The 57,671-nt window shown below is 38.9% G+C and carries 47 protein-coding genes, 2 tRNA genes, 1 pseudogene and 1 riboswitch (2 of these 51 running past the window's edge); of the genes and pseudogenes, 36 read left to right on the top strand and 14 right to left on the bottom strand.

Features of this window, described 5'->3' with window-relative positions:
• Together D3H64_RS01275 and D3H64_RS01270 are read left to right on the top strand one after the other, a co-directional pair.
• Positions 1–2,671: the 3' portion of an insulinase family protein gene (locus D3H64_RS01275; RefSeq protein ID WP_121564043.1), read on the top strand. Its footprint begins 209 nt before the window's first position; the window shows 2,671 of its 2,880 coding nt (coding positions 210–2,880); its start codon lies off the left edge, out of view; its stop codon occupies positions 2,669–2,671.
• Complete coding sequence (locus D3H64_RS01270; protein ID WP_121564041.1) at positions 2,658–3,239, top strand: hypothetical protein; 582 nt, start codon at positions 2,658–2,660, stop codon at positions 3,237–3,239. Before D3H64_RS01275 ends, D3H64_RS01270 begins: the two co-directional genes overlap by 14 nt.
• A 187-nt stretch (positions 3,240–3,426) precedes the next feature.
• Here D3H64_RS01270 and D3H64_RS01265 read toward each other — a convergent pair whose 3' ends face one another.
• The 3 genes from D3H64_RS01265 to D3H64_RS01255 all read right to left on the bottom strand — a co-directional run bounded on the left by D3H64_RS01265 (position 3,427) and on the right by D3H64_RS01255 (position 8,854).
• A complete protein-coding gene (locus tag D3H64_RS01265) occupies positions 3,427–4,038 on the bottom strand; it encodes a DUF4230 domain-containing protein (protein ID WP_158589189.1) in 612 nt (203 codons plus the stop codon).
• A 408-nt stretch (positions 4,039–4,446) separates the two neighbouring features.
• Positions 4,447–7,143, bottom strand: coding sequence for a cation-translocating P-type ATPase (locus D3H64_RS01260; protein ID WP_121564037.1), 2,697 nt, complete (start codon positions 7,141–7,143; stop codon positions 4,447–4,449).
• Positions 7,144–7,396: 253 nt separating this feature from the next.
• The gene (locus D3H64_RS01255; protein WP_121564035.1) at positions 7,397–8,854 is read right to left on the bottom strand and encodes an NCS2 family permease; all 1,458 of its coding nucleotides are present in this window, start codon (positions 8,852–8,854) and stop codon (positions 7,397–7,399) included.
• Positions 8,855–9,205: 351 nt separating this feature from the next.
• Here D3H64_RS01255 and D3H64_RS01250 point away from each other — a divergent pair, with 351 nt between their 5' ends.
• Positions 9,206–11,380, top strand: a complete 2,175-nt coding sequence (locus D3H64_RS01250; RefSeq protein ID WP_121564069.1) for a Tex family protein — start codon at positions 9,206–9,208, stop codon at positions 11,378–11,380.
• Between the two features lie 134 nt (positions 11,381–11,514).
• Here the strand turns inward: D3H64_RS01250 and D3H64_RS01245 are convergent, their stop codons facing one another.
• Positions 11,515–11,709: a hypothetical protein gene (locus D3H64_RS01245; RefSeq protein ID WP_121564033.1), complete on the bottom strand. Its 195-nt coding sequence runs from the start codon at positions 11,707–11,709 to the stop codon at positions 11,515–11,517.
• Between the two features lie 608 nt (positions 11,710–12,317).
• Positions 12,318–12,992: a hypothetical protein gene (locus D3H64_RS01235; RefSeq protein WP_121564029.1), complete on the bottom strand. Its 675-nt coding sequence runs from the start codon at positions 12,990–12,992 to the stop codon at positions 12,318–12,320.
• A gap of 279 nt (positions 12,993–13,271) precedes the next feature.
• On the opposite strand from D3H64_RS01235, the gene D3H64_RS01230 reads away from it, so the two are divergent.
• The 12 genes from D3H64_RS01230 (at position 13,272) to D3H64_RS01175 (ending at position 26,792) form a co-directional block, all read left to right on the top strand.
• Positions 13,272–13,355 (top strand) — tRNA-Leu (locus D3H64_RS01230).
• Positions 13,356–13,578: 223 nt separating this feature from the next.
• Positions 13,579–13,662: transfer RNA gene (locus D3H64_RS01225), tRNA-Leu, on the top strand.
• A gap of 248 nt (positions 13,663–13,910) precedes the next feature.
• On the top strand, positions 13,911–15,260 hold the full coding sequence (trkA, locus tag D3H64_RS01220; protein ID WP_121564027.1) for a Trk system potassium transporter TrkA: 1,350 nt from the start codon (positions 13,911–13,913) through the stop codon (positions 15,258–15,260).
• Between the two features lie 11 nt (positions 15,261–15,271).
• Positions 15,272–16,750, top strand: coding sequence for a TrkH family potassium uptake protein (locus D3H64_RS01215; RefSeq protein ID WP_121564025.1), 1,479 nt, complete (start codon positions 15,272–15,274; stop codon positions 16,748–16,750).
• Positions 16,751–17,606: 856 nt separating this feature from the next.
• On the top strand, positions 17,607–19,139 hold the full coding sequence (locus tag D3H64_RS01210; RefSeq protein WP_121564023.1) for an ABC transporter substrate-binding protein: 1,533 nt from the start codon (positions 17,607–17,609) through the stop codon (positions 19,137–19,139).
• Positions 19,140–19,413: 274 nt separating this feature from the next.
• Complete coding sequence (locus tag D3H64_RS01205) at positions 19,414–20,343, top strand: ABC transporter permease (RefSeq protein WP_121564021.1); 930 nt, start codon at positions 19,414–19,416, stop codon at positions 20,341–20,343.
• A 12-nt stretch (positions 20,344–20,355) separates the two neighbouring features.
• A complete protein-coding gene (gene nikC / locus D3H64_RS01200) occupies positions 20,356–21,270 on the top strand; it encodes a nickel transporter permease (protein ID WP_121564019.1) in 915 nt (304 codons plus the stop codon).
• Between the two features lie 10 nt (positions 21,271–21,280).
• Positions 21,281–22,204, top strand: coding sequence for an ABC transporter ATP-binding protein (locus D3H64_RS01195; protein WP_121564017.1), 924 nt, complete (start codon positions 21,281–21,283; stop codon positions 22,202–22,204).
• Positions 22,197–23,168, top strand: coding sequence for an ABC transporter ATP-binding protein (locus tag D3H64_RS01190; protein WP_121564015.1), 972 nt, complete (start codon positions 22,197–22,199; stop codon positions 23,166–23,168). Before D3H64_RS01195 ends, D3H64_RS01190 begins: the two co-directional genes overlap by 8 nt.
• 654 nt (positions 23,169–23,822) lie before the next feature.
• A complete protein-coding gene (locus D3H64_RS01185) occupies positions 23,823–24,794 on the top strand; it encodes an ABC transporter substrate-binding protein (RefSeq protein WP_121564013.1) in 972 nt (323 codons plus the stop codon).
• Between the two features lie 297 nt (positions 24,795–25,091).
• Positions 25,092–25,970: an ABC transporter permease gene (locus tag D3H64_RS01180; RefSeq protein WP_121564011.1), complete on the top strand. Its 879-nt coding sequence runs from the start codon at positions 25,092–25,094 to the stop codon at positions 25,968–25,970.
• A 3-nt stretch (positions 25,971–25,973) separates the two neighbouring features.
• Positions 25,974–26,792 carry an ABC transporter ATP-binding protein gene (locus D3H64_RS01175; RefSeq protein WP_121564009.1) on the top strand — a complete coding sequence of 273 codons (819 nt, stop codon included), beginning with the start codon at positions 25,974–25,976 and terminating at the stop codon, positions 26,790–26,792.
• Positions 26,793–27,160: 368 nt separating this feature from the next.
• Here the strand turns inward: D3H64_RS01175 and thiT are convergent, their stop codons facing one another.
• Positions 27,161–27,715: an energy-coupled thiamine transporter ThiT gene (gene thiT, locus D3H64_RS01170; RefSeq protein WP_121564007.1), complete on the bottom strand. Its 555-nt coding sequence runs from the start codon at positions 27,713–27,715 to the stop codon at positions 27,161–27,163.
• Between the two features lie 44 nt (positions 27,716–27,759).
• Positions 27,760–27,857: riboswitch (TPP riboswitch) on the bottom strand.
• A 155-nt stretch (positions 27,858–28,012) separates the two neighbouring features.
• Here thiT and D3H64_RS01165 point away from each other — a divergent pair.
• Together D3H64_RS01165 and D3H64_RS01160 are read left to right on the top strand one after the other, a co-directional pair.
• Entirely contained in the window at positions 28,013–28,477 is a 465-nt protein-coding gene (locus D3H64_RS01165; protein ID WP_121564005.1) for an S-ribosylhomocysteine lyase, read from the top strand.
• A gap of 9 nt (positions 28,478–28,486) precedes the next feature.
• Positions 28,487–28,897: a cytidine deaminase gene (locus D3H64_RS01160; RefSeq protein WP_121564003.1), complete on the top strand. Its 411-nt coding sequence runs from the start codon at positions 28,487–28,489 to the stop codon at positions 28,895–28,897.
• A 191-nt stretch (positions 28,898–29,088) separates the two neighbouring features.
• Here D3H64_RS01160 and D3H64_RS01155 read toward each other — a convergent pair whose 3' ends face one another.
• From D3H64_RS01155 to D3H64_RS01125, 6 genes are all read right to left on the bottom strand, one after another.
• The gene (locus tag D3H64_RS01155) at positions 29,089–29,913 is read right to left on the bottom strand and encodes a hypothetical protein (protein ID WP_121564001.1); all 825 of its coding nucleotides are present in this window, start codon (positions 29,911–29,913) and stop codon (positions 29,089–29,091) included.
• Positions 29,914–30,182: 269 nt separating this feature from the next.
• Positions 30,183–31,457: a dihydroorotase gene (locus D3H64_RS01150; RefSeq protein WP_121564067.1), complete on the bottom strand. Its 1,275-nt coding sequence runs from the start codon at positions 31,455–31,457 to the stop codon at positions 30,183–30,185.
• A gap of 4 nt (positions 31,458–31,461) precedes the next feature.
• Complete coding sequence (locus tag D3H64_RS01145) at positions 31,462–32,433, bottom strand: aspartate carbamoyltransferase catalytic subunit (protein WP_121563999.1); 972 nt, start codon at positions 32,431–32,433, stop codon at positions 31,462–31,464.
• A 774-nt stretch (positions 32,434–33,207) separates the two neighbouring features.
• Complete coding sequence (gene aroQ, locus D3H64_RS01135; RefSeq protein ID WP_121563995.1) at positions 33,208–33,645, bottom strand: type II 3-dehydroquinate dehydratase; 438 nt, start codon at positions 33,643–33,645, stop codon at positions 33,208–33,210.
• 305 nt (positions 33,646–33,950) lie between these two features.
• The gene (locus tag D3H64_RS01130) at positions 33,951–34,493 is read right to left on the bottom strand and encodes a shikimate kinase (protein ID WP_158589187.1); all 543 of its coding nucleotides are present in this window, start codon (positions 34,491–34,493) and stop codon (positions 33,951–33,953) included.
• 14 nt (positions 34,494–34,507) lie between these two features.
• The gene (locus D3H64_RS01125; protein ID WP_121563991.1) at positions 34,508–35,326 is read right to left on the bottom strand and encodes a shikimate dehydrogenase; all 819 of its coding nucleotides are present in this window, start codon (positions 35,324–35,326) and stop codon (positions 34,508–34,510) included.
• A gap of 248 nt (positions 35,327–35,574) precedes the next feature.
• Between D3H64_RS01125 and aroF the strand changes: the two genes are divergently transcribed.
• From aroF to D3H64_RS01080, 9 genes are all read left to right on the top strand, one after another.
• Positions 35,575–36,588: a 3-deoxy-7-phosphoheptulonate synthase gene (aroF, locus tag D3H64_RS01120; protein ID WP_121563989.1), complete on the top strand. Its 1,014-nt coding sequence runs from the start codon at positions 35,575–35,577 to the stop codon at positions 36,586–36,588.
• A gap of 64 nt (positions 36,589–36,652) precedes the next feature.
• Positions 36,653–37,750 (top strand): 3-dehydroquinate synthase, encoded by a 1,098-nt coding sequence (gene aroB, locus D3H64_RS01115; RefSeq protein ID WP_121563988.1) that lies wholly within the window; start codon positions 36,653–36,655, stop codon positions 37,748–37,750.
• A 57-nt stretch (positions 37,751–37,807) separates the two neighbouring features.
• Positions 37,808–39,130: a 3-phosphoshikimate 1-carboxyvinyltransferase gene (aroA, locus tag D3H64_RS01110; protein WP_121563986.1), complete on the top strand. Its 1,323-nt coding sequence runs from the start codon at positions 37,808–37,810 to the stop codon at positions 39,128–39,130.
• A gap of 127 nt (positions 39,131–39,257) precedes the next feature.
• Entirely contained in the window at positions 39,258–40,361 is a 1,104-nt protein-coding gene (aroC, locus tag D3H64_RS01105) for a chorismate synthase (RefSeq protein WP_121563984.1), read from the top strand.
• A gap of 401 nt (positions 40,362–40,762) precedes the next feature.
• A complete protein-coding gene (locus D3H64_RS01100; RefSeq protein ID WP_121563982.1) occupies positions 40,763–42,898 on the top strand; it encodes a BglG family transcription antiterminator in 2,136 nt (711 codons plus the stop codon).
• Between the two features lies 1 nt (position 42,899).
• Positions 42,900–43,175 (top strand): PTS sugar transporter subunit IIB, encoded by a 276-nt coding sequence (locus tag D3H64_RS01095; protein WP_121563980.1) that lies wholly within the window; start codon positions 42,900–42,902, stop codon positions 43,173–43,175.
• An 8-nt stretch (positions 43,176–43,183) separates the two neighbouring features.
• A complete protein-coding gene (locus D3H64_RS01090; protein WP_121563978.1) occupies positions 43,184–44,551 on the top strand; it encodes a PTS ascorbate transporter subunit IIC in 1,368 nt (455 codons plus the stop codon).
• Positions 44,552–44,793: 242 nt separating this feature from the next.
• The gene (locus tag D3H64_RS01085; RefSeq protein WP_370448430.1) at positions 44,794–45,510 is read left to right on the top strand and encodes a transaldolase; all 717 of its coding nucleotides are present in this window, start codon (positions 44,794–44,796) and stop codon (positions 45,508–45,510) included.
• A gap of 275 nt (positions 45,511–45,785) precedes the next feature.
• Positions 45,786–47,111, top strand: a complete 1,326-nt coding sequence (locus D3H64_RS01080; protein ID WP_121563976.1) for an aminopeptidase C — start codon at positions 45,786–45,788, stop codon at positions 47,109–47,111.
• A 119-nt stretch (positions 47,112–47,230) separates the two neighbouring features.
• Here the strand turns inward: D3H64_RS01080 and D3H64_RS01075 are convergent, their stop codons facing one another.
• Entirely contained in the window at positions 47,231–49,138 is a 1,908-nt protein-coding gene (locus D3H64_RS01075) for a transcription antiterminator (RefSeq protein WP_121563974.1), read from the bottom strand.
• 205 nt (positions 49,139–49,343) lie between these two features.
• Here D3H64_RS01075 and D3H64_RS01070 point away from each other — a divergent pair, with 205 nt between their 5' ends.
• The 5 genes from D3H64_RS01070 to D3H64_RS01050 all read left to right on the top strand — a co-directional run bounded on the left by D3H64_RS01070 (position 49,344) and on the right by D3H64_RS01050 (position 53,220).
• Entirely contained in the window at positions 49,344–50,762 is a 1,419-nt protein-coding gene (locus tag D3H64_RS01070; RefSeq protein WP_158589186.1) for a PTS transporter subunit IIC, read from the top strand.
• A 12-nt stretch (positions 50,763–50,774) separates the two neighbouring features.
• Entirely contained in the window at positions 50,775–51,074 is a 300-nt protein-coding gene (locus tag D3H64_RS01065) for a hypothetical protein (RefSeq protein WP_121563970.1), read from the top strand.
• A 6-nt stretch (positions 51,075–51,080) separates the two neighbouring features.
• Complete coding sequence (locus D3H64_RS01060) at positions 51,081–51,551, top strand: PTS sugar transporter subunit IIA (protein ID WP_121563968.1); 471 nt, start codon at positions 51,081–51,083, stop codon at positions 51,549–51,551.
• Entirely contained in the window at positions 51,548–52,237 is a 690-nt protein-coding gene (locus D3H64_RS01055; RefSeq protein WP_121563966.1) for a hypothetical protein, read from the top strand. The genes D3H64_RS01060 and D3H64_RS01055 overlap by 4 nt, the downstream gene beginning before the upstream one ends.
• Before the next feature lie 425 nt (positions 52,238–52,662).
• Positions 52,663–53,220 (top strand): type III toxin-antitoxin system ToxN/AbiQ family toxin, encoded by a 558-nt coding sequence (locus D3H64_RS01050; RefSeq protein WP_121563964.1) that lies wholly within the window; start codon positions 52,663–52,665, stop codon positions 53,218–53,220.
• A gap of 119 nt (positions 53,221–53,339) precedes the next feature.
• Here D3H64_RS01050 and D3H64_RS01045 read toward each other — a convergent pair.
• Positions 53,340–53,485: pseudogene (locus D3H64_RS01045) on the bottom strand (type II toxin-antitoxin system Phd/YefM family antitoxin); the annotation flags it as partial.
• A gap of 528 nt (positions 53,486–54,013) precedes the next feature.
• Between D3H64_RS01045 and D3H64_RS01040 the strand changes: the two are divergent.
• The 5 genes from D3H64_RS01040 to trmB all read left to right on the top strand — a co-directional run.
• Positions 54,014–54,613 carry an ATP-binding protein gene (locus tag D3H64_RS01040; protein WP_233554858.1) on the top strand — a complete coding sequence of 200 codons (600 nt, stop codon included), beginning with the start codon at positions 54,014–54,016 and terminating at the stop codon, positions 54,611–54,613.
• A 311-nt stretch (positions 54,614–54,924) separates the two neighbouring features.
• The gene (locus D3H64_RS01035; protein ID WP_121563962.1) at positions 54,925–55,635 is read left to right on the top strand and encodes an ABC transporter ATP-binding protein; all 711 of its coding nucleotides are present in this window, start codon (positions 54,925–54,927) and stop codon (positions 55,633–55,635) included.
• A 9-nt stretch (positions 55,636–55,644) separates the two neighbouring features.
• The gene (locus D3H64_RS01030) at positions 55,645–56,700 is read left to right on the top strand and encodes an ABC transporter permease (RefSeq protein ID WP_121563960.1); all 1,056 of its coding nucleotides are present in this window, start codon (positions 55,645–55,647) and stop codon (positions 56,698–56,700) included.
• Positions 56,701–56,719: 19 nt separating this feature from the next.
• Positions 56,720–57,529, top strand: a complete 810-nt coding sequence (locus D3H64_RS01025; protein WP_121563958.1) for a phosphotransferase family protein — start codon at positions 56,720–56,722, stop codon at positions 57,527–57,529.
• A 75-nt stretch (positions 57,530–57,604) separates the two neighbouring features.
• Positions 57,605–57,671: the 5' portion of a tRNA (guanosine(46)-N7)-methyltransferase TrmB gene (gene trmB / locus D3H64_RS01020; protein ID WP_121563956.1), read on the top strand. The gene runs 581 nt beyond the window's last position; 67 of the gene's 648 nt are visible here — the first part of the coding sequence; it begins with the start codon at positions 57,605–57,607; the stop codon falls past the right edge of the window.

The raw sequence follows: 57,671 nt of genomic DNA, 5'->3' as shown, positions 1-57,671 counted from the left end.
ATACCCATCAAAAGAGCCTTTTGTTGAATTAATCAAGGGTTCAATGAATACATTTCTCAATGCGATGACCTTTGCCGATAAGACGATCTATCCTGTGGCATCAACTAATGAAAAAGATTTCTTTAACTTGATGGATGTCTATTTGGATGCTGTATTCCATCCTAACTTTTATCATGATCCACAAATCTTGAAGCAAGAAGGCTGGCACTATCACTTGCCAAGTGCGGAAGATGATTTGACTTATAAAGGGGTCGTTTACAGTGAGATGAAGGGTGCCTTAGGGGCTCCCGAACAACAAATTTATAATTTGGTCTCCAACCGCCTTTATGCTGGTTCTGCCTATGCTTATATTTCTGGTGGTGATCCAAAATCTATTGTGGGTTTAAGCCAAGAAGAATTTGTTGCTTATCATAAAAAGCACTATCACCCATCTAACTCCCTCACTATCGTCTATGGGGATCTGGAAGAAGAAGCTATTTTTAAAGAATTATCTGAATATTTTGACGAATTTGAAGCAAGGGATGCCGAGACATTGACTTGTCATTGCGCAGTCGATCAAGTGACAACGGTGAAAGACAGCTATTCTATTTCTGAAGGTGAAGATCTCGCAGAAAAAACATACCTAGGTCAATCTTTCCACATTGGTGAAAATCTAGGTATGGAAGAATTAATGGCTTTTAATGTGTTGGAGGAAATCCTTTTGGGCTCTAACCAAGCTCCACTTAAGAAAGCTTTACTTCAAGCAGGGATTGGTGGAGATGTTTATGGTGGGGTGACTCCATATGGCTTACCATCTGCTTTTTCAGTAGTGGCTAAATATGCAGAAGCTGAACAATTAGTAGATTTCACGCAAGTTGTAGAAAATAGCTTAAAGAACTTGGCAGAAGAAGGGATTGATAAAGAAGCTGTAGAGGCAGCTTTGAATAAGATTACTTTCCAACTAAAAGAATTAGCTATTTCTGAAAGTGAACCTCGTGGGGTCATTTATGCCATGAATGCCTTGGATTCTTGGTTGTATAGTGACGAGGCAATGGAACACTTGGAATTCTCTAAGTATCTGGATAAGGTGAGAGAGAAAGCAGCTAAGGGTTACTTTGAAGAATTGATTCAAACTCGCCTCTTGAAAAACCCTCATCAATTAGTATTCTGCCTGAGCCCAGAAGCTGGCAAGAATGACGAAAAAGAAAGGGCATTAGCTGAAAGATTGGCTCACTATAAAGCTAGTCTTACAGAAGAAGAAGTAAAGGCCTTAGTGGATGAAACACAAGCTTTATTAAAACGTCAAGAAACGCCAGATGATCCAGAAGATTTAGCGAAGATCCCTACTTTAGACCGAGAAGACTTAGACCCTGAACTTGAAGAACTCCCATTAGAAGTAGATAGCCTATATGGAGATCAATCTTACTATTTTGCTGAGCAATTTACTTCAGGTATTGACTATGTTTCCTTACGGCTGGACGTGACAGATTTGCCATATGAAAGCTTACAAGATTTGACTTTCTTGTCTAGTTTATTAGGTGAATTGGCGACTAGTCATTATGAAGCAGATCAGCTACAACAGGCTATGGACTTGAAGACAGGTGGGATTAGCGCTTTTGTTAAGCCTTATTCAACTGCTGATGGAAAAATTAAAGTAGACTTTAGAGTTGCTGGGAAAGCTTTAGCTAACTTTGGTGACGATCTCATTAAGTTGATGAAAGAAATTCTATTGTATACGCAATTAACGGATAAAAATCTGATTAAGAATTTGGCTCAAGCAAGTTTATCAGAATTTGAAGGTCGTTTGAATTATTCAGCTAATGCATTGGCCTTGCAACGGGCGATTAGCCGGAAAGATCGTTTGGAACAAGTGAACGAATGGATTTCTGGTATCTCTTATTACCAATACTTGCAAAACTTAGTGGACCATTTAACAGAAGATAAGTTAAACGAATTACAGGAACTATTAACACGTTTGGCGAATAAAGAACGTTTTGGGGCTTCTTATATTGGGGACAAGGAAAGAGCCAAGCTTTGGAAAGAACGCCTATTAAAGGCTTTTGAAGGATTGAAGGCAGAGAAACTTGTTCACGGCTTGAACTTACCAGCTATTAAGGAACAAAAGGAAGCTTTTGTTTGCTCTCAGGATGTGAATTATGTGGCTATTGGGCATCAAGCTAGTGATTTGTTGCCATATTCAGGTTCTGCTTGTGTATTGATGAATATCGCTTCATTTGCTTATCTGTGGAATCGTGTTCGAGTTCAAGGAGGAGCTTACGGGGCTAATTATTCTCACAGCTATCAAGGAGAATGGGGGATGTCTTCCTACAGAGATCCTAATATTAGCCGGACTTTAGAGGCCTATGAAGCTTTGGCAGATTATCTTGAACATTTAGAATTGGATGATAAAGAAGTGTTGAAGGCGATTATCGGGACTATGTCTGGCCTTGACCGTCCATTATCTGGTTCAACCAAGGGAGCTTTGGCGATCCAACGCTATATTAGTGGTGTGAGTCAAAAGGATCTTTTACGCCTGCGAAAAGAAGTATTGAACACAAGAATTGAAGATTTAAGAGCCTTAGCACCAGCAATTCGTCAACTATCAACAGATGCTGCTTTAGCTGTTGTTGGGAATAAAGCGAAAATTGAAGAAGTTAAGGATCAATTTGAGGCGATTTATGAACTTAACTAGGCCTAGTCTTCCTTCAGATGAGGAAGTCCATTGGCATGGCTTATCAAAAGACTTGATGATAGCTTTTTCTGAGTATGTTAACGATCAAGAGCCTGGAATTTGCGGGAGCTATTCCCTAGCTGCTTTTCTGGATGTCTTGGATAGATTAAAAGGGGAAGAAGGCATGAGCTTTGAAGAAAGGCTCCAAGCTTTAGTCCCCCTAGTGGAGAGAAAATTCCCTTATTCAGGGACTTTTGCTTGGGATATTCTGAAGGGACTAAAGGAATTTTTGCCGAAAAACTGTCATAGTGGTTTACACTGGTCATTCAACCCTCATCTTGCAGCGAAAAGATGCCTAGATGGCCCAGTGGTCTTGCCCATCATTTTAGGGACAAGTTGGCTACAAGGAAGTCCTTATGGTAACCATTGGGTTTTGGCCTATGCCTATAAGAAAGAAGAGGAAGGGATAGTCTTTTCTTGCTACGATAATCATGGGAATAGCGAAGCTTTAATTCCTTCTGCAGAAGTTTTAACAGCGATCTGGTTAGATCCCGGAAGCTTTGTCAATAGAGCGTCTGTCTTGAAATAGTGTTCTAAAAGTTTAATAAAGAGGCATTAGGCTATCTTAAAAAGGCAAGCTTAACGATTGGCTAATGTTTATCATAGAGCCAAGATTTATAAAGAACACTCTAGACAGATAAAAATAGCCTCGAGCATTAAATAACCCCCTAAAGTTGGTGTATAAGAGTCAACTTTAGGGGGATTTTTTTAGGGGATTAATGAATATGAATTTGATAGTTGCTTTCTATATTTTGATTGAAGTGAAGCAACTTTTTAACGGCTTGGACAGCATCTTTTTTGGCTTGGACAAGTAGACCTTTTTCAATAGCATCGGCTTCAACCTTGGCTTTTTGATCTTTAGCAAAGCCTTGATAATCAGTTATTTTGATGGGATTAAAGATGGATTGACTTTCATCAAACACTTTAAGAGAATGTTGATCGATATCATGTGAAAGGATTTTGGCTTCTGGTAGTTTCAAGTCTATGGTCTTTTTATTCTGGTTAACGGTGACTTCTACTTGTCGCAAATCGACACCTGCGTGAATGACACCATCATAAGCTACGACAAAATGCTTTTTGGTGAAAGGAATCTTCCAACCATAAAAGTTTTTTTGATGGTCGAATTCACCCATATGGCTATAATAATATTTACTAGAGGTGAGTTCAGCGGATTCTTGTAGACGTTTTGAGATGAGTTTGGATGTTATTTGAGGAGCCTTATTCTGCTGGCCTTTATTTACACCATAATAAAAGGCGCCAAAACCCACTAAGCTAATTCCTACTAGGCATAAAATAAATCTCGAAAGATATTTTTTTACTGTTTTCAATAGGGAGATCCTCCTTGATAAAACGAAAAATAGCGTTATAAATGCATCAGTGCCTGATGAATGGCATAAGTTGAAGGAAAGGAGAAAGATATAGAATGAATGCTTTCCACTTCTTCAGATAGGATTGTAACATAATTGTAACAATTCTGCTAATGATAGCCTAGATTTTTCAAAAAATAAGACCAAAGTCTGAGTAGAATAGGCCTTGGTCAGCTTAGATAAAGAATTGCCAGCACTATATAAAACTAGGTATTACTCTGTCAGCTATTGGCATTAGAAGATAGAATTTAGAAATGTCTCAAAAGGCAAAGAAGCCCCCTTTTGAAAGAAGGGTGCTTCTCCTTACCTTTAGATAGATGAAAGATGTTATTGATGCTTAAAATAAGCAACTAGTTTATGCGATAAGGCTTACTCTTTCATACCCATTTCTTTTGCTTCAATTCCAGTTTTTCGCATAATGAATTTGGAAAGTTCCACAATAGGGACAATAGAGAAGGCGGTGAAGAGAATTTCTAGCCATTCTGTTGCGCCTAATGGGGTGGAGTCAAAGAAATCGCGTAAGCCTGGTGTTACGATAACGATTAAATGCATAAATGCAGATAAAAGAATCGCTAAGTTAAATGGCTTATTAGCGAATGGCTTGCCTGTGATAAGAGATTTAAAGACAGACTTCACGTTGAAAGCGTGGAAGAGCTGAATTAAACCTAATGTTGCAAAAGCCATTGTTTCTGCTACTGGGATAGCTTCGTGTTTAACGTGAACGACATACCAGTACATGAAGAGGGTTAAGCTACCTTCAATAATACCTTGGTAAATAATGGATAGGCCAACACCATTGGAGAGGAAGTTAGATGAACGGCCACGAGGTTTTTGATCCATGATGCCTTCTTCAGTCGGTTCCATCCCCAAGGCAATGGCAGGGAAAACGTCAGTTACGAGGTTGATCCATAGAATATGAACAGGTTCTAAAATAGACCAGCTTAACATTGTAGCGACGAACATAGTCATTACTTCCCCTAGGTTAGCAGAGAGAAGGTATTGGACAGCTTTTTGGATATTGGCGAATACCTTACGGCCTTCTTCAACTGCAAAAACGATGGTTTGGAAGTTGTCGTCGGCCAATACCATATCTGAGGCACCTTTAGAAACCTCTGTCCCGGTAATTCCCATACCTACCCCAATATCTGCTGCTTTAAGGGAAGGCGCATCATTCACGCCATCACCGGTCATAGCAACGACTTTACCGTGAGATTGCCAAGCTTTTACGATTCTCACTTTGTGTTCTGGTGAAACACGGGCATAAACAGAATATTGAGCCACTTGATCCTTTAGCTCTTCGTCAGACATTTGGTTTAATTCTGCGCCTGTTAAAACACCATGTTCATTAGCAGCATCTAAAATGCCTAAACGTTTGGCAATGGCAGCAGCAGTATCTTTATGATCTCCAGTAATCATGATGGTTCGTATACCAGCGTCTTTTGCGGTACGGATAGAGGCCTTAGCTTCTTCACGTTCTGGGTCAATCATTCCTGCCAAGCCAGCGAAAACGAGATCATGTTCAATAGTTTCAGCTGTTAATTCACTAGGTAAGTCGCTGATAAATTTATACCCTGTAGCGAGCACACGTAAGGCTTGTGTAGCCATGGCGTGGTTATGTTGGTTAATTTCTTGTACATCGTTTGAATTTAAAGGTCTAACTTCACCCTTATCCAAAATCTTACTGCAGTGGGTAAGGAATAAGTCTGGCGCTCCTTTAGCTGTAACCAGATAACGCCCATTACCTAAGTCGTGAATGGTGGACATCATTTTACGTGTGGAATCGAATGGCACTTCACCGACACGAGGACTAGTTTCTAGAGCTCCTTTTAAATCGAAACCTTTATCAAGGGCAAATTGAACCAAGGCTGTTTCAGTTGGATCACCTAGAAGTTGCCCATCTTTACTTTGCTTCGTATCATTGGCTAGTGACATAGCTGCGATCATTGGATGTTCAAGGCTTATATTTTCTTTGACATCATGAATCTTGTTATCATACATCACTTTTTCAACAGTCATCTGATTCATCGTCAGAGTTCCTGTCTTATCTGAACAGATAATTTGTGTCCCGCCAAGTGTTTCTACTGCAGGTAACTTCCGGACTAAAGCATTACGCTTGGCCATGTTTTGCGTTCCAATGGCTAAGATAATCGTGGAAATTGCTGGCAAACCTTCAGGAATAGCTGCTACAGCAATAGAAATTGAAATCAAAACCATATGCAAGATATGCCCTTGACGGATAACACCTGTCACAAAAATGATAGCTGCAATGATGAGAATAGCGATGGTTAAGGATTTCCCTAGTTTTTCTTGATTTTCTTGTAGAGGAGTTTTCTTCTCATCGGAGTCGTTTAGCATATTGGCAATTTGACCAACTTCTGTGGACATACCCGTTCGAGTGACGATACCAAGTCCTCGTCCATAAGTGACATTAGTAGAGGAGTAGGCCATGTTGAGGCGATCTCCTAGACTTGCATCAGCGTCATCTATAACATCACAGTATTTTTCAACTGGGACGGATTCTCCTGTTAAAGCGGCTTCTTCGATTTTTAGGGAGTTACTTTCGATTAAGCGCATATCAGCAGGAACGATATCCCCAGCTTCTAAGAGGACAATATCTCCAGGGACGATTTCTTCACTTTTGATGGAAAGTGTATGGCCGTCACGTTTGACTTTTGCTAGAGGTGAAGCCATATCACGGAGGGCATTAATTGCTTCTTCAGCCTGAGTTTCTTGGAAAACACCTAAAACGGCATTTAAGATAACAACGATTAAGATGATAAAGGCATCAGAAACTTCACCGACCATAGCCGATACAATGGCGGCTGCTAGCAAGACACCAATCATAAAATCTTTGAACTGATCAATAAATTTTTCGACTAATGTTCTTTGTTTACCTTCTTGTAATTTATTTAAGCCATATTTGGCTCGCCTTGACGTGATCTCACTCTCATTTAAACCGTCTATATGACCGTTCAATCTCTCTAAAGATTCTTCGCTGGTTAGGGTATAGTAGCGAGTAGAATCTTGAGAAATAATGGTGCTATCTGTTTGTTTGGATTGTTCCATATAAACCTCCTAATTTTTTTTGCATCTAAAAAGAAAAAGACCCACGCATAAAAGAGTCTGATCCCTTATGCATAAGTCTCACTATTTCAGGCAGTACCAGTAGGCAAGCTACTTGACGTTGTTGATACGGCCACATACTAGATGCTAGTTACTCCCTTATGGCTTGCATTACTATTATAGACTATTTGATTGGAAAAAGCGACTAAAAAAAGCCGTCCCATTTATAGGAGGACGGCCTTTAGAGAGTGTATGTTTATAGGATGGCTAAGATAACAAAGTTAATTAAGAAGAGGAAAGTGGTGAGCCAAACAATTGGGTGGACTTCTTTAGCTTTGCCTTCGATAACTTTTACTAGGCAATAGAAGAAGAAACCAGCAGCAATACCGTAAGAGATAGAGTAGCATAGGCCCATAAAGATAGAAGCAAAGAAACAAGGAATAGCTTCGGAAAGATCTGTCCAGTCTATTTCTTTAAATGAGCTCATCATCATTACCCCTACGATAATTAAGGATGGAGCAGTGGCAATTCCTGGAACAATACTTACGACAGGTGCAAGGATGGCGGAGAGTAAGAAAAGAAGGGCAGTTACAACAGCTGTTAAACCAGTTCGCCCACCAGCTCCGATACCTGCTGCGGATTCAACGAAAGTAGTCGTATTGCTTGTCCCAAAGATAGCACCGACAGAAGTCCCAACAGAGTCTGCGAACAAGGCTTTATCCATCTTAGAAGAGAAACCTGTCCCTTCTTCCATGTCACGTTCATCTTGTGCAGAGAAGATCCCTGTTTTACGACCAGTTCCAATGAAGGTTCCAAGAGTATCAAAAGTATCTGATAAAGAAAAGGCAAAGATAGTCAGTAAAACGAGTGGCAAGCGGTGGGCATCGCTAAAGAGAGCGCCCATCCCTTTAGAACCAAAAGCAGCTAAGAAAGTTGTCCCAAGTTGGTGGATAGAAGAAGACAAAGAATTATCGGCCCAGTTCACGGCTGAAAGGTCAACGATGCCTGTAAAGATAGATAGCAGGGTTGTCAAGAAGATCCCTAATAAGATAGCACCTTTGACTTGACGCAAAACTAAAATGGTCGTGATGATCAGACCTGCAAGGGCAACTAATGAAGAAATTTCTGTAAAGTTAACCAATGAAGGAACGATACCTCCGTTGATGTTAACTGTTTGGATCCCTTTGACGGTTGCGGATGGATCAAATGGGGCATTGTTGACGGCTTTGATGGCTTTGCTGTCAGCTAAGAATGTTAAAAGGTTAGCGTTTTTCATCCCAATATAGGCGATGAAGACCCCGATACCCCCACCTAAAGCGTGTTGGATGGAAGTAGGGATAGCCTTGATGATCATCTTACGAATTTTGGTTACAGTGATGATGACATTAATAATCCCACAAATAAATACCATAGCAAGAGCTTCTTGCCAAACAAATCCTAGAGAGAAGCAAACTGTAAAAGTAAAGAAGGCATTTAAACCCATACCTGGTGCTAAAGCGTAAGGTACATTAGCGAAAAGTCCCATAAATAGGGTTCCTGCGAAACTGGCTAAGATTGTTGCGAGGAAGACGGCTTGAGATGGCATACCTGTTAAACTTAAAATAGCTGGGTTAACGAAAATGATATAGGACATAGCGAAGAAGGTGGTAATACCAGCCAAGGTCTCCGTAGCGACAGTCGTTTTGTGTTTCTCTAATTCAAAAAATTCCTTCACGTAGTTGACACTCCTTTTAAAAGTTAAGAAGGCTCATGGATAATTTCATGAGCTTTCTTTAATTGGTGAAAGTTACTCTTAGATTATACGGGAAACAGCAAAAAAAGCAACAAAAAAGTGAACGAATTATCGAAATATTTTAATTAATGTTCGTGATTTATTGTTTCTGATAGTAAAAGGTAGGGAATTGTTCGGACTGTTATCTATATAATGGCTAGAAATGGGAAAACAAGCTAAATAGGAATGAGATGAAGGACTGGAAACTGAAGGAGAGTTTAGACAGTGGAGGGCAAGAAAAATCACTTGCCAAAGCAGGTAACTATAGATATGATTAAGTAGCGTGTGGAAAGGATGAAGATCATGACAAATCAAGTTTTATCTCAAATGGTGGTGGCACTTGCCCCTTTGAAAGAATCGAGTATTGAAAAAACATTAGATCTCTTGAATGATGGGAATACAGTTCCTTTTATTGCTAGATACCGTAAAGAGGTCACTGGCAATTTAGATGAAGTGCAAATAAAGGCTATTGAAGATAGTTTTCGCTTTTTTAGCAAACTCAATGAACGCCGTGAATCGATTGAGAAATCCATTAGTGAACAAGGTAAAATGACAGAAGACCTGTCCAAAAAAATTCAACAGGCCAAAACACTTCAAGAATTAGAAGATTTATATCGACCATATAAACAGAAGAAGCAAACAAAGGCCACAATTGCTCGGGAAAAAGGTCTCTTTCCTTTGGCAGAGAAGATACTGGAGCAAGCGTGCGATATAGACATTAAAGAGGAAGCCAAGGCCTATCTTAATGAAGAAAAGGACTTAGGAAGTCTAGAAGATGTACTAGAGGGTGTCCATGAAATCTTGGCAGAAATCATCAGTGATGAGCCAGACTATCGTCGGTGGATTCGCCAATTCACTATCCGTACAGGTTTGTTAACGAGTCAGCTAAAGAAGGGCGCTGTAGATGAACAAGCAATCTATGAAATGTACTATGACTTTAGCCAGCCGGTGAATAAGGTGCTTAACCACCAAATTTTAGCTTTAAATCGTGCTGAAAGAGATAAGGTAGTCACTGTTTCTATTAAGGTAGATAATGCTGCCTTGGAACGCTATTTCACTGGTCGTTTGATTAAAGAAGCTAGCTCTCCTGCAGTAGCTTATATTGAAGACGCTTATCGAGACTCTTATAAACGCTTTATTGGACCGGCTATTGAACGGGAAGTAAGAAATGAATTGACAGAACGTGCCGAAAAGGAAGCTATTCAGCTATTTGGACATAATTTGAGCCAATTATTGCTTCAAGCGCCTCTTGCTGGTGAAACTATTCTTGGACTCGATCCAGCCTATAGAACAGGCTGTAAATTAGCTGTTATCGATCCAACAGGTAAGGTGTTAGGGAAGGGCGTTATTTATCCTCATAAGCCGGCTCCAGTTGCAAAACGTGAAGCAGCGAAAGATGAACTATTAGCGATGATTAAAAGCTATGGGGTAACTTGTGTGGCGATTGGGAATGGAACGGCAAGTCGTGAATCAGAACAATTCGTTGCCGATTTAATAAAAGAACAGCATTTATCGATTTCTTATGTGATTGTCAATGAAGCTGGAGCCTCAGTTTACTCTGCTAGTGAATTGGCACGGGAAGAATTTCCAGATTATCATGTAGAAGAGCGGTCAGCTGTATCTATTGCTCGTCGTTTACAAGATCCTTTAGCTGAATTAGTGAAAATTGACCCTAAGGCTGTAGGAGTAGGGCAATATCAACATGATGTCAGTCAAAAAGCTTTACGAGACTCTTTGGATTTTGTTGTATTGCAAGCTGTTAACTCTGTAGGGGTGGATCTCAACACGGCAAGTGTATCACTTTTAGAACATGTTTCCGGCTTGAACAAGGGTATAGCTAAGAATATAGTGGCTTACCGTGAAGAAGAAGGACGATTTGAAGATCGTAGCCAGTTGAAGAAAGTGAAACGTCTAGGGGCTAAAGCCTATGAGCAAGCGGCAGGCTTTTTGCGCATATCTGGTGGGAAACAGGCACTAGACAAAACCGCCATTCATCCTGAATCCTATAAAATTGCTCAGGATTTGTTGGAAGAATTAGGGTTAAGCGCAGAAGATATAGCGACAGAAGAAATGGCAGAAGCTATTAAACAGCTGGATGTCAAAGAATTTCTAAGCCGACATGAAATTGGCGAACTCACCTTAATGGATATTATAGAGCAGTTACAAAAAGGTGGGCGAGACCCTCGTGACGATGCCCCTAAACCTATTTTGAGGCAAGATGTTCTAAGCATGGATGACTTAGAAAAGGGGATGGCTTTAAAGGGAACAGTGCGTAATATTGTGGATTTTGGGGTTTTTGTTGACATCGGAGTTAAGGAAGATGGCCTAGTCCATATATCGAAAATGTCTAAGTCTTTTGTTAAGCATCCATCAAGTCTTGTGTCCATTGGGGATATTGTTGACGTTTATGTGGAAGATGTAGATAAGAATAAAAAACGTATTTCTCTATCTATGTTGCCTATTGAATAAAGAAAAATTGCGTTAGCTTGGCGCTTCTTGCTGCTAAGCTAACGCATTTTATTATGTGGGTCGTTCAATCTGCCAGTTCTTTTCTTAAGCTGACTCATTCTATAAAGAATCCTCACTAGATTATTTACCAATAATTAGCTCAATTTTCTTAAATGAGTAATAAATAAGTCAATAGCTAAAAGGACAACGCTAATAATCATCAAAATAAAGCCCAGATCACTAGGGTTACCGATAAGATAGAAGAAAATTGATAAGCACAGGGCAATTAACCAGATAGAACTGTTAGTTTGACGACTGGATTTATGTGTAGGACTTTTGAAGACTAACATAGCTACCCTCCTTTTCTAGTTGCTAGATTTACTTGAATAACTTATTTTATTAAGAAAGCGCTTACTAGTTAAATTATAATATTCTTTAAGGAGAAAAGCTAGTTCTTGAGCTTGCTTATAGGCCTTGAAGGAAGAAAATGGCCTATATAAATGATAGACTTCCTTTTACTTTCATTGTCATCTAATGCTTACTTATAACTTTTAAAGAGGAAAAAGATGAAAAATGACCTATTGGATAAAAAGGGGGGATAAAGAGTGTGTAGAGGAAAGATTTCAATTAAATAGGCATGGTGAAGGGTTATTGATCAGTACTCTTTGGAATTAATTTATATAAAAGTCTTGTTCATCAATCACTTTCTTCAAAATGAAAGTGAGCTGAATGGATAAGGATTACTTAGAGGATGACTTAGCCATCTCATTGAAGTATTCTTATTCTGATGAAAATATAATATTTCTTTGTCTACTTTTAGAAGATAAGGGGCAGAGTTCATTATTTAAAAAAGGCGTGTGGCTTGAGTTTGTTTTGGGGAATATGTCATTCTTTTTGTTTCAAATGGCTAGGGAAAGAGCAATAGCTGGAAGGATTTTCCTAACTATTGCTCTTTCTTTTAACTATTGGACTGTAATTTATTGACTTGAGCTAATTCTTTGGGGCAACCTTGATAGAGATAATAGTCTTCTGCGATTGTCTTTTGATCTGACCAAAAGAAAGTTTCACATTCCAAACGTGTTAGCCCTTTTTTGTCGTAAAAAGAAACGTCTGAACCTGAATCAGTGAGGACATAAAACAGATCTACCTTACTTTCTAAGAGGTCATCTATAAAGTGATAGAAAAGACGATTACCTAATCCCAGACCCCGAGCGGTTTTTTCGATCATAAAGAGGGTTAAACTTGCACCGAATATCTTTCCGGATTGTTGGACTAGTTTTTCATCTAAGCGCATGGTAGCCATGTATCGGCTAAAAACTGTATCGTCAGCATCTTGTTCGAGTAGCTGGCAAAGAGCATTGGCTTGTCTGTAACGTAACCAAGAGAGTTCATTAATTTTTTTAGAAATGCTGTAGGCAATTAGGCCGATGATATGCCCATTTTTACGCGCGACCACAATTTTGCTAGAATTTAACAAAACATCAATGAGGAAGATTTCCACCATTGGGCGAATTTTTTCGGCGGGTACCCATGCAGGGTAATTCCAGGTATCAAAAACAATTCGTGCCATTCGTTGATAATCTTTTTGACTAATGTGTTCTAACTTTTCAATGCTTATTTCTTCTGTTTGCATAAAAGCTCCTTTATTCAAGATAAGTGTTCTTGTTCTATACTTTACCACAAAATAAATGAAATATGAAAGATTACTCAACTTCTAAGGGGAATGATCTTTTTTGCCTATGTTTCTCTATGCCCGCCAAATATTATACATAATCCTGCGAAATATTTTATAAGGAAGTTGGAGAACAGAAGAAGCTAAAAGAGAGAATAGGGGGGTAGAGAATTTCTGATTATAAAAATCAAGAAAAGACTTTACAAATGACCGGAAAATTGCTAATATTATCTTGTTGTCGCGGTCATGGCGGAATGGCAGACGCGCTAGCTTGAGGGGCTAGTGGGGAATTTCCCCGTGGAGGTTCAAGTCCTCTTGGCCGCATAAAACGAGGATCCAGCAAGGGGGATCCTTTTTTTTTGGCACTTTCTCATTGGCTCTCAACTAGAGGAGATGTGGAAAAGAAAATATTCAAGGAGCTTTTGCATTAATCTGTAGAAGTCGAGACCAGTTCAATGAGCTTTTTGATTAACTAGTAGAAGTCGAGACCGGACTTCATACTGGTCTTTTTTTTTGTGAGTAAAATTGCTATAATAGGTCTTGTCTTGCGGTCATGGCGGAATTGGCAGACGCGCTAGCTTCAGGCGCTAGTGGAGTAAAATCCGTGGAGGTTCAAGTCCTCTTGGCCGCATTTTTCTGGAAGTGTTGATACACTTCCAGCTTTTTTTTGGAATAGTTTCTTTGAAGGAGTAAAGAGATCGTATTCCTTAATTTTAGGAGCTTCACATACGACGAATGGAGTAATTCGGGCAGAAAGCCTTCTAAAAGTTGTGTATTTCTAAAAAAATGTTAAACTTTAGGATAGCTATATCTTAAATTTGTTTTAAGACTAATCTGATGTGCTGTGTAAGATCCGGGTAAGGAAGGAAAGAAGTTATCATGGATATAATCATTGTTGGTGGCGGTAAGGTTGGTCAAGCCATCTGTAAAGCCTTGTCTACTGAAGACAATAATATTATGTTAATCGAGAAAAACGATCTCGTTCTAAGCAGAAGCATCGATGACTATGACATTACAGGTATTGTTGGCAGTGGTGTCAGCTATGATACTTTAGTGGAGGCAGGGGTAGAAAATGTGGATATTTTTATTGCCACTGCAGATAGAGATGAGGTTAATTTAATTTCTTGTATCCTGGCTAAACGCTTAGGGGTAAAACGAACGATTGCACGGGTTAGGGAACCAGAATATAGCGAAAAATTCAACTTAGTGCGTGAAGGATTGGGCATAGACCTGTTGATAAATCCGGACTTATCAGCAGCCAAAGACATAGCTAAATTGATTCGCTACCCTTCCGCTTTAAGTGTAGAATCCTTTTTAGGGAATCGTGTCAACTTAATCGAAATGGAGATTTTACCAGAGCATAATTTACATGGGATAACTATTCCGGATTTCCGTGAAAACTTTCCTGGTTTAATTATATGCGCCATTGTAAGGAATAATGAGTTGATTATTCCTTCAGGGGTAAACCATTTGGAAGACAACGATCGTATTTTTGTGACAGGTTTTGCCAAAGATATTGCCAATTTCCATCGCCAGTTAACGCCGAAGAAAAAGAGGATTCGTGGCATATTTATTATTGGTGGAAGTCGTATAGCTCATTACCTTTTGCGACAAATCGAACATGCTCACTATAATATTAAAGTTATTGAACGTGATGAGAAACGTTGTGAAGAATTGTCTTATCGTTTCCCTGATGTGGTGATTATTCATGGAGATGGAACGGATCAAAACTTCCTGCTTTCACAAGGAATAGAACATTATGATGTTGTTATTTCTCTGACAGGCGTGGATGAAGAAAATTTGATCACGTCACTTTTTGCAGAGCAATTTGATCATATTTCAGCTATTGCTAAAATGAGTCGAACCGCTATACTCAATGTGGTTAATTTAACCAAAAAGCAAACCGTTATTACGCCAAAAGAAATTGTAGCTACTGATATTTTGCGCTTTGTTCGAGCGAAGGAAGAGGCAGAAGGAGCTTCTGTAGAATCCCTTTACCGTTTATGGGAAAATCGGATTGAAGTAGCCCAATTCCGGATTAACGAACAATCACCTTTAATCGGAAAGACTATTGCTGAAGTAAACGTGCCTAATGGTATCCTGATTGCCTTTATCATGCGAAAGGGTAAAGTTATTTTCCCAACCGGTCGTGACTCGATTATCCCATCGGATCGGGTTGTCCTCGTTACTAAGTACAATTCTACGAGAAGCATTAAGGACTTGTACTAGGAGGTGCTATTTTGAGTTATCGCACAATTCGTTATTTCTTAGGGCTTATTTTAATTATCTTGGCTTTGCTGTTAAGCTTTCCTCTACTGGTAAGTGTGGTTTATGGAGAAACCTTGCGATTCAAATTATCTTTTCTTTTCAGTATGGCTATTGCTGGTGGTTTAGGTTTCTTGCTCCAATGCCATAAGCCCAAAAGCCTTCGCCTATATGCAAGAGAAGGGGGCATTATCGTTGCATTGGGTTGGTTGTTACTTTCTTTTTTTGGAGCCTTGCCATTTGTATTTTCAGGGGATATTCCCCACTTAGTCGACGCCTATTTTGAAACGGCATCAGGTTTTACAACGACTGGGGCAAGTATTGTTCATTCTGTAGATGATTTAGCTCGATCTACTTTGTTCTGGCGAAGCTTTACCCACTTTATAGGAGGTATGGGTTTCCTTGTTTTCACCCTAGCTATTGTATCCAATTCGGGATCGGATTCGGTTCATCTGATGAAGGCGGAAGTTCCAGGGCCAGTATTTGGGAAATTGGTCGCTAGGTTAAGGACAACTGCACAAATTCTATACGGTATCTATCTTGCTTTGACGGCTATATTGGTTGTGATTTTGCTGGCCTTTCAGGTGCCGTTCTATGACGCCTTGCTGTTAGCTTTTGGTACAGCAGGGACTGGGGGATTTGGTATTCGTGATATTGGTTTAAGTGCCTACGCTAATCCAGAAGCAGTTGAATATATTTTAGGGATCTTTATGTTGATCTTTGGGGTTAACTTTAACCTCTATTACTTGATCTTGATTAAACATCTAAAAGAGGTCTATCAAGATGAAGAATTACGTGCCTATGTTGCTATTGTCACTGTAGCTATTGTGGCTATTTTCCTAAATGTGCTTCCTCAATATCAACATTGGGAACCAGCCTTGCGTAATATCTTTTTTACGGTGTCGTCCATTATCACAACAACTGGCTATTCCACAGCTAACTTTGATAAATGGCCAATGTTTTCCAAGATGATCCTCCTTTTACTCATGTTTGTGGGAGGATGTGCAGGATCGACGGCAGGGGGGCTAAAAGTTTCACGTATCGTTCTTTACTTTAAGACCTTTGTAGCTGAATTACGGAGAGGAGCCCACCCTAATCGGATTGTTATCTTGCAATCTGGCCATCGTCGCATTGATGCTGATTATGTGGTATCCGTGTCGCGTTATCTTATTGTTTATACCTTGCTTTTTAACGCTATGGTCTTAATCCTCACTTTGGATGCTGAGAATTTCTTGACAGCATTTAGTGCAGTGGCGGCTACTTTAAATAATATTGGGCCAGGATTTGAAATTGTAGGTCCCACACGTAATTATGCGAGTTTGAATGATTTATCCAAGTTTGTTTTGTCGATCGGTATGATTGCAGGAAGATTGGAATTATATCCTATTCTTGTGCTTTTCTCTCCACTGCAAATCACCTTTACACATTTACCTTTTAACCGAGGAGAATTCTAGATCGATAAAGCATCGATCGCAGGGAAAGTCTAAGAAAGGCAAGACTTTTAGCTATAGGATTAAAAGGATAGCGAGACTTCTTGATGAGGCTATAGGCATAAAAGAAAGCCGTATCTTGTTATGTTATTATAAAAAATGAAGGAGCCGTTAGGTGCATTCCTTTTCAAAAGAGGGCAACTAAAGTCTTTTTTGAAGGGATGGGGCCTAGAACGGCTTTTTTTTTTTACTCGCGGTAATATCCTATGGGGAAAGAGATGGCCTAAAAAATGGGCTCTGAGATAAAAAAATTATCTCAAGTCCGGATGATGAAGCATCTAGTCAGCGCAAGTCATAAGGTTTAAGGTATGGAAATTGTTAAGAAAAATTTAAAAACTAGGTATTTTAGCGCTAAAGAAAGACTTGAAGCTGCAATATTTCAATAAAAAGCTAGGTATTTATTGAAAAAATAAATCGAAAAAAGCTAGTAGTATGATAAAGAGATTAACAATATTATAAATGTAAGAACAGTCAATAAACTAAATAGTATAATAATTGAGATTTTTGGAATGTGGTTTATACAAATGCTATCGTTTTAGAAAGTGAGGGTATTTTGAAAATAAAAGTCAAAAAGCATTGATATAAAGCTACTTTTTGCTTTTGGAGATGTTCTCTCTGTATAAATTTATTGACCAACAAGTGAATTATTTGAAAATAAAAAGGCCTAATTGACGGTTTATAAATACTATGTTAAACTTTAGTTAAATTCAAATGTAAGCGTTTTACAAGGAGGAATGCAAAGGAGAGGAATACGTGTAGAGTTGTTGCATAAGCTTGTCAGTTCAGTCGCACAAATTAGTTTAAATAAAGGAGCATAACCATGAAAAGATGGGCAAAATATTTGTTTGTATTTATGGCGCTTTTTCTTGTAGCGTGCGGTAGTAGTGGCGGTAAAGGGAGTAGCTCTGGCGGAAAAACTTTAACAGTTGGTCTATCTGGGGATGCTATATCATTGGATCCTGTCATGACCAATGATAACCAATCCAGTAATGTCATGACCCAAATTTATGAAGGATTAGTTAAATTAGACAAAGACGGGAAGATAGTTCCTGCTTTAGCAGAATCTTATGAACAAGTGGATGATGTCACTTATCGTTTCAAATTGAAGAAGGGTGTTAAGTTCCATAATGGCGAAGAAATGAAGGCATCTGATGTCGTCTTCTCTCTTAAACGTGCCATTGTAGCGCCAAACGTGACGCACTTATTCCAAACTATTGATGAAAATACAGTAAAAGCCCTTGATGACTACTCGGTAGAATTCAAGCAAAAAGAACCATTTGCTGGGATTATGTCAGCCCTTTGCCATCCAGGTGGCTTTATTGTCAATGAAAAAGCTGTCAAAAAAGCAGGCGATGACTACTCTCAACATCCAGTAGGAACAAATGCATTGAAATTTGTTAAATGGTCTCGGTCTAATTCCATTGAATTAGAAAAATTCAAAGACTACCATGGCGAAAAACTAGGCTTTGATAAGTTAGTTCTTCGTGTTATCCCTGAACCAAGTAACCGGGTTATTGAATTAGAATCCGGTGGTGTGGACATGGCCTATGACATTATTGCAACTGACTTGAAGAAAGTGGAAGAAAATCCTGATCTTAACTTGATTAAATCATTGGATTATGGTGAAACCTACATGGGCTTCAACTGTGCGAAGAAACCTTTAAATGATCCAAAAGTCCGTGAAGCCATTTCTCTTGCTTTGGATACTGACTCTATTGTTAAGGCAGTCTTCCATGATTTAGGGAAAACAGCAAAAGGTGTACTTCCTCCAACCCTTCCATATTCTATTGCGGATAAACAAAGCTTACAAAAACGTGATGTCGAAAAAGCTAAAGCACTTCTTAAAGAAGCAGGTGTTGAAAAAGGTTTCAAACTATCGATTGCTACCAATGAAAATAAAGACCGTTCCGATATGGCTACTGCCATGAAAGAACAATTAGCTGAGGTGGGAATTGATGCATCTATTAATGTACTTGAATGGTCAGCCTTCAATGATCTTTTGAAGAAAGGTGGCCAAGACTTGTTTATGATTGCTTGGACAGCTGACTCTTCTGATCCTGATACCTTCTTATTCCCATGCTTCCACTCTTCTGCAAGAGGTGAAGGCGGGAACTATATCTTCCTAGAAGATAAGAAGGTAGATGAACTTCTAGAAAAAGGCCGTTACGCACAAGAAGATTCAGAACGTGCTAAATCCTATGAAGAAGTTCAAAAATATTTAATGGATATTCATGCTTGGGTGCCATTGCACAACAAAGAATTAACTTGTGCTACACGTAAGAATATTAAAGGAATGTGGTTATCACCTTTAGGCTTCTACCAAATCACTCAAGTGAAGATTGAGGACAAATAATTGTTGATGAGTGTTTAGAATCTCCTAAATAAGCCAATAATGAAGAGCCCGTTTTTAAGGTCTTCAATAGAGACTTTCATTGCCAATAAATGAGCTGATTGAAGAATACTGAATACGGGTTCTTCGTTATGGTAAAGAGAAAGAATGAACTTTTTACAGAGAAAGAACTTGTCTATAGTTTATGACCTTCAACAAGAACTTTTGTCGTCAAATAAGCATTCTGCCATAAGGAAAATTTTGTAGGCAGAATGCTAATAAAAAAAGAGGTGCTGTTATGCTGAAATATATTATTAAGCGGCTGCTCTACCTTATTCCGGTTATCCTAGGGGTAAGTTTTATCGTATTTGCCTTACTCTATATGACGCCAGGGGACTTAGCTCGTAACGCTTTAGGACCGTCTGCGTCGGAAGAAGCCGTAAAAGCCTTAAGGCTGGAAATGGGATTGGATGATCCTTTTTTGGTGCAATTTGGGCGCTATTTAAAGAATGCTGTTTTCCACTTTAACTTTGGCTATTCCTATATTACGAGAAGTGAAGTTGCTGGAGAAATAATGTCCAGAGCTGGGGCTACAGTGAAATTAGCTGCCACAGCAATTACTTATGCCGTTATTATTGGGGTTCCAGTGGGGATTATCAGTGCGGTTAAGCAATATTCTTTATTTGATAACATTACTATGATCTTTGCTTTGATTGGGATTTCTATGCCAGTCTTCTGGTTAGGTCTCCTATTAATTTTAGTTCTTTCTGTACAATTGCACCTGCTACCTTCTTCAGGCTATAATACACCGGTTCATATGGTTTTACCGATGATGGCTTTAGGGGCACAATCTGTATCGGTTATCGCTCGGATGACACGATCGAGTATGCTAGAAGTTATTCGGAAAGACTATATTCAAACAGCTAAGGCTAAAGGGCAAAAAGGGAATGTCGTTATTTGGAAGCATGCCTTGAAGAATGCCCTCATCCCTATTATTACTATTACAGGGACTCAATTTGGTCAATTAATGGGTGGGGCCGTTATGACAGAGGTTATTTTCTCCATTCCAGGAATTGGCCGTTTGATGGTTGACTCCATTATGAAACGGGATGCGCCAATGGTTTTGGGTTGTGTTTTGTTTGTTGCGGTTACCTTCTCCTTAGTGAATCTTGTCGTGGATATTCTTTACACATTTGTGGATCCACGCTTGAAGACTCAATACGAGTAGGGAGGTGCTGATATGTCAACGAAAGATCATAAAGAGGCGAAAAGCGCTCTTCATTCAGAACGGTCGAGTCATAAGGGAAGAGGATCCAATCGTGCTTTAAAAGACATATGGATTCGAATGAAACGGAATAAACTGGCTATGGTCGGCTTGGCCATTATTATCATTTTAGTCATTACGGCGATATTTGCGGATGTTATAGCACCATATGGTTATGCGGAACAAAATCTTTCGAATCAATACCAAACACCTAATGCGGCCCATTGGTTTGGGACGGATGAATTAGGACGGGATATTTTTTCACGGGTCGTTTATGGGTCTCGAGTATCCTTGAGGGTAGGTTTCATTTCAGTTTCGATTTCCATGTTGGTGGGGGTTGCTATCGGGGCAATCACAGGTTATTACGGTGGGCGAGTAGATAATGCCTTAATGCGTATTATCGATATTGTTCAAGCTTTACCAGATACCTTGCTAGCTATTGCCATCATGGCTTCTTTGGGGCCTGGCTTGACTAATTTGATGATTGCGGTAGGGATCGCTTCTATTCCAGGTTACGCCCGTTTGGTACGTTCTTCTGTACTTTCTCTAAGAGACCAAGAATTTATTGAGGCGGCAAGGGCTTCAGGATCTAGTGATTTCAGAATAATGTTTAAGCATTTGATTCCAAACTGTATGGCACCTATAATTGTCCAAGCCACTTTAGGGGTAGCCTATGCGATTATCAATGCTGCAGGGTTAAGCTTTATTGGATTAGGTTTGGAACCACCAACGCCTGAATGGGGAGCTATGTTATCAGGTGGTCGGGCTTACATTAGGGACTTCCCTCATATGACATTATTCCCAGGCTTGGCGATTGTATTGACGATCTTGGCTTTGAATCTTCTCGGGGATGGTTTACGTGATGCCCTCGATCCGAAGCTAAAACGTTAGGAGGCTAGCCATGAACGAGTTATTAGAGATAAAAAACCTAAGTGTGGAATACCATACAGATGCTGGTGTAGTTCATGCCGTTAATGGTTTGAATTTTAAAATAGATAAGCACGAAACCCATGGATTGGTTGGGGAGACTGGGGCTGGTAAAACGACTACTGCCCTGTCTATTATGCAACTTATTCCAGATCCACCTGGAGAAATTACTTCTGGAGAAATTTTGCTAGAAGGCAAAGATCTGATGAAAGTTCCAGAAAGTGAAATGTATAAGATTCGTGGGAATAAGATATCGATGATTTTCCAAGATCCAATGACTTCACTGAATCCGGTCATGACAGTGGGGCAACAAATTGAGGAAGTTATCAGTCTCCACCAAGAAGTGAGCAAAGACGATCTTCGAAAAAAGGCTATTGAAATGCTTGAAGTGGTAGGGATTCGTAAGGAACGTATTGATGATTATCCTCACCAATTTTCAGGTGGGATGAAGCAAAGGGTGGTTATTGCCATGGCCCTAGCATGTAATCCATCCCTGATTATTGCTGATGAACCAACGACTGCCTTAGATGTGACCATACAAGCGCAAGTCTTAGCTTTGATCAAGGATTTAAAAGAAAAATATGATACGTCAATGATTTTGATTACGCATGACTTAGGGGTAGTAGCAGAAACCTGTGATAAGGTCTCCGTATGTTATGGCGGTACCATTGTGGAACATGCGAGTGTTAAAGATTTATTTGAAACCCCTTACCACCCTTATACAAAAGCGCTCTTTAGTGCTATTCCGAAAATTGATGAGGACGTCGAACGCTTAGAAACCTTGTCGGTGACCTTACCTGATTTTTCGAAAATTAAACCGGAATATAGGGAAGTTAGTCCAGGGCATTTCGTGGCATTCCCGTTAACGCTAGAGGAAGAGGGGGATGACCATGAGTAATGAGAAAGAACCACTACTTGTGGTAAAAGATCTAAAAAAATATTTCCATACTAAATCTGGGGAACTCAAGGCGGTTGATGGAGTTAGTTTTTCAATTAATCGCGGGGAAACGCTCGGTTTAGTAGGAGAATCTGGTTGTGGGAAGTCTACAGTTGGACGGGCTATTATTCGCCTGCATGAACCAACTTCTGGGCAAGTATTAATGAACGGTAAAAATATATTGGAATACAAGTCAAAAGAGGAAATGAAACATTTACGCCAATCCATGCAGATTGTATTCCAAGATCCTTACTCATCCTTGAATCCCCGGATGAATACCTTTGATTTGATCGCAGATCCAGCTCGAGTCAATCATCTCTTTTCTTCCGAAAAAGAATTGGAAGATGCAGTTTATGATATGATGGATACGGTTGGTTTAACGAATCGCTTTGCGGGAGCTTTCCCTCATGAGATGGATGGGGGGAGTCGGCAACGGATAGGTATTGCTCGTGCCTTGATTTTAAAACCAGAATTTATTGTCATGGATGAACCTGTTTCTGCCTTGGATGTTTCGGTGCAAGCACAGGTATTGAATCTGATGGATGAATTGCAAAAAGAATTTAAACTGACCTATTTATTTATTTCACACGACTTATCTGTGGTGCGCCATATTTCTGACTGGGTGGCTGTAATGTATTTGGGGCAAATTGTTGAAATGTCTCGCTATGATGTTTTATTTGACAATCCAATGCACCCTTATACCAAAGCTTTACTCTCAGCAATTCCTATTCCAAAATATGGTTTGCAACGAGAACGTATCTATTTGAAGGGGGATGTTCCTAGTCCTTTAAATCCACCAGCTGGTTGTCGATTTGCTGGTCGGGTACCATGGATTCCAAAAGAAGCCCATGAAGAACATCCAGAGTTGCGTGAAGTAGAACCTGATCACTGGGTAAGATGTACATGCTACCAATACAAGAGCTAATGGCTAGAGATCTAGAAGCTTGATACGCCTCTCCTCAACTTTTTTCATCAACCTTCTAACTCCTTAGCTCTTCTTTACCATCAGTCCACCTTTGTGAAAGCGAGGGTGGACTGATGGCTTTTTTGAAAAAATTGGCCTAAGAAACGACGCTATGGCAAGGATTTTATCCATTAGTAACTTGAATTCTAAATCTTTTTTTCTGTAAATACTTGACACATTATCTGAAAGCAAGTATGATATTCCCAAACGATTCATTGGAAGGAGCATGATGGACATGCAAAAGAATAATTCATCCGGTATGCCGATCTGCTCGGCTTCAAAAATTAATCGATTTTTCTTTAGCTTTTTTAGATAGTGTTTGTAGCCGTGATTTCTTCATGGGTGCAAGCACGAAAACAAGTGATTGTATCTATGAAGGCTAGAGCTATTTAACATTGACTTGAGCCCCATAGAAGATAAATTCTAAAAGGCTCAAGGAAAACTTGAATCTATATTTTTTTGGTGAGTTCCAAGAGCCTATTTAGTTTTTATCGCTAAATAGGCTCTTTTGTTTGCAGGGAGGAATGCCATGGAAAGCGACTTTATTGACTTTAAAACGAGTAACTGTAGACTATCTTGATAGTATTAATTTGATATATCCTAGGAGGAATTTGTATGTTATCAGTAAAAGCAAAAATGTATTCAGTAGCTATTGTAGCCTTATCAGCCTTGACTTTACTTGGATTAGGGCAAGGTCAAAATGGAATTTCTGCTGCAGATAAAGTAACAAAGGTGGCTATCCTACAATATACTGAACACGAATCGTTAGATCGTAGCCGGAAAGGTTTCTTGGATGCTTTGAAGAAGGCAGGTTATAAAGAAGGAAAAAATCTTAAAGTGGAATATAAGAATGCTTCTGGTGATCAATCTAACTTGCAATCTATTGCGCAACAATTAAAAGGGAAACACGATATTATCTTAGATATTGCTACACCAGCAGCTCAAACGATGTTACAAGTGGATAAGAAAACACCTCAATTATTCACTGCTGTAACGGATCCTAAAGCCGCTAAATTGGTTGAAAGTAAGGACAAACCAGGCAAGAATATGACTGGGACTTCAGATATGGCGCCAACTAGTCAAGTAGTGGACATTCTCTTGAAAGAAAAAGAAGGGATCAAGACGATCGGTGTCCTTTACAATTCTTCTGAAGTGAACTCTGAAATGCAATACAAAGATGTTGTAGCTTATGCCAAGAAGAAGGGGATTAAGGTTGAAAGTGTAACGGTTACTTCTTCCAATGATGTGAAACAAGCGATCAAAGCTTTAGCGAAAAAGGTTGATGCGGTTTACCTTCCAACTGATAATACAGTAGCAGATACGATCGAAACCATCGGAGAAGTCCTAAAAGAAGAAAAGAAACCGTCTGTATCAGCTTTCGATGCAGCTGTAAAAGGCTCTGTATGTGCTTATGGGGTTGACTATTACCAATTAGGTCAACAAACAGGTGAAATGGCCGTCAAGATCTTAAAAGGGAAGAAAGAAGCGAAAAATATGCCTGTAGAACTTTCTAAGAAACCTGTTTTAAAAGTGAACAAGGCTATGGCAAAGGCTGTTGGCGTAGATCTTGAAAAAATCCAAAAATAATTAGGATATAGCAGTCATTTTCCTAAAAGTCCTGATGGGCTAAAAGGAAAAATTTAAAGTAAGATATGCCTTGATCTTAAGGCTATATTCGGAATAAAAAGATAGTGAGGCGAATGGAACACTTTTAAATCGTCTCCTATCTTTGAATAAAAGAAATGAAAAGTTTAAGTAAAAAAGTAGTCCAAGCATTATTCTTTGACTAGTTAGATGGGTAAAGTCTCAACGACTATTCTTTTATAATGCGTTAAATAATAAAGTTGAAGAATGAGTTAGTGTATTTTTAAGGAAGGTGGAGCGATGTCTCTCGATTTGTTACTTTCAAGTGTTTCGCAAGGAATGATGTGGTCCATTTTAGCTATGGGGGTCTATATCAGTTTTCGTCTATTAGATAGTCCTGATTTATCAGCAGAGGGAGCTTTCCCTTTAGGCGCTGCAGTGGTGGCTAAGTTACTCTTACAGGGAGTCTCCCCTATAGTCGCTTTAGCTGTTGCTTTTCTAGCAGGAACTTTAGCAGGTCTTTTGACTGGATTTATGACCACTCAAATGAAAATACCCGTTCTTTTATCTGGTATTTTAACCATGACTGCCCTTTATTCCATTAATTTACGTTTGATGGGGAAGGCGAACATTCCTTTGATCGGGCAGAAAACGCTTATCACCTTTTTGGAAGATAGGGGACTTCAAACGGATATGGCTTGCTTGCTGTTGGCTGTATTAGTGGTTACTTTGGTCATCCTTTTGCTTGTCTTGTTCATGCGGACTGAATATGGTTTAACTTTACGGGCAACTGGGGATAATCCAGTTATGAGTGAAGCAAATGGTATAAAGACAGACCAATTGAAATTAGTGGGTTTTATGTTATCTAATGGCTTAATTGCCCTGTCTGGTGGTTTATTAGCACAGTCCAATGGCTTCGTTGACATTGCAATGGGAACAGGGACTATCGTTATTGGTTTAGCAGCAGTCATTATTGGTGAGGTCTTGTTGAAGAAAGCAGGGATTCCTGTCCGATTGATTTCTATTGTGATTGGAGCGATAATTTATCGCTTGGTTATTGATTTAATCATGCAACAATCTCTTATACCGATCTTGTCCAGCGATATTAAGATCCTATCAGCGCTGGCCTTGGCTATTATTCTTTGGGGACCACATGCAGGAAAAAAGGCGGAGGAATAAGAAATGGAAGAACTCTTACGATTAGAAAATGTGAGTAAAATTGTTCGATCAGCAGATGGTGAAGAACATTGCATCAGTCGGTCGATTGATTTGACGTTGAATAAAGGGGACTTTGTGACAGTTATCGGGTCTAATGGGGCAGGGAAATCCACCTTGTTAAACTTGATTTCAGGTGGGTTACAAGCCAGCTCTGGTAGCATCTTTTTAAATAAGCAAAAAATAAATGGCATGAAGGTCCACCAACGAGCTAAAGCTATGGCTCGGGTCTTTCAAGATCCACAAATTGGGACTTGCCCGCATTTAACGGTTGCTGAAAACTTAGCTATTGCAGAAAAGCGTGGGAAGAAACGTGGCTTATTGCCAGCCTTATCAAAAGATAAGAAGAAAAGGTATAGCGAATTGCTAAAAAAGATGGGGATGGGGCTTGAAGAGCGTTTGGAAACGGAAGCTGGCCTCTTGTCTGGTGGGCAACGCCAAGTTTTAACCTTATTGATGGCGACGATGCAATCACCAGAATTATTGCTTTTAGATGAACATACGGCGGCGCTTGATCCACATACATCTAATCAAGTAATGAAACTGACAAAAACTGTTGTAGAAGAACAAGGATTGACCACTTTAATGATTACCCATAATATGCAGGATGCGATAGACTATGGGAATCGTTTAATCATGCTCCATAAAGGAGAAATTGTTGCTGATTTAGATCAAGAAAAGAAAAGTCAACTGACACATCAACAATTATTGACCTGGTTCCGCAATCTCTCCCGAGGTGAAGCGGTGGACCTTGAAGAGGGAGAAGCAGCTTTAGTCTATGCCTAAAACCTGGCTATTAGTTTATTTGCCTATTCTTTATTGAAATAGGATGAACTAAAAAGCCTTCTTTAGATCTTTCCTTTCTTTATTGAAATAGGATGAACTATAAAATCCTGTTTAGATCTTTCCTGAGATTTTCTTTTCAAAGCGTTGGAAAAGAAAGGAAAGACAGTAACGCATAAACCGATCTCCTAAAGCTAGACTAAGATATCTAACTTTAGGAGGTCAGTTTATCCTTATCAAAAAAACGCCCCAGACTAATCTGGGGCGTTCTCCCTTTTGAAGGGAGAGAGGATGATGGTCTCAAGAAAGCACAGGATATATCCTATGCCTTTCTTGATTCGATGAATGTTCAGTGATAGATTGGCTGATATCTATGGCTGAACCTGGAATAGTTTTGGATAAGTTTTGATCAGGATAATCCCGATAACGATGACCGTTAGGCTAGTCATGATAAAACTGGATCCATTCACTGACAAGGAGTAAATAACGGGAGACATGTGTTTTGGAGCGTATTGTCCCCAATAGATGAAACCTGCTATGAAATGGATCAGATATTTAGCAAAACAACCTAAAAGAGCTCCTAGACTGTAGGTCATATATGGCGATTTACCGGCCTTTAATTGAGCTTGAAAAGAATGGCTTGTAAGCCCGGCTAATCCCATCAGCATGAAAGCTAAGAAATATTCCATGGTAAATTGAATGACAGAAAGAAAGTAAATTTTCCCAAGAAGTAAATGCAATAAACCCCAGATAAAACCAGAAGTAAGCCCAGCTAGTAGACCTCTACGCATGGAAAGAATAGCAATAGGTAAACAGCCTAGACTGATCTGGTACCAAGCAATATCTAATGGAAGGTAGGATAAAGCCATGGCAATCGCAGCAATAATGGCTTCTTCTGCTAAAAGTTTAATATGGGAATTGGACATAAAAAAGACCTCCTTGTCCCTAAACTAAGACAAAGAGGCATGATAACTTGCCAAATAACAATCCCTACGCTTGTGTTAACAAACAGGTTCTAAGGGTTCGTGATAGATCACGTCTCAGCTCGTGGCGCCCCTTTGTTTTAGAAGTACAACAATATTTGATTGACTTTAGTATAAGTGAAAGAGGATAGCTTGTCAATTTTAATGGACTTCTTTACAATAGAAAGAAAGAACGTTCTTTTTAAGGGCGAATAAAAAAGACTCTTACTGCCAGATAAAGAGTAAAAAGGAGTTGAAAATATGGCAAAAGTAGAAAGTTTTTCATTGAATCATTTGAAGGTTAAGGCTCCTTATGTCAGAATTGCTGGAAATGAAGAAAATGCTGATGGTGCTAAGATTCGTAAATTTGACTTGCGTTTGATCCAACCGAATCAAGGGGCTATTCCAACCGCTGCTTTACACAGTTTAGAACATTTGCTAGCTGTGAACATTCGGGATTATTTGGATGGAGTGATTGACATTTCTCCAATGGGCTGCCGGACAGGTTTTTACCTTATTTGTTGGGGGCAACCAAGTGTTCGTGAGGTGAGAGATGCCTTGGTGAAGGTTCTTGAACTAGCTTTAGACGCAGAAAGAGTTGAGGCTACAGATGCCCGTTCTTGCGGTAATTACCGTGACCATTCCTTATTTGGGGCAAAGGAGTATGCTAGAGATATCTTAAAACAAGGGATTAGTTTGGATCCTTTTGAACGTATTTTTGACTAGAGGTTTGTAATGACAACAGCTAAAGAATTGATCGAATTAGCTAAAGAAGTTTTAGACAATGCCTATTGCCCTTATTCACAATTTCCTGTTTCATGTGCTTTAGAAATGACAGATGGGCGAGTGATTAGGGGAGTAAATGTTGAGAATGTGTCTTTCGGAGCAACCAACTGTGCGGAAAGATCTGCGATTTTTACTGCGATTAGTCAGGGATACAAAAAAGGCAATATAAGAGCTATAGCTATAGTGGGGAAAACGACTAATTATCTAGCTCCTTGTCAGATTTGCCGTCAGGTGATGGTTGAATTTTGTGATCCCACAACGCCTATTTATTTAACGAAAGCTGATGGCGAGGTATTAACTACTACTTTAGGGGAACTTTCCCCAATGGCCTTCAAGGAATTAGATAGGATAGAGGAATAAAGGTAAGGAAAGGTCGTGTTCATTTTCCTTGCAAAGTCCTAGAGGGGCTGCGAAAGATTTATTGTCGAAAAGAAGAAATAAGCGCAACTGAAACCATTAGGAATCAAGTTGCGCTTTTTTTAGCTCTATTTTTTGCTCTTTTTTAAGGAGATAGATCAATTGCAAAACAATAAGATGTGCCAAAGTCCCTTTTAAGGAAACATCAAGTAAGCGAGAGTCATTACCACAAAAAGATGCAAGGCTCCTCCAATTAAGCTTAAATAGATATTATCAATAGCTGTTTCATTGACAGTTTTGTAGAAAGAACCGACAAAAGTAATGCCATAAGTCATCGCTGTTAAAAGTAAAAGAAAACTAATAAGGATAGCCCACAGCAAAGGAGAAATTAAACTCAATAAGAAGCTAATGCTTACAAATAAAAGTCCGATCGTATTTGCCCCTTCGTATTGGGTGATCCAGAAGTGGAATTCATGACTACGTTTCAAAATCAGTTTCTTTATCCAATAGGCGATGATGGGGAAGCCTAGATAGTAGACAAGGAAGAAGATAACAGATTTAATGAAAAAGAATATAGGATTTGGGTTAATGTTGGCAGAAGGTAGGATGGAAATATCCGATAGTAAATTGTATTTACTGATCAAACCTGTGACCAAACGGGTTAAACTCCCAGCACTAAGCAAGATGGTAAGGAAAGCTGTAATGTAGCCATAGTAAGTATTTTCATTGCGACGAACACGTCTTTGAAGGCTTGGACAAACAAAATTACTTTTTAAAAAGCTTAAGTAACCACTTACGCTGGAGTAAATTTTGACCAATGATTTTGGGGTATTTTTTTTGCGGGAGTCCATAGTTTGCCGAGATTCTTTCGATTGAGGGGCTTTACTTTCGCCAGTTTTACTAGACGACTTTTCTGCTGTAGTGCTAGCAGTGACTCCTTTGACGTAAGCTCCACAAAAAGGACATTCGCTCACTTGCTGGGGAATATCATTTTTACAATATGGACATTTTTTCATCATAATGGCTCCGACTCCTTTAGAATAGTTCATTTTTACTATAGACAAATTTGGCTTAAATAGCAAGATCAGTCTACAGAACTTTTACCCTTTATTAAGGGGACAATTCGTTAATAGAAAAGGCTATGAAAAGGGTTAGGAAAGAGGACAAAGAAGAAAAAGCCCCGAAAACTAGCCTAGTCTTGCTAACTTTCGGGGCTTGGCTAGTCTCTTTAAAGGGGAGATGAGACTAGCATGATGTCAGGCGTTGCGTGTCACCTGATAAACAGATATTAAAGGATTTGGCAACCGTCGTAAACGATCTTACCATCGACGATTGTGTAATGGATATCAGAGGTCAATTTTTTACCAGCATATGGGGTATTATGACCTTTAGAGAAGAATTTTTCAGGATCAACAGTCCATTCTTTTTCTAGATCGATCACCGTGATATCAGCGGGTGCTCCAACTTCTAATCGGCCAGTAGGGAGGTTAAAAATATTGGCTGGATTAGTGGTGAGAGCTGCTACTAATTTGCTAAGACTTAATTGATTTGTTTTTACTAAGTCAGTATAGAGCAATTGGAAAGCATATTCGCTACCGACGATCCCAAAAGCACTTGTTCTCATGTCATTGCCTTTTTCTTCAGCTGTGTGCGGAGCATGGTCTGTAGCGACACAGTCAATAGTTCCATCAGCTAAAGCAGCAATTAAGGCCAGACGATCTGAGTGAGAGCGAAGAGGAGGATTCATTTTAAAGTTTGGATCATTCCCAGGAATATCTTCTTCATCTAAGGTGAGATGGTGAGGGGAGACTTCTGCAGTCACATTTATTCCGGCAGCTTTAGCATCTCTAACGACTCGAACGCTTTCTTTTGTAGAAACGTGGCACACATGATAGTGGCAACCGCTAGCTTCAGCTAAGAGGACGTCACGAGCAATTTGGACGGCTTCAGAGATGGAATTAATGCCAGGTAAGCCTAACTTTTCACTAGCTATACCTTCATTGACGCATCCACCATGAACCAAGCTGTTATCTTCAGCATGGGCAACGACAGCCAAGCCTAGCTCTTTAGCGCGAAGCATACCTTGATACATGTTATCAGCTGTTTGGACACCATGGCCATCATCGGAGAAAGCGAAAATGCCTTCTTCAGCTAAACCTTTCATATCCACAACTTCTTCGCCTTTTTCGTCAATTGTAATGGCAGCGTAAGGAAGAACATGGATAGGGGATTCATCTTTCAAACGCGCTTTAAAGGCTTTTATTTTTTCAACAGAATCCATCACTGGTTTAGTGTTTGGCATCGTGCAAACAGTGGTAAATCCACCACGAGCTGCAGCTCTAGAACCTGTGGATAAGCTTTCTTTGTGGGTTAAACCAGGATCTCTAAAATGAACGTGGACATCAATTAGACCAGGGACGATCAACTCGTCCCCTAGATCTAATACGTCTTCGTTTGAAGTTTTAGTGAGGTCTTGACCAATGGCTTGAATCAAGCCATTGCTGATCCGTACTTTGCTAGGAATAAGCTTATCGCCTTCTAGAATTTTCCCGATCAATAACATATCTTTAGTCAAGAGCGATACCTCTCTTCTTGGCGTTGGAGAAAGTGAAGGAAACATCTTCAGCTGTTTCTTCTTCAGGGAGTGGAGCGATACGTGCTGGACGTTCGCTTAATAGTTCGTGAAGGATACTCATGCGTGCATATACCCCGTTAGTCATTTGAGGGAAGATGACGGATTTATCACATTCTACTAATTCGCTAGAAATTTCAACATCCCGGTTAACTGGAGCAGGGTGCATGATGATAGCATTTTCCTTCATCTTGGCATAGCGTTCTTGATTCATTCCGTAAGCTTTGTTGTATTCTTCTTTAGTGAATGATTCGTGTTCATGGTGGCGTTCGTGTTGAACACGGAGTAGCATAACGATATCAGCATCTTCGATAACGTCATCCAAGTTGACGAATGGGCAGTCGATAGAAGCATCTTGCCAAACTTCTGGAGCGGAGAAGACAACTTCTGCACCGAGTTGAGTTAAGGCTTGTTGGTTAGAACGTGCTACACGGGAGTGTAAGATATCCCCAGCGATAACAACTTTCAAACCTTCAAAGCGACCAAAGCGTTCGTAAATAGTTACGAGGTCTAGTAAGCATTGGGTTGGGTGTGAACCGGAACCGTCACCACCATTGATGACTGGAATGTTCAGACCTTCTAATTGATCATAGTAGTTGTTTTCTGGGTGACGGATAACTAAGGCGTCACAACCGATTGCTTCTAAAGTTTTGCAAGTATCGTATAAAGATTCACCTTTTTGAACAGAGCTAGTGCTCACTTCAAATGGTAGGCTGTTCATTCCCAATTGACGTTCTGCCATTTCAAATGACAATTTAGTCCGAGTAGAGTTTTCGTAGAATAAGTTAGCTACAGTTTTGGTGTCGTTGAATGGGCGGAAGCCTTCGTTTTTGAATTTGATAGCGCGGTTAACCAAGCGCATGATTTCTTCAGTTGATAATTCTTCCATTGAAAATAAGTGTTCCATTTAATGAGCCTCCTAGGTCTTGTTCTTGACGACGGTTGACGAAAAAAATACTCCTGTCATCGACACGAGTATGTTCAGTCAAAAGCAATCTATTGAGGATACAACAGATCGTTAGGACGCTCGTGTCTTCTGAGTCTCACAGGGCTCGTTTAAAGACGACAGTATTTATTTCTTGACGATAGTATACGGAAGACTATTTCAAATGTCAATTGTTTTAGTGACTTTTTTTGAGAAAAAATGGAGAAAGGCAAAAATCGAGGATAGTGTGTAAAAAAGGTTTGTATATATAAACTTTCTCGTTCACTTTATACTCTGGTGCCTTTTGGAGATTGGGATGATTTTTTAGAGCTGATCTCAATTTTTCTATAATATTCTCAGATGACCTAGCCCCTGTTATTTTAGCATGCATTCTAATTTTCTCTAAACGTAAGAAGAGGGATAGGACTATTTTTCAAAGGACTTTTCTTTTTATGGAGAACTTGTACATCTGAACTAAATTTATGGAGAACTTGTACATCTGGACTAAATATGTTAGAATTCTAGTCATGCGATGAGTCGAGTGTTGCACGATTGCAACATTTGAAGTGGAGATGGAGCCATTTTTTGGCACTGCCGGATTGCAGCCATCTTTTAGTCTTGATGTGAACAGGGCTAAACGTTAGCAATAGCGCCACAAGAAGAAACCTTGTCTAACTATAGACAAGGTTTTTTTTCTTGATATAGAATTGATCGTGATGAATAAGTTAGTTAAGGAGCTTAAAGGAAAAGCTCATTTTATTTTTCTAGATCGTTTAGAAGGGCAAGAAGTCCTAAGCGATAACTGTCTATGCCAAATCCACTGATTTGTCCGATACAAGCTGGAGCGATGACAGAATGATGACGGAAAGCTTCCCGTTGGTAGATAGGGGATAGATGAACCTCAACGACGGGTGTAGTTACAGCATGGATAGCATCCAGAATAGCATAAGAATAATGGGTGTATGCTCCTGCGTTAAGGACAATGCCATCTATTCCTTTATCTTTAGCAGCATGGATTGTATCGATGATAGCTCCTTCACTATTGCTTTGAAAAAAGTCCACTTGAACATTTAAGGGCTGAGCTACTTTTTTGATGCTTTCTTCCATTTGATTTAGAGTGTTTGTGCCATAGATTTGAGGTTCACGTTGACCTAATAGATTGAGATTGGGTCCGTTAAGGATAAGAATGTGCATAGGTATTTTCCTTTCTTATAGAGAAGTGATGTTGAGCTAGTCTTTTGCTAAAGTAAATCGTTTGACTGATGGAGAAAGGCAGGGAGAAGTGATGTTGAAGCTAGTCTTTTGCTAAAGTATATTGTTTGACTAATTTAGGGACGCCGGGAGAAGTGATGTTGAAACTAGTCTTTTGCTAAAGTGCTTCATTGAGAGAGTGCTCTGTTGAACTTTCGCTTTCAAGGCGATTTTTTGAAAAGACTTTTCCCTGGAGGCTCCATTTATGGTTAGTGAATTTTTGCGGTGAAACTTATAGGCTTTTCATCCTAGGGCAACAGATTTTCTGCGAGTTTTGATAACTCGGCTAAGGCCTGATCAAAATTCCCTGAATTAATGTAATGATGATCTGCATAGCCTTCATATAAGGGGCGTCGATTTAAGTCCAGTTGATCGAGTTTTTGTAAATTTTTGGCTAAAAGGGGACGGTGACTTGGATCTAAATCTTCTTTGATTTTTTCCAAGGGACGATCGATCCAAATGACTTTTCCACTATTTTTTAAATGATGCATGTTTTCAGCCCTTAATACAGCCCCTCCACCAGTAGCTAGGACGATGCCTCTTTCTCGGGATAGTTTTATTAGTACCTGAGATTCGATTCGGCGGAAATAGCTTTCCCCTTTTTCAAAAAGGCTAGGAATAGTTTGCCCGCTTTCTTCTTCAATCACTCTATCACTATCTTTAAAGCTAAAGCCTAGTTTTTGAGCTAAGGCTTCACCTAGGCTTGTTTTTCCAGAACCAGGTAGACCAATTAGAATAATATTCACTAGGGGTTGATTTTCCTTCTTGGAACGACTTTTATTTGACTCCATGGACATCACTTCCTTTATAATGAACGTAGCCAGTTTGCTTTTTGCGCTAAAATAGTTTGGTAGAGATTTTCGATTTCACTTGACGTAAAACTTCTGTTTTGCCAGAAAGCAAGAGCTTTGATAGCTTGTCCGATCAACATGTCTAATCCATTGCTTGTGGGAATACCAATATGTTGGGCTAGGCGCAAAAGTTGAGTTTGACTAGGATTATAAATGAGATCAAAGACAGCATCGAAGTTTTCTATTTGTGAGGGCTGAATAGGGCAGTCCTCAGTATGAGGGTATAGGCCAACTGGAGTGGCATTGATGAGATAATTAGCCTTAATAGTGTCCAGATCTTTATAAGAGACGACAGGATGCCCTTTGAAATGCGAAATTGTTTTTCGACTGACAAAAGTTAAATGTTGAATACCTGAATTCTTTAAAAAGTGTTCCACAGCGAGTGAGGCGCCACCAGTTCCTAGCACAAGGGCAGAATGACCTTTAATAGGCCAAGATTGTCGTTTGAAAGTGAGCTCTATCCCATCGTAGTCCGTATTGGTGCCATAGAGTAAGCCTTCTCTTGAAGCGATGGTATTGACAGCTCCAATAGCTTTTGCGACAGGTGTCCTATAGTCCAAGAAGGGGATTACTTTTTCTTTATAAGGAATAGTGACGTTAGTCCCAGCTCCGTCTTCTTTTCGTAATTCTTGAAAAAAAAGGCCTAATTCGTCTTCTTTTCGATCGAATAAGCTATAGGAAGCCTTTATTCCTAAAGTGTTATAGATGATCTTGTGAAGTTGAGGGGATAGGCTATGTCCTAAAGGATGCCCTAATAAACCATAGTGTGACATAATAACTCCTTTTTTGCTATACTTTTTTGTTATAAACGTTGAAATGAGTCGGTAAGTTCTATATTATAATACAAATAATAACTAATTCTACCCGTTAATAGCGAGCGATCATGAAAATGATAGGTGCTCATTCCCTTTAGCTAGTGCCATTCTAGCAAATAATTAGCTCTTTTTCCATGAAGGAAGAAAGATCAATTATAGGAAAAGAAGGGAAGGCTGAACTGGCGGGGTTTATAAGGAGAGATGACATGGACATTATCTTACAAAAGAATGTGACAGAAGATATGCTGAGCGAAATGAAGCGAGAGCTAACTTCACAAAAGATATCAGGTGAGTGGATCGAAGTTGAAGGTCAATTGACTTTTCATGTGCAAAAAGACAATACTTCTAAGCCTAATTTTTGGAGATTAAAGACTTACGTTGATAGAGTTATAGAAGATGCTGGTTCTTACCCTAAAGCTAGTCGCTCCAACCACCTTGAATTAAGTCATGTTCAAGTAGGATCGACCCTTATAGGTCCAGGTCATTTGACGGTTATAGCAGGCCCATGTGCAGTAGAAGATGAAGAACAAGTGATGAAAACGGCTTTTGCTGTCAAAGCAGCAGGAGCAACTCATTTACGTGGAGGAGTTTTTAAACCACGTACATCACCTTATGCTTTCCAAGGACTAGGTTTGGAAGGCTTAGCTATTTTAAAACGTGCTAAAGAAGCTACTGGCCTGCCTATTGTGAGTGAACTGATGTCTACTGCTACTGCTGAAATGGATGCTTTTGTAGAAGAAGTTGATTTGATCCAAATTGGGGCAAGAAATATGCAGAATTTTGCTCTATTAAAGGAATTAGGAAAAATTAACAAACCTATCTTGTTGAAACGTGGACTTTCCGCTACCTACATGGAATGGTTGATGGCGGCAGAATATATAATGGCTCATGGGAATCCTAATGTTATTCTTTGTGAGCGAGGTATTCGAACTTATGAAACAGAAACTCGCAATACCTTAGATATTCAAGCAGTGCCAGTCTTAAGAGAAAAGACCCATTTACCAATTTTGATCGACCCTTCTCATGCTGCAGGTAGAAGGTCTTACATTAAAGCTACATCTAAAGCTGCTATTGCTGCTGGTGCAGACGGTTTGATTATCGAAGTGCATCCAGAACCTGAAAAAGCCATGAGTGATAAAGACCAAGCTTTGACTTTAGAGGCATTTGCTGACTTGATGAAGAGTGTTAAAGTGATTGCAGACTTAGAAGGGAGAAAATAATTTTTTCTCTAGCTAGGATAAAAGAGGTAAAGAGTTTATGGAAGGGTAAAGAAAGGAGCAAAAAATGAAAAGCTTACGTGTTCAAGTCCAACGAAAAAATGTGGATTATCCACTTGTGATTGAACGAGGCCTAGTCAAGCGATTAGATGAGGCTATTCGACCCTATGTTACAACAGATTGTCGTATTTGCCTTATTACAGATGAAAATGTTGCAGCACTCTATTTAAATCCAGCACTTGAACAGCTCAAAAAAGCAGGCTTCAAACTTTACCCTTTTGTTGTTCCAGCAGGGGAAAGTAGTAAATCCCTCACACAGTTATCCGCCATTTGGGAACAATTGGTAGCATGGGGATTTAAACGCACCGATGCGATCATTGCCTTTGGAGGAGGAGTAGTGGGGGACTTGGCTGGTTTTGCAGCAGCCAGTTTCTTAAGAGGATTGGATTTGATTCAAATTCCAACTACACTTTTAAGTCAAGTTGACTCTTCTGTTGGGGGCAAGGTTGCTATTGATCTCTCAGAGGGAAAGAATTTAGTGGGTGCTTTTTATCATCCTAAAGCTGTTTTTATGGACCCAGACGTGTTAGAAACTTTATCTGATGAGCAATTTGCTTCTGGAATGGCTGAAGTTATCAAGTATGCTTTAATTGGGGATGAGGGCTTTTTTAACGATTTAGCAGAAAAGAAAAATCGTGATGAACTGATGGAGTCTATTGAAAATATTTTGGCTACTTGTTGTGCCATGAAACGGGATCTCGTGGCAACTGATGAGAAAGACCGTGGACAACGGATGTTGCTGAATTTTGGCCATACCATTGGCCATGCCATAGAAGCTTATTACGCTTATCACAAGTATAATCATGGTCAGGCCATATCTGTCGGGATGGTTTATATGACCTCTTGGGCAGAGAAAAAGGGCTATTCGCCAAAAGGCCTCAGTAAAAAAATAAGGCAATTATTAAGTCAGCATGGGCTTCCCGTTCGATTAGATCAAGCAGAGGATTTGCCACAAATTTTACCTTTTATGAGAAGGGATAAGAAAAATTTGGGCAGTCAGTTAAATGTTGTTGTGATAGAATCTGTAGGGAAAGCAAAAATATTACAGGTAAATGAAAGCTTTGAAAGAGAACTATTGGATAGTTTAAAAGAAGTTCAGGGCTAAGAACAAAATCAGTTCATTTTAAAGTTAAACACCTATTAAGACAAAGGAGGTAACAGCGTGAGATATCTAAAAAAGTCAAGCCTGAAGGGTATTGTTACAGCGCCTGCATCCAAAAGTCAAACTCATCGTGCTATTATTGCGGCTGGATTAGCAGAGGGAGAATCCCTTATTAGAGGGGTACAATTATCTGATGACATCTTGGCGACTATTGAGGGGATGAGAGCTTTAGGGGCAGAAATTAGTGCTCTTGATCCTAAAAAGTTGACGCAAAGTTTGACCATTAAAGGGATAGGGCATTCTCTAACGACTGAAGGTCAAAAGGTGACTAGCGTCAAAGAACCTTATCCTGTGATCCAAGCAAAAGAATCTGGCTCAACCTTGCGTTTCTTGATTCCCTTAGTGGCAATAGGTTCGCAAGCCTTTCGTTTTGTAGGAGAGGGGAAACTTGGTCAACGGCCTTTGTCAGCTTACCAAACCATTTTTCAACAACAAGGATTAACCTTTGACTTATTGAAACAAGAACCTTTAGACCTAGTTGTGGCAGGACCTTTGTCTTCGGGGTCATATGAACTATCCGGACAATTGAGCTCTCAATTTATCACCGGTTTGTTGCTTGCCTTGCCTCTCTTAAAAGGGGATTCCAAACTTCATGTCTTAGGGGAGATGTCATCTTCTGGCTATGTAGCGATTAGTTTAGATGTTTTAGAAAAGTTTGGAGTAGAGATAGAAGAAGTTGACCGTCAAACTTACCGGATCCCTGGAGGACAAAGCTATAAAGCAGGTGAATTGACGATTGAAGGAGATTTTTCACAAGGGGCAGTTTATTTATGTGCTGGTATTCTTGGTCATCAAGTTCAAGTGAAGGGTTTGTCAGTGGATTCTGTCCAACCTGATCGTAAAGTCATGACTTTCTTGAAAGCCTTTGGGGGAATGAATTGGGTGGAAGAAGACGGGACTATTTCAATTTCGGCTAATCATAGGCATGGAGTAGTTGATTTATCAGGAGATCAAACGCCGGATATTATGCCTTTACTTGCCTTAGTGGCAGCCCTGTCAGAAGGGGAAAGTCGCTTAACGAATCTAGGACGTTTACGCTTGAAGGAATCGGATCGCCTCAAAGCTGTAGAAGAGGAATTGACTAAAATTGGTGCAGATATAAGGATAGAAGGGGACAGTTGGATTATAAAGGGGAAATCTAGCTTTAAAGGTGGGGTAGTGGTTGATAGCCACCACGACCATAGGATTGCGATGATGTTAGCCCTGGCCTCTACTTATTGTGATGAACCTATTTATTTACAACATTCTGAAGTTGTACGGAAATCTTATCCTCATTTTTGGGAAGATTGGCAAAAACTTGGTGGGTCAGCAGACCTAGCTTAAGGAAAACATAGGCGAAGTGCCTTAGAAGAGAATGAAGTCTAAGTTCTTCTTATACAAAAAAATAAGACCTCCCATTTTTAATAAGGACTATTGAGGCCTATCAGCTATAGGAGAAGGGGGATAAAGCATGAATGGTATCTGGGGGAATCATTTGCAATTGGCTTTATTTGGTGAATCGCATGGCCCAGCTATCGGTATTACTCTATCTGGCTTCCCAGCAGGATTAAAGTTGGATAGGGAAACTATCAATAAAGCACTAGAACGTCGTCGACCAGGACATGATGATATATCCACACCAAGAAAAGAATTAGATCAAGTGGAAATCTTAAGCGGAATATTTAACGATCATACAACTGGGGCGCCCATTACTGCCATCATTCGTAATCATAATACGCGGTCTAAGGACTACAGTGCTTTTAAAGAAGTGATGCGTCCAGGTCAGACAGATTATTCGGGCAGGAGCCGATATGATGGCTTTAATGATTACCGAGGAAGTGGACATTTTTCGGGAAGACTCACAGCGCCACTAGTTTTTGCGGGAAGTCTTTGCCAGCAGTGGTTGGCGCAAAAGGGTGTGAAGATCAGTGGGCATATTGTTCAAATAGCTTCAGTCCATGATGAACTTTGGACAGAAGAAAAAAATCTAACGGACGAGGACATTGAATTTCTTCATCAACAACGCCTGCCGGTTTATAATGAGGAAAAAGCAAAAGAGATGAAGCAAGTTATTCTAGAGGCAAAGGATGAAAAAGACTCTGTCGGTGGAATAATTGAAATAGTTGTCTTGGGTATGCCAGCTGGCTATGGGGATCCTTTCTTTGATAGTATAGAATCCCGTTTATCCCATTTGGTTTTTTCTGTTCCAGCAATCAAAGGGCTAGAATTTGGGACGGGCTTTGCCTTGGCAGACATGAGAGGGTCAAAAGCTAATGATCCATTTTGCTATACAGTAGATGGAGAAATCTCCACAAAGAGTAACCATAATGGAGGCATCATTGGGGGAATTACCATTGGACGACCGATAGTTTTTAGAACGGTTGTTAAGCCTACCGCCTCCATCGGGCAAAGGCAATTGACGATCAACCTTCAAAAGAAGGAAGAGGTAGAGCTTTCTATAGAAGGACGACATGATCCATGTATTGTTCCAAGAGTTTTACCAGTTTTAGAGGCAGTTACCGCTATTGCCTTAATGGAAAGTTTCTTGACAAGGACAAAATCTGTAGAAGAATAAATGACCTTTAGGACTAGCTAAGAAGCCTTAGTTTAGAATTGAGCTAAGGAATAAGCCTTCGTTTATCAAGTAGATGAGTCGCTACTAGTCCATATGATTTATAAAAGAGGAAAGCCTAAGAGACTGCTAACAAAGTGTTGGCCATCTCTTAGGCCTTTTTAAGCATTTTTATCTACTTTTCTTGTTAATGGGGTGGATCAAAAAACTATAGCTAGTCAGTGACCGCTTAGGCTTTATTTGTGCGACCAAGGCACTTTATCCTAGGAAGATCTTGCTTTTCATATGGACTATTTTTATTTGAGCCCAATTTTCTGTTTAAGCCAGACACATCTTATTGGGCTCAATTGATAAAGCGCATTCATTTTCTTGTGATATGATTAAAATTGACAAGGGGGGAAGAGATGATAACGAGTGATCTTTTTACCAAATTGCAATTATTTATGGACTATCGAGGTTACTCCTTAGATCAATTAGAGCAAGTGACGAAGATCAGTCGGAGAAACTTGCTAAGGGATATAGACCGGGTCAATAGTTTGCTTTTGGAAGGTAACTTAGCTTCTATCGAATTAGTAGACGATAGGTTACAAGTTCCTAGGGTAGATAAAGATAGCTTGTTTGATCATTGGCCTAACTTAGACAAGCAAATCTTTTTCCAAACTGAAAGACCCGAAATGATTGTCTTGATGCTATTGTTACAAAAGTCTTTTGTATCGAATTATCATTTCCAAGAATTTTTGCACATGAGTAAAAATGCAGTCGGTTTAGATTTGAAAGAGGTAAAAGCTCTACTGAGCTGTTATGACTTGAATTTAAGCTATGCTAGGAAAACTGGTTACCGTATTGTTGGTCAAAAGGAAAATGTTTTTCGGCTGATTGATAGAAGTTTGAAGACTATTTTAAGCCAGCAGATTGGCAGATGGGAAGTTCATTATATCAGCAATTATTGGCAATTTGATCTAAAGATTCAAGCCATTGAGGATTTATTAACCACATCTAAGGTCACATTTGTTCCTGAACGCTTAGGGGAATGTGTTTATTGGTTAGCCATCGTCATTCATCTGACTGAAAGTTGGAAAGATGAGCCAATCGGTCATGAATTTTCCAGATCCCCTTTGCTGACAGACTTAATGGAAAAGTTTCCCAGTTTAAAGGCTTATCCTAATGCCGTGGTGAAACGCTTGTTGGCAGCAGTTGAGGGGGATCTTTCTTATCAAGAGAAAAGAAGCAAAATGGAAGGCTTGGCGGAAAAGTCGATGGCTTCTACTGAAGAAACTATCGATCGGGAAGAGAAAACTCCAATCAGTAGGAAAAATCAGCTAGAGCCTTCTGCTATACAAAAAGTGATGGAGGAAATCATTGATGCAGTTAAAGGCAAAACTGGAGTGGAATTTCCAGAGGGTAGAGCCTTTAAAGAAAATCTCTATCGCCATTTAGTTCCGGCCTATTATCGGATTAAATTTAAGATGCAATTATCCAATCCTTTAACCGAAGAGATTAAAGAAAACTACGGTGCTTTATTCGAACTGGTGTCACTTAGCCTTGATCCTTTAAGTCGACTGACTGGGGAAGAAATTAGTGACGATGAGATTGCTTATTTTACCATGCATTTTGGAGGCTATCTCAGTTTGGATGAGCCATCTAGCTATACGAAAAAAGCTGTAGTGGTTTGCCCCAATGGTATTTCCTCGTCTTTGATGATTGAAGAACAGCTCAAACGTATTATGCCAGAGATTAAGGTGGATCGTTTGCTATCCACCCATGATTTATCAGCTGAGCCGCTTGAAGGGATAGATATGGTTTTTTCTCCCATTCAGGTGATCTGTAAAAAGCCAGTGTTCATTGCGAAACCTATCATGAATGCTATAGAAAAAGATTTTCTCAAAAAAGAGGTCTATCACTATTTTCATATTCAAGATGCGACTAATGAGTCTATCGATCAATTAATGAAAGCAATGGAAGAATATGCGGTGATTAAGGATCCTATAGCCTTAAGACAGTTGTTAAAAGATTATTTTGCTCAACAAGACAGGAAAGAGTCTTTGTTGAAGAAAGAAGGCGAGAGATTGGAAGCTTTGTTAAAAAAAGACAAGATTCAATGTGTTGAAAGGGTTAGTGATTGGAGAGCGGCGGTTCGTTTAGCGGCTCAACCCTTGTTGAAGGCAGGAGATATCGAAGAATCTTATATAGATGCCATGATACAAACTGTGGAAGATATTGGCCCTTATATTGTCCTCGTTCCCCATGTAGCTGTTCCTCATGCAGGAGCGGATAAAGGCGTTAATCGTCTGGGAATAAGTGCTTTATTGGTCCAAGAAGCAGTTGATTTTAATATTAAGGGAGAGGAGGAAGATAAAGAAGATAAACAAGTCCAACTTATTTTTGTATTGGCGACAGTAAATTCCACAGCACACTTAAAAGCCTTGCAGCAATTGGCGGTTATTTTAGATGATGAAGCATTTGTAGAACAATTGATTCATTCTTCAGGGAAGGACGAATTTTATCGGTTGATTACCGAAAAAGCTAAGGAGATGGATTAAGATGAAAATTGTAACAGTTTGTGGGAATGGCATTGGCTCGAGTTTACTTTTGAAAATGAAAGTGGAAGCTATCACCAAAGACATGGGCATGACCAATGTGGAAGTATCTTCTTGTGATTCTAACGCTGCAGTAGGACAACATGCTGATGTTTACGTTACTGTGAAAGAATTTAAGGATATTTTCCCAGAAGGTACAAAGGTATGTATTGTTAAAAGTTATACCAATCGCAAAAAAATTGAAGCAGATTTAATACCATTTCTTGAACAGATGAAATAGGAGGAAATATCATGGCTATACTTGATTTAATCAAAGATATGTTAAGTGAACCCTCGATCTTACTGGGATTGATTGCTTGCGCTGGTTTAGTGGCTTTGAAAGAAAAACCGCATAAAATTATGACAGGAACTTTGGGACCTATCCTAGGCTATTTGATGCTGTCAGCTGGTGCCGGAGTCATTGTATCTAATTTGGATCCTTTGGCCAAAATGATTGAAGCAGGTTTCCATATTACAGGGGTTGTTCCTAATAATGAGGCGGTAACTTCTGTTGCTCAAAAAATGCTTGGCGTTGAAACGATGTCTATTTTATTGGTTGGTCTGATCTTTAACTTATTAATTGCTCGTTTTACGCGTTATAAATACATTTTCTTAACTGGACACCACTCCTTCTTTATGGCTTGCTTATTGTCCGCCGTTTTAGGGGCCATTCATTTCAAAGGCATGAGCATGATTTTGATTGGTGGTTTCATTTTAGGGGCTTGGTCAGCAATTTCTCCAGCTATTGGGCAAAAATACACCCTAAAGGTAACAGACGGAGACGAATTGGCTATGGGACACTTCGGAAGTTTGGGCTATTACTTTGCCGCCTTTATTGGTTCTTTGGTCGGCAAGGGGAGCAAGAGTACCGAAGATTTTGAAATTCCAGAAAAATGGTCCTTCTTAAGAAACACAACGATTTCTACAGCTATTACTATGGTATTCTTCTATTTGCTTGCTGCTATTGTTGCTGGTGGAGATTTTGTGTCTACTCTATCCGGAGGGAAGAATCCTTATCTATTTGCTATTATGGCAGGTTTGCAATTCGCCGTTGGGGTTGCAGTAGTCTATGCAGGGGTTCGGATGATTTTAGCTGACTTGATCCCAGCCTTTGAAGGGATTGCCACTCGCTTGATTCCAAACTCTGTTCCAGCCGTTGACTGCGCTGTTTTCTTCCCATATGCGCCTACAGCCGTTATTCTTGGCTTTGCCTTCTCCTTCTTAGGTGGCGTTATTGGGATGTTGATTCTTGGCCTTACTGGTGGGGTATTAATTATCCCTGGACTCGTGCCACATTTCTTCTGCGGTGCAACAGCGGGGATTTACGCTAACTCGACTGGTGGGACAAGAGGGGCAATTCTTGGATCGTTTGTGAATGGCCTCTTGTTAGCCTTTATTCCTGCATGGCTGATGCCAGTATTAGGGAACTTAGGTTTTGCCAATACCACTTTCGGGGATATGGACTTTGGTATTCTTGGGATTGTTTTAGGGAACTTAGGGAATAACTTAGGGACACTTGGGGTTTATGTCTTTGTTTTAGCCTTAGTGATTATCTTAGCTCTACCAAGTTTCTTATCAAAAGGAACAGGGGCTATTAATAACATTAGCGAAGAGTAAGTTCCTTAAAGAAGTTGCTCCTATTAGAGGGTTGATCTCTTATAAAGTTAGCTCTGCTAGAGGGTTAACTCCTTATAAAGTTGCCTCTACTAGAGGATCTAGCTATTAAAAAAGTTGCCTCTATTAGTGGGTGTATCTATTTGAAAAAGTTGCCTCTACCAGAGGATCTAGCTATTAAAAAAAGTTGCCTCTACAAAGAGGGGAAAGCATCAGTGCATTTGAAGTCAATGGAGGGAAGTCTAATAATGACGGAAATTAAAACAGCTATTTACTCAGACGGTGCGAATGTAGACGATATGTTGGAGACCTTGTCTTATGGAGAAGTCACCGGCTTTACAACTAATCCTAGTTTGATGAAGAAAGCAGGTGTGACTTCTTATACAGCATTTGCCAAGGAAGTTCTGGCTAAAATTACGGATTATCCTGTTTCATTTGAAGTGTTCAAAGATGATTTAGAGGGGATGAAAGAAGAAGCACTCGTTCTCTCTCGCTTGGCTCAAAATGTGTATGTCAAGATTCCAGTGACCAATTCAAAGGGCGAATCTACTGCGCCTTTGTTAAAAGAACTCTCCTCAGAAGGCGTTAAACTGAATGTGACGGCTATATTTACGCCAGAACAGGTGAGGACAGTGGTTGATCATTTAACAGATGGGGTAGAGAGTATTGTTTCTGTTTTTGCGGGCCGTGTGGCGGATACAGGTGTTGATCCTCTTCCTTTGATGAAAGAATGTCTAGCGATTTGTAGAGAAAAGAAAGGCTGTCAATTGCTATGGGCAAGCCCAAGAGAAGTATTGAATATTTATCAAGCTAATGAGCTTGGTGTGGATATTATTACCTGCACGCCAGCCATTATAAAAAAATTCCGTAGTCTCAAAGGAAAAGATTTAACGGAATACTCTAAAGAAACGGTTCAAATGTTCTTAAAGGATAGCACAGCCCTCGGATTTTCCATTTTATAGTTCATGTAGAACAAACTACTCCTTAGCTGATGAGATTGGCTAAGGAGTTTTTTGAATGGAGGCTATTAAAAGAAGGCTAAGCCAAGGAAGTTTTGAGAAAAGAAGAATGGACAGACTATTTATTAAGTTAAAGAACTATAGCAGAAGAGGAAAATAGTTAAGATAACTTGAAATCGTAACCTTTCTCATTATATAATCGAGACGGTATGAAAACGCTAATCGGGCTGTTTGAAGGTAGTTATTCAGCTCATCAGAAAAGAAAGGAATGTGAGGACATGGGAGAATTAACCCAATCTTTATACGATCAATTTGAAAAAGCTTATGACAGCAACAAAACAAATGAATTGATCGCCAATGCCATTTCTAACGTTGGGGTTCGAGAAGCTAGTAAGAGCCAATTAGCCATCAACAAGCATAAATTTATTTTCAGTGATGAAATCGATCATAAAAATATCACCAATCAAAAACACACAGGCCGTTGTTGGATGTTTGCGGCTTTGAATATGGCACGCCCAAAAATCATTGCTGATTTGAAGTTAGAGGAGTTTGAATTATCAGAAACTTATCTCTATTTTTACGATAACATGGAAAAAACAAACACCTATTTAGAACGCATCATTGCAACTAAAGATCAAGACATTAATAGCCGTGATGTTGAACGAGCTTTGGCTTACAAGACTAGCGATGGTGGCTACTTTGAATACTTTGCTGCTTTGATTAAAAAGTACGGTATTGTGCCAAAATCTGCGATGGGGGAAACCTTTAGTTCTTCAGATTCAGGCGCTATGTTCCAACGTGTTCAAGAAATTATCAAGAAATACACTATGGACATTCGTCGTGCTGATGATAAAGACATCCAAGCTTTGAAAGAAGAATGTTTGAGTAAGGTTTACAACATCTTTGTTAAATGCATTGGCAAACCTGTTCAAAAATTTGATTTCGAATATGTGGATAAAGATAAGAAATACCATATCGAAAAAGATTTAACTCCTCAATCCTTCTATGAAAAATATTTGGCAGGTTTCTATGACAATATGGTTCGTCTAATCAATGACCCTCGTGAACGTCATCCTTATGGCCGAGTATACACTTGCCCTGATGTGAAGAACGTGGTGGAAGACAAGGGCTTGATTGGCTTAAACGTGCCAGTTGAAGAAATGAAAGAAGCCATGATTAAATCCATCAAAGACAAACGTACAGCTTGGTATGCGGCTGATGTAGATCACTACTTCGAACGCAAATCTGGGATTATGGATACAGCTATGTTCAACTTTGAAGATACATTAGTTCCAGTTGGTGAATTCTCCAAGGCTGACCGCATTGATTCTCGTCAATCGATGGCAAACCATGCCATGAATATCGTTGGGGTGAATATCAAAGATGGCAAACCAACTCAATGGAAGGTAGAAAATTCTTGGGGAGATAAAGATGGAAATAAGGGTGTCTTCTCCATGGCTGATGAATGGTTTGATGAATATGTTTACGAATTAATCGTCGACAAAAAATATGTGAGCGAAGAATACCTTAAAGCCTTCGAACAAGACAGCATCGAATTAGATAAATACGATCCATACTGCTTGTTGATGAGCAATGTTCAATAGTCTATCCTAAAAATAAAAAGATAGTTTGTTAAAAGGACCCTTTCGTAGAGGCTAAAGCAATTGCCCCCAAAGTTAGACCGTGTCGTCCAACTTTGGGGGATTTTTTTGCATATCGTGACTCATGTATTCAGATGAGAATAGATGTATTGATAAAAATCGTCGAACGAATGGATCGTAAGAACCGTTTCTTTTAAGTTTCGCTGATTAAAAAGAGATAAGATCACTTCGTAAAGGGCAGCAAAATGCTTTTTGTCTAATTCGCTTATTGTTGGTAAAAGGATAACGTGAACGGGTTTGGATTTCCAAATAATCCCTTTATGACTAATAATAACAGGAATCACAGTTTTAATGGCGTTACATTTCATCGCGTGTGGGACTGCCAAATCGTCAAAATCAGTAGACGAAGCGTCTTCTCTTTCCATTACCTGATCAAAATAGCTCTCGTTTACATACCCTTGCTTTAGTAGTTGAGTGCAAAGGAATTCGATAATATCGACTTTATTTTCCATTGGTGGGTCAACAAAAAATAAGGTTGGATTAAATAAATGATATAGTTCAGCTAAAACTTGCTTCTTTTTTAGAGAAAATTTCAGTTCTCGAAGTTTTTTTGCCAGTTCAGCGGTATAATCATCAAAATTGAGTGGGCAAAGATAATAGATGTTACTGGAATGGATGTAATCCATTTGAGTAGTAGTGATCAAAATATCGTATTTTTTTGAAGTTATTTCGGATAGATGGCTAGCAATTTCAATAATGTGGATGTCGCTCCCAAAATGAAATAAAAGTTTATTGTATAGCTGTTCTCTCCAATCTAGATAATTTGGGCAGAGAAGAATACATTTAAGTTTTTGCTCATTGCTTTTTTGCCGTTCGAGTTCTGTCCCAATATGTAAAGCAAGAAAAGCTATTTCGTCTTCTGGAATTTTCTGGTTAAAGACATCGGATAAAAATAGGGAGACAAAAATCGCTATTTCATAAATAAGGGGGCATTCTAATTTTATATTGGACAATAGTGGATTAGGATTAAATGATCCTCTTTTAATTCTGTTATATAAAGTGTTCAGATGCAAGCTGAAAGGAATGATGAAACTATTTTTGGATAGATCAATACCATAATTATTATAAACATTATTTACGATGGTCTGAGTGAGCGACATACTATTTTGATCAATGATCTTAGATAAATGAAGATCGCTATTGATGAGATGACTATTGATATTAGAGCGAGCTAATAGATCAATTTCTTCTTTTTCGTTGGCATTAAAATCGACTTTAAATTGTTTTTCAATCGACTCACATAAGCTGATAACTAGAGGATTTTGCTGTTGCTGTGGTGTATCTTTTACAGGATGATAGCTTAAAGAAGAACCTTTTTTGACTCTATCAAGAATGATTAATAAATGAAGGAGCATATTCATGAAAGAGTAGTCATTAATATAGATTTTGTTTTGGTCGAAATGTCTTCTCAATAGGCAAGATAAATGTTGAACTGTTTCTTGACTGTAAAGTTTATATAGGGTAGCAATGTCCAATAATTTGTGATCAGCTTCTTCAAAGATGATTTTAGAAAGTAACTTTCGTTTAGAGGTTTCATCCGCTAAAATTACTAGTTTAGATTGTTTAGTAGCAAATCGGACATGATATCTTTTGAAGGCGATATTCCACTTAGCTAGGTCTGATTTTAAAGTAGAGTAACTGATAAAGACCTCATGGCAAAAATCAAAACTATCAACTTCCTGGTGGTCAATTAGAATTTTTCGGATCAAGAGATAGGCTCGCTGGATATAACTTTCGGGAATAGTAGAGTGGCCATGAATTAATGATTCAGCAATACTTTTATCCGCTAAACGGTAACCTTTATTAGAAGAAACGATGATTTTGTTGTTACCTTCGCTGTTAATGCTAGCTACATAGCTTTTTATGCTTCGAACAGAAATATGGAGTTCATGAGCTAGAAAAGAGGCAGTTACTGAAGTTTCTTGTTTAAGAAGCAATGTAAGCAGCTCGATTTGTTTTGCAGTTAGCATAATTAATCCCTCCCTATATGGAAGTATATCAATATCTAAATGACAAATGTAGAAGTCTTGAGTTGTTTATTTGCCCTCTACTCGGGCAATTCCTAGGCCTATTTATTACCCTTTTAAAGGGCAAATTCTTAGTTGAATGAGAAGGGAAAAAACAATTATTCTGAGGACAGATAAAAACAAAATAAAAAAGGAGGATTACGATACCATGTTAATGGATCTGTTTAAGTGGTTAGTGAGTTATGGCGCTGCATTTATTGTTCCTTTATTTGCTTTAATTTTAGGTGGGCTATTTGGTGCACCTTTTAAAAGGTCATTCGCTGGGGCTTTGAAGATGGGTGTGGGTTTTACAGCTTTGGGTGTTTTGATTGGCACAATTTTTTCTGCATTAGAACCAGCTGCTAGAGAATTAGCCAATAAATTTGGCGTAAACTTTACTATACTCGATTTAGGTTGGCCGACTCAATCAGGGATTGTTTTTGCAATTCCTTGGTGTATGGCAGGAATAGCTTTGATGATTTTATGTAATGCTCTTTTAGTCACAATTGGGCTAACTAAAACCTTAAATGTTGATTTTAACAACCATTGGATTTTCATTTTTTATATGGGTGCAACCTATTACCTTTCGAAGAATTGGCTATTAACCATTGCGGTTGGTATAGCTTTTTGGTTTATTTCCTTGAAAATGGCTGACTGGGTTTATCCATATATTCAGCCTTATTATAATATGCCTACCGATGGATTAACGGTAACCCATGCCTATTCAATTCTTTGGGCACCAATTGGCTTTTTACTGGATCAATTATGGGATCGCGTCCCAGTGGTCAAAGATATCAACTGGAATGCCCAAGATATTCAAAGGAAATTTGGCTTTTTCGGGGAAAGTATCTTTATTGGATGGGTGATCGGCTTTATTGTAGGTTGCGTTGCTTTTATGACGATGCCACCAAGTTTGGAACAGTTAGGGAAGGCTTTGTCATTAGGCTTTACAGTTGCACTTTTTATGTATCTTATTCCTAGAGCGGCTGAATTGGTTGTTGCAGGTATGGCACCTCTTTCCGAAGCTATTCGAAAATTCCTAAGAAAACGTATGCCGGGGAGAGAATGTTATGTAGGACTTGATGCTGCTATTTTAGTTGGAGCGCCTGAACATGTCGTTATAGGACTTTTAACTACTCCAATAGCCTTTCTCATTGCTTTTGTTTTGCCTGGAAACCAAGTCCTGCCAATGGGAGACGTAGCTGGCTTGTTTATATTTATCTGCACCTTTTTAACTAATACCAACAGAGGTAATATTTTTAGAGGCTTACTAAATGCTACTTTGTTATTAATTCCAGTGTCCTTCCTTATTGGAGCTCAAATGGCACCTGCCAATGTAGCCATGGCAACAGCTACTCATTTTGCGGTAACTGGGGCAAAAGGAATGTTGTTTACTTCTTTATGTGTGGGGACGACACCAGTTGGTTTTGCTTTGTTTAAAATAGCTATGTTTATTGGTGTTACCCATAAATTGCTTGATTTATTCATAGGCTTAGCCATATTAACAGCATTCTTTATTGTATGGTATTTGATGAGAAATAGACCTAGTGAATATGTGACAGAATTACTTCATGAAGGCAAGGAATAAGGAGGGGTAAAAATGGCTAATTCTGATCGTGTAAGAGTGATGTTAGTCTGTGGATCAGGCATTGTATCAAGTACTTTAGTCTATCCGATGGTCGAAGATATTTTAAGAGATAATGGATACAACTTTGAGATTATCAAAGGTGGCTTTCATGAAATCAAAAATTATAGCAATATTCGATTAGTTTTAACGACAATGGCTCAGGTTCCTCCTGAAGTCGTCTCTTTAAATATACCAGTAGTGGTCGTAACTGATTTATTTAAAGGAGATAGTGATAGAATAACTGAAGAAATCAACCGTGTGTTAAGAGGGTAAATTGTTATGGAAGTGGATGAATCACATAAATTATTTACGCCAGATAACGTGAGTATAGACTTCGATGCAGCAACACGAGAAGATGCTATCAGAGAAGCGGGACGATTGCTCACCAATATTGATTCTGCAGATGCTAGTTACACAAGTGCAATGATTAGGAACTGTGAAGAACTTGGACCTTACATTGTTTTACTACCTGGCTTAGCCTTACCTCATGCCGCTTGTGATAATGGGGTTAAACGCGCTGGAGTGGCGGCTGTAAAGTTGAAAAGGTCAATAAATTTTGGCCATGAAGAAAATGATCCAGTTGAATTAGTTATTGCTGTAGCGTCTCCAGATAGCAAGGCACATTTATCTTTGATGGCAGACTTATCTAAATTATTAATGGATCAGAATAGCTTGAAAGCGTTAAAGCAAGCTAACACGAAAGATAATTTCTTAAAGGCGTTGAATGAAGGAGGAGAAAGTGGAAAATGAAGTTATTGACGATGTTAGTTAAGGAAGATCGAACGATCAGTAATGCGCAACAAGTTTTTGAAGATAATAAGAGCGCTAGTTGTGAAAATTGGGGATGTAAAGATATAGGTATTCCTTTAGAAAAGGTTAAAGAATTAGTTCAAACAATGAAAAGTGCTAATAAGCAAACTGTATTGGAAATGATGAAAGATAGCGAAGAAGAATGTAGAGCTAGCGCTCATTTTGCGATTGAATGTGGCTTTGATAAGGTATTGGGAGGGGCGTATAGTAAAGAAATAAGCAATCTCTTGAAGGGGGAGAATATAGACTATTATCCTTTTGTTGGTGAGTTAGTGGGGAATCCAAGAAGATTGTTAGGGAGTGTTGAGGATATTGTTGAGGAAGCGTGTCGGATTGCATCCTTGGATGTGACAGGCATAACTGTAGCGATTTATCGTTTTGAAGGAGATAAAGAGTCTCTGTTATCTGCCCTAGTAAAAAAAGTACAGAAACCAATTGTCGTTGCAGGTAGTGTTAACAGCAAGGAAAGAATACAAGAGTTGGCTCGCTATGGGATTAGTGCTATTACGATTGGGACTTCATTTTTCGATAAAGATTTTGTCAAAGAAGGGACATTTGAGGATAATGTGAATAAAGTCGAAGAATGGATTACAGAAGTTGATTTAAGCAACAAGAGTAGTTATTAACGAATGTATCCAAGATTGTGAGACTTCATAAAGGAAAAAGCGAGTATATATGTTGGTTGATCAAGGTGTATACTCGCTTTACTTTTCATTATTTCAATATATCCTAAATTAATCAATTGTTATAGGCAAGGAGTGCTATTTGCCCTGATTCAAACAAGACGGTAACAACGAGCGGATTTCTGTCCCCTCCCTAGGGGAAAAAGTCGCTTCTCAAAAATTACCGACAATGAGTTGACACATACTTAGAAAATTACAGATTTGACATTTCTAAAAATATTTGTTATACTTTCAGTAAATAAAGAAGGTGTCCCACTGCCGTTAAAGGTGGAGCATTAAAGAAGGTGTCTCACTACCTATATCCCAAAGGTGAAGCATTAAAGCGAGCAGAGAGGATAAAACCTCTCTGTTTTTTTTAGGAGAAGGAAATGGCAGAAGCGATTAAATATGGATTTTATACTGTAAATCCCGATTACCTTGAATATCTAAATCAAATAGATTCAGAAGTTTATTACAACCCATCGTATAGAAACAGTATTAAACCATTTGTTGGAATTATTGTTGGGATAGAAAATTATAATTATTTTATTCCAATTTCTTCTGCAAAGGAAAAACATAAAAGATGGAAGAATGTTTCCGATGAGCATTTTCTGATTTACGAGGTAATTGATAACAGCATTACTATAAATGGAGATATTTACAAATATTATTCTGATGAAGAAAAAATGCACATATTATCTATATTGGATATTAAGAAAATGATACCTGTACCTACTGGTTGCTATGAAAGAATTGAATTTGATGAGCTTGAGGACATAAGATACAAAGACTTATTTGAAAAAGAATATGCTTTTTGTCTTAAGGTAAAAACAAAGCTTTTGAAAAAGGTAGAAAAATTATACCAAAAGCAGAAGGAAACAGGAGTTATCAGAAGAGCAAATTGTAATTTTTCAGAGTTAGAAAAAGCAATGCTGGATTGGAAGTAAAAAAACGGTTGATTGTAAAATGAAGTTGAACATCGAATAAAGAAAGTCCATACAGCCTTTCTTTTGTAGAATGTAAGTGTCAAAAATTAATCTATCAAGAGGAAAGCTATATGAACCACTGTTAATTTCTCATATTGTTCAATCGACATTAGTACCATCGTTCCATAGCCGTTTTTGGTAAAAAAACGGGTTCATTAGAGACCATCACTTGTGATTCTACATCAGAAAATTTATTTCTTAAATCAGAAACCGGACTAATGTTCATATTAACCCTCCTTTTTCGCTTTGATATCATTATTTTATCTTAATTACGATAAGGAATGAACAGTAGTTTTTAGTATAGTCATTGTATGTTAGTCAAGTCTTTTCTTATTAATAAAATAAACATATTACAGCTGACTCTTCAGTGAATGCGTTGATGATGTTATTAAGTAAGAGGATGGGTTAGTAACTCAAACTATTTATTATGTTGTATATATTTGAGTTTACGAGGGCTTAAAATTGGATTTGATATAATTGACCAATCATCTTTAAAGATCATTAGTTTAGTTTGTTTTATGTCAAAGTTAATAGCAATTCATTAGCTCTATGTAATCTATGAAAAAACATGGCAATGTGAATAAAAATATTTTAATGTGGTATAATTAATTGCAATATGTGAACGATAGAAGGGATAATTTGGACTTAAAAGACTATCTTGGAGAAACAAATCTTTATGATAAAAAAGAAAGACTTGAAGTAAACAAACCTTTTAAAAGCAAGTTTAGATTTTGTAAAAAGAAATTCAAAAAAGATGTGGAAAAAAGGCCCTTTATATCGAATAGAATATCCAGATTATCCTGAAAGAGCAGTCCAAGAAGCTTTAGTAAATGCATTAATCCACAGAGATTATTCAGTAATTGGTAGTGAAGTCCATGTAGATATATATGACGACAGATTAGAAATATACTCTCCTGGTGGGATGTATGATGGGACATTTATTCAAGATATAAATCCACTAGATGTTTCTTCATCAAGAAGAAATCCTATACTTGCAGATGTATTTGCCAGAATGGATTTAATGGAAAGAAGAGGATCTGGACTTAGAAAAATTATCGAAGCTTATGAAGCGGAAGAAAATTATAAAGAAGAATTCAAACCGAAGTTTAAGTCAACAGAATCATCATTCACAACAATTTTAAAGAATTTAAATTATGAAGTCCAAAATGTCACCCAAAATGAGTATAAGAAATTAAAACCTCATGATAGACGTGCAAAAATTATTGAGGAAATTAAAATGAATTCTATAATTACTGCCTATGATTTAGCTAAACAATTGAATGTGACTGAACGGACAATAAAGAGAGACTTAAAAATTCTAACAGAAGAAAAAAACAATTGCGTATATAGGTAGTTCGAAAAAAGGCTATTGGAAAGTAAATGAATGTTAAAATCACCACAAAAAAATTGAGCGAGGCTTCGGTCTCGCTCTTTTTGAGAAATGGGCAAGACATCTTAGTCTGATATGATATAGGCATTCAATAACTCACTTACAATGTGCTTCGATTCTTCTCACTGCTTTCGAGTGAAAGTAGCTTGATTTAATTGACATTAACACATACGACCTTAGAGGAGCAGGTGAATCTTTTCTTTTCTCGTGGTAAAATATACAGTGATTCAAAAAATAAAAATGTAAAAGAGTCTTGGAGGGAGTGAGGAGAAGTCATGTTAAAAATTGAGAAACTTTCAGGAGGCTATTATCGAAAAAATGTCTTATTTGATTTAAGTTTTCATGTCGATAATGGGGAAATTGTTGCCTTGATTGGCTTAAATGGGGCAGGGAAATCTACTTGTATTAAGCATATCATGGGACTATTAAAGCCAACATCTGGAAGGATTAAGAATGAAAATTTAGAAGCGACAGATCCTCATTATTTAAAACAGATCGCCTATATTCCAGAGCGTCCGATTCTTTATCCTGAAGTTACTTTTAGAGAACACTTAGCCTTGTGTTTTAAAGCCTATGGGCAAGATGATGAAGCGACTTGGTCTAGAGCCATGGATTTGGCTGAACAATTTCATTTGCAGCATGATTTAGATCGTTTACCATCAGTTTTCTCAAAGGGGATGCAACAAAAAGTGATGTTAGTGGCAGCTTTAAGCCTGTCATGCCCTTTATATGTTATTGATGAGCCATTTATGGGGTTAGATCCTTTAGGTATTCGGACTTTGTTAGATATTTTAGAGGAGAAGAAGAGGCAGGGGGCTAGTTTATTGCTGTCTACTCATGTCTTGGATACAGCGGAAAAATATTGTGATCGTTTTGTAGTAATGAGTGAGGGGCGTGTCCTTTCAGAAGGAAGCGCCCAAGACTTGATCAAGGCAAGTGGGCAGTCTGATTTAGCTAGTGCTTATTTTGCCTTAGTGGACTTGTAGGAGCTGCCTATGTCTGGAAAAACTATCTTTCGATTGAGACAAGAGACCTTTCGTAAAGCTTGTTTCAACTATTGGCGATATGTCTTTAATGATCATGCCGTTTTATTTTTTACTTTTCTTTTAGGAGCTTTAGCCTATACAACGAGTAAAGATCCACAATTACTCAGGACAATTGTTAAACTATTAGCTTATCTAGGAGCAATTGCCTCTTTTCTTTTTGCTGTGAGGCCGTCATTTCCGCTCTATATAGAAGAAGCTGATGGTTATTGGCTAAGGACTAACTATCAGTTTTTTGAAGAGTATTTAAGTCAAGTTTTTCTCTCGGCTAGTTATTTAGCGATGGGGAAATGGCTCATTTGTCTTTTAGTTGTCTTAGGGACGAAAGTTTGGCCTCTAGCCTATGGACTTCTTTTTTCTCTTGTGACGCTAGTGATATTAGTAGGGAAATTGATGACCTTAAAGAAAAAAGCTAGTTGGATGATTCAAAGAGACTTTCGTCAAAGTTATCAAAAAGAAATGAGACGACAAGCTCGTTGGTGGCTATTCTTCAGTCAATTTACCAGAGTGAAAGAACGGAGATTAGGGCAAGTGAAGCGTCGAGCCTATTTAGATTTTCTTATGCATTGGGGTCAAAAACAGATGAGGACAGTTCATGGGGGACGGCAATTAGCTTTGGCCTTACGTTCAAGTGAATATTTGACTTCTTGGATTTGGCTAACTGTTTTAGGGCTTTTGCTTTCAATAGGAAATTTACCTCCACTTTTTCTTTTAGCTATTCAGGCAATCTTTTTGCTGATGACGACTTTACAATGGGGATCTTTGCTCCAATTTGAAACGCATACTTTCCTTGAAAGAGTTCAAAGAGCAAGTAAAGCGGAAAAAGAACATGATTTTCATCATATTATTGCTTGGGTTATCTTGCTACAAGCCGGAATTTTCGGTATAGTAAGTAAAGTCACGCATTGGGAGACCCTCCCTAGCTTTGGGATAGTTGTCTTCCTTTTATTTGCATTTAGCCTTTACGGACTGAGCGCCTATCGCGAACGGAAGGCGAGAAGAGATTGATAAATTAAGGTGGGTACACATGGATTACAATATGGATGCTGGTTGGCAGTTACATCCAATAGGTGGCGATACAGGTCAAGCCTATATGGGGACAAAGGATGACCAACGCATTTTTCTAAAAAAGAATTCTTCCCCCTTCTTGGCAGCTTTGTCCAGTGAGGGGATCACGGCTAAGTTGATATGGACGAGAAGGTCCACTAGCGGGGATATTTTAACTGCCCAAGAATGGTTGGAAGGGCGGACGTTGAAAGCTGATGAAATGGGGCAAGAAGCCATTATTCAGTTACTTAAACAAGTACATGGGAGTAAAAAACTCTTGAATATGCTTGAACAAGTGCAAGGGCCTTCCTATGAACCACGTCATTTTATTAACTTATATAAGTCAAACTTGCATAGAGATTTGGTGAGTCATACTTGGCTCAATCGTGTCCTAGAATATTTGGAAGACACACAAGAATTGATTGCCTCCAATGAACGAACAGTTTGTCATGGAGATTTAAACCACAAGAACTTTTTGAACGCTCCTACTGGGGAATTATATTTGGTCGACTGGGAAAATGTCCGTATAGCTGATCCCATTAGCGATATGACTTATATCCTATCCCGTTATATCCCATTAGATCAATGGCAAGAATGGTTTGACCAGTATGGGTTACGTTTGACAGATGACGTCTATCATCGTGTGGAGTGGTATACCTTAATCAATCTCATGTTAGCGATCAAGCAAAATCATTTTGAAGGGCGACTTTTTGCTGTTAACAAGCATATTTTATTGATGAAACAAATTTACGAGCAACGATCTATTTTAGGCCATCCCGATGAACAATAATTTGGGGTGGCTCCATCGTTTTATAGCGCATATAGGCATAAACAAGTAGCTTAGACAAGGAAGGAGAACAGATCCATGAGGCTAAGGCATAAACCTTGGGCAAAAGATAAGTTAGCAGCTCATCCGGAGTGGGTGTTAACTC

This window comes from Atopobacter sp. AH10, assembly GCF_003664595.1.
GTDB lineage: Bacteria > Bacillota > Bacilli > Lactobacillales > Aerococcaceae > Atopobacter.
Note: the sequence above shows the minus strand (reverse complement) of the source record. Positions and strands in the feature narration are given on the sequence as shown.

Excerpts from the sequence above, each read along its gene's own strand:
- D3H64_RS01125 (WP_121563991.1), bottom strand. The coding sequence starts at position 35,326 with ATGTCACACTATGGTTTATTAGGGCATCCTTTAGGACATAGCCTATCC.
- D3H64_RS01190 (WP_121564015.1), top strand. The coding sequence starts at position 22,197 with ATGAGTAATGAGAAAGAACCACTACTTGTGGTAAAAGATCTAAAAAAA.
- D3H64_RS01035 (WP_121563962.1), top strand. The coding sequence starts at position 54,925 with ATGTTAAAAATTGAGAAACTTTCAGGAGGCTATTATCGAAAAAATGTC.
- D3H64_RS01070 (WP_158589186.1), top strand. The coding sequence starts at position 49,344 with ATGTTAATGGATCTGTTTAAGTGGTTAGTGAGTTATGGCGCTGCATTT.
- D3H64_RS01185 (WP_121564013.1), top strand. The coding sequence starts at position 23,823 with ATGTTATCAGTAAAAGCAAAAATGTATTCAGTAGCTATTGTAGCCTTA.
- D3H64_RS01160 (WP_121564003.1), top strand. The coding sequence starts at position 28,487 with ATGACAACAGCTAAAGAATTGATCGAATTAGCTAAAGAAGTTTTAGAC.
- D3H64_RS01025 (WP_121563958.1), top strand. The coding sequence starts at position 56,720 with ATGGATTACAATATGGATGCTGGTTGGCAGTTACATCCAATAGGTGGC.
- D3H64_RS01030 (WP_121563960.1), top strand. The coding sequence starts at position 55,645 with ATGTCTGGAAAAACTATCTTTCGATTGAGACAAGAGACCTTTCGTAAA.
- D3H64_RS01075 (WP_121563974.1), bottom strand. The coding sequence starts at position 49,138 with ATGCTAACTGCAAAACAAATCGAGCTGCTTACATTGCTTCTTAAACAA.
- D3H64_RS01235 (WP_121564029.1), bottom strand. The coding sequence starts at position 12,992 with ATGCAAACAGAAGAAATAAGCATTGAAAAGTTAGAACACATTAGTCAA.
- D3H64_RS01060 (WP_121563968.1), top strand. The coding sequence starts at position 51,081 with ATGGAAGTGGATGAATCACATAAATTATTTACGCCAGATAACGTGAGT.
- D3H64_RS01095 (WP_121563980.1), top strand. The coding sequence starts at position 42,900 with ATGAAAATTGTAACAGTTTGTGGGAATGGCATTGGCTCGAGTTTACTT.
- D3H64_RS01165 (WP_121564005.1), top strand. The coding sequence starts at position 28,013 with ATGGCAAAAGTAGAAAGTTTTTCATTGAATCATTTGAAGGTTAAGGCT.
- D3H64_RS01175 (WP_121564009.1), top strand. The coding sequence starts at position 25,974 with ATGGAAGAACTCTTACGATTAGAAAATGTGAGTAAAATTGTTCGATCA.
- trkA (WP_121564027.1), top strand. The coding sequence starts at position 13,911 with ATGGATATAATCATTGTTGGTGGCGGTAAGGTTGGTCAAGCCATCTGT.
- aroQ (WP_121563995.1), bottom strand. The coding sequence starts at position 33,645 with ATGCACATTCTTATCCTTAACGGACCCAATCTCAATCTATTAGGTCAA.
- D3H64_RS01250 (WP_121564069.1), top strand. The coding sequence starts at position 9,206 with ATGAAGATCATGACAAATCAAGTTTTATCTCAAATGGTGGTGGCACTT.
- D3H64_RS01195 (WP_121564017.1), top strand. The coding sequence starts at position 21,281 with ATGAACGAGTTATTAGAGATAAAAAACCTAAGTGTGGAATACCATACA.
- D3H64_RS01050 (WP_121563964.1), top strand. The coding sequence starts at position 52,663 with ATGGCAGAAGCGATTAAATATGGATTTTATACTGTAAATCCCGATTAC.
- D3H64_RS01040 (WP_233554858.1), top strand. The coding sequence starts at position 54,014 with ATGTGGAAAAAAGGCCCTTTATATCGAATAGAATATCCAGATTATCCT.
- aroB (WP_121563988.1), top strand. The coding sequence starts at position 36,653 with ATGAAAAGCTTACGTGTTCAAGTCCAACGAAAAAATGTGGATTATCCA.
- aroF (WP_121563989.1), top strand. The coding sequence starts at position 35,575 with ATGGACATTATCTTACAAAAGAATGTGACAGAAGATATGCTGAGCGAA.
- D3H64_RS01210 (WP_121564023.1), top strand. The coding sequence starts at position 17,607 with ATGAAAAGATGGGCAAAATATTTGTTTGTATTTATGGCGCTTTTTCTT.
- D3H64_RS01065 (WP_121563970.1), top strand. The coding sequence starts at position 50,775 with ATGGCTAATTCTGATCGTGTAAGAGTGATGTTAGTCTGTGGATCAGGC.
- D3H64_RS01055 (WP_121563966.1), top strand. The coding sequence starts at position 51,548 with ATGAAGTTATTGACGATGTTAGTTAAGGAAGATCGAACGATCAGTAAT.
- D3H64_RS01100 (WP_121563982.1), top strand. The coding sequence starts at position 40,763 with ATGATAACGAGTGATCTTTTTACCAAATTGCAATTATTTATGGACTAT.
- D3H64_RS01130 (WP_158589187.1), bottom strand. The coding sequence starts at position 34,493 with ATGGAGTCAAATAAAAGTCGTTCCAAGAAGGAAAATCAACCCCTAGTG.
- D3H64_RS01270 (WP_121564041.1), top strand. The coding sequence starts at position 2,658 with ATGAACTTAACTAGGCCTAGTCTTCCTTCAGATGAGGAAGTCCATTGG.
- D3H64_RS01080 (WP_121563976.1), top strand. The coding sequence starts at position 45,786 with ATGGGAGAATTAACCCAATCTTTATACGATCAATTTGAAAAAGCTTAT.
- D3H64_RS01180 (WP_121564011.1), top strand. The coding sequence starts at position 25,092 with ATGTCTCTCGATTTGTTACTTTCAAGTGTTTCGCAAGGAATGATGTGG.
- nikC (WP_121564019.1), top strand. The coding sequence starts at position 20,356 with ATGTCAACGAAAGATCATAAAGAGGCGAAAAGCGCTCTTCATTCAGAA.
- aroC (WP_121563984.1), top strand. The coding sequence starts at position 39,258 with ATGAATGGTATCTGGGGGAATCATTTGCAATTGGCTTTATTTGGTGAA.
- D3H64_RS01205 (WP_121564021.1), top strand. The coding sequence starts at position 19,414 with ATGCTGAAATATATTATTAAGCGGCTGCTCTACCTTATTCCGGTTATC.
- D3H64_RS01150 (WP_121564067.1), bottom strand. The coding sequence starts at position 31,457 with ATGTTATTGATCGGGAAAATTCTAGAAGGCGATAAGCTTATTCCTAGC.
- D3H64_RS01245 (WP_121564033.1), bottom strand. The coding sequence starts at position 11,709 with ATGTTAGTCTTCAAAAGTCCTACACATAAATCCAGTCGTCAAACTAAC.
- thiT (WP_121564007.1), bottom strand. The coding sequence starts at position 27,715 with ATGTCCAATTCCCATATTAAACTTTTAGCAGAAGAAGCCATTATTGCT.
- D3H64_RS01155 (WP_121564001.1), bottom strand. The coding sequence starts at position 29,913 with ATGATGAAAAAATGTCCATATTGTAAAAATGATATTCCCCAGCAAGTG.
- D3H64_RS01260 (WP_121564037.1), bottom strand. The coding sequence starts at position 7,143 with ATGGAACAATCCAAACAAACAGATAGCACCATTATTTCTCAAGATTCT.
- D3H64_RS01145 (WP_121563999.1), bottom strand. The coding sequence starts at position 32,433 with ATGGAACACTTATTTTCAATGGAAGAATTATCAACTGAAGAAATCATG.